Below are 56,037 nucleotides of genomic sequence, written 5' to 3'. Positions count from 1 at the left end.
TAATAACCTACTGATCACAATCCACGTTAAAGTAAATATTTTATGGAGCCCATATAAATTTTTTCTTGCGAAATAAATCATATTTCTGGTCGAATAGTACATTGCAAATGGACTATATTCTCCACCTGTAGAATGACTTACTTTATGATAAACAATAGATTTTGCATTGAATTTAATGGCAATATTTTTTTTACCCATTCTCCACACAAAATCAGTGTCGTCTAAATATACGAAATATTTTTCATCCATTTTTCCGACAATGTCAAATACCTTTATATCAAGCATCATAAAACAAGTTGGAGCATAATTTACTGTTATTTGGCTATCGAATTGACATTGATCTTTCTCTTTATACCCCTTATGCGGTGTACGCATGAGCCAACTATTAATATGCCCACCCGCATACCAAATATGCTCTGAAGGCTCATAAAATCTAATTTTTGGCGTCACGACCATATCTCCGCATACTTTAAGGTCACTTAATAGAGTGCCAACCACTTCTGCGCCAAACTCAGTATCATTATTAGCAAGCAATACGTGCGTGCAGCCATTTAATAGCGCCAATTCAATGCCTTGATTGTTACCCTCTGCAACGCCTAAATTAGCATTATTAAATATAACCTCGCAGTTAATTCCATATTGTTTGGATAGCTGAAGTGACTTTAAACTTCCAGAATTTTTGGCGCTGTTATCGATGACATACAAAATATAGTTAGTGAAATTTTGCTCTGAAAGGCTTCTAAAAAATCCTTCAAGTACATCTTCACTGTTATACAACACGGTCACAATGCCTACTTTTGCATCCCCCAAATTATTCACTTAAATAGACCTCGTTTTTTAAGGATATCTAAACTCTCTCCATATCTATCATCTTGTAATGGCTGACCTTTCACCCAATCTACAAATTTAACAATACCCGCTTCAAATGAGGTTTTTGCTTTAAATCCAAGTACCCGCTCTCCTTTTGAGGTGTCCGCAAAATTATGTCGAATATCTCCAACACGATAGGATCCTGTAACCTTAATAGGCACATCAATTCCATATAAACTTACTAATTCCTCGGCAACCTCCAACACACTCGTTGCTGTGCCAGTGCCTACACCAAAAACCTCTCCCGTAACTTCTTCATTGTTTAATGCAAGCACTATTGAATCCACAACATCATCAATATAAATAAAGTCGCGACTCTCATTGCCATCCTCATATATATCAACCCCATGTCCATGGAGAATCCGCGTGGAGAATATCGATAAAATACCAGTATATGGATTCGATAATGATTGGCCTGGGCCATATACATTTTGGAATCTTAAGGCAACAACAGGAATGTTTAGAGCGTTACAATTGAGCAAGGTCATATGCTCTTGTGTATATTTTGTTAGCCCGTAGATTGAATTGGGCTGAATTAAGGAGTCCTCATGAGTTGCAACGGCCTGCATTACTCGTCCAGTTTCGAAACATCTCGGCTCAAAAATACCCCTTGATAAATCGCCTTCATTGCGCGCCCTTGGATAATGGTACTTATCTTCCAAAAAATAACGTCCCTCTCCATATACGGCTCTAGACGACGCCACAACAACTTTACGAATTGCATTTTTGTATTCAGTCATAGCCTCAAGCAGAACACCCGTTCCCTGTACATTAGTCTGGCAATATTTGGTAACCTCATACATTGACTGCCCAGTACCTGTTTCTGCTGCAAGATGAACTACTGCATTACATCCCGCTAGTGCTGAGCGAACAGTATCCAAACAACATACATCGCCATGTATAAACTCACACTTTCCATTGACATGCTGAAGAAGCGGTGACAATGATGGATTGTCACCATGAATCTGTGGACACAACTTATCAAGCACTCGGATCGTATGCCCCTCTAAAAAGAGTCTAGAAACTAGATTGGATCCGATGAAACCCGCTCCACCAGTAATTAATATTCTCATGAAATCCTTGAATGTATTTTTGCGGGAACACCTATAGCCACCGAATAATCTGGAATATCGCAATTAACAAGCGTACAAGCGCCTATAATGCATTTTTTTCCAATTTTTACATTGTGCAATATTACAGAGTGCGCCCCAATTAATGTCCCCTCACCAATCTCAATACTGGTCTTAACATCTGGCAATTGATCGCCGTATTTCTGCAATTCATCTATGCCAATATAAGGGTGGTACGCATTCAATATGCAAACGTATGGCCCTATAGACACATTTTTTGAAATAATTAATTGTCCCTGTGAGATAATATGAGAGCCCTGCTCAATATTTACATGGTCACCAATTATAATTTCAGAAGACCAATTCTTATCGGGTCGGGGAACAATTTCAATCCTACTATTCTCCCGTATAACCACACGATTACCAAGCCGAATTCGATTCATGGGGACCAATAAAATTGGCTTGTAGATCACACATTTACTGCCTATTTCTGAAAATAGAAATTTCCAAAAGAATATTGTGACTAAATATCGGTAGACTAACTTTAACTTAATCATTATTATTTTTACTAAAATAAATCCAGCCATTTGAAGTGAAGTTGTATTGTGCGACTATTTTTGCTGGCATACCTGCCGCCATCGAATAATCCGGAATATCAGATCTAACTATTGAACCAGCAGCAATAACGCAGCCTTTACCAATTTTTACGTTTGGCTCAATAATTGAATGCATACCTATAAAAGTTCCATCGCCAATTTCTACAAATGTTCTTTTTGTTGGCAGTCTTGATCCAATTTTAGGTAATTTTTCTGGATGGTCGATTGGGTGATATGTATCAACAATTACACTAAAACCAGTTATCGATACATTGCTCCCAATCTTAACGCTACACTGACAAATAATATGCACGTTCTGTTCAATATTTACATTGTCGCCTATGAATAAATCTGGGCTCCAGCCTACATTGGGTCTATTAATTACCTCGATCCTAGAAAAATCCCTTATCATTGTTCGGGCACCTATTGAGATATTTGATGCTCCAGTAATAAGCATTGGCTTATAGATCAAAGATCTAACACCTAATTTTTTCAATCTAACCCGCCAATAGGTGTGGGTGATTATTAATCTAATTATTTTATTTATCATTTATTTTATATTTGACAGAATAATATCTTTTTGATTATTATTAATTTGCTCAATAGTTGCATTACTGAATAAATTTTTTTCGTCTGATTTCATGTAAAGATTTAAATGATAAAAAATTTGTTCCATACATAAGTAAAATCCCGCTTTACCTGCCTTGTAACCCCGTTTTCCAATATAGTTAGATAGAAAAATTTTGAGGATATTGCCAATTATTTTATACAAGCTGGCAGACTCAAATTCCTCAACTTGTATATCTGTATATCTATCAATAACACGAAGGTGATCCTTTGCGGTATAAGAAATAAAATGATGTATAAAATATATTTTACTATTTAATCTTAATATTTTATCTTTTGAAACTGTTACAACGCCAAAATTATGAATTTTATTTCCGATAAAATCAATCGCATTTTTTCTAAAAACTCTATTTATATAGCCTGAATGAGCATCAAAACAATATGCGCCATAGTAATAATTTTTCCTACTGATGGATATTATATCTAATGCGGAATCTTTAATTTTTTCTTGGATCTCAACAAGAGTACCCGGGGAAACCATTTCATCGGCATAACCCCAATATATCCATGGAGTTGTAACGGCATCCTTTACAGCTAATGCAGTAAACTCGTCATCTACCCACCCTAAATTTTTATGCAACAGGATTTCAGAACCCAACTGCAATGCAATTTCTCGCGTTCTATCAACGCTATAATTATCAACTATTAAAACTTTTCCGTATTTTATAAAATTTTTTACAACACGCTCAACCCTATCCTCCTCGTTGAACGTGAAAATAACAAATGTAATTTCCTCCGAGAAATTAATGCTCATATTTTAAATTTTCCATTAATTACCAATAAAATTATCAGTAGAAATTGAGATAAAACAATCGGGAGTCCGATAAGAAATATTTTTTCAGGATAATAAATAGAAATTAAAATACCAGCTAATAAGGAAATCGTGGCTGCTATTACGGAATAACTTGATAAATTTTTTGTCCTGCCCATTATGGTCATAGCCACAATTCCTGCCCCAAGCACTAAATTCATTCCCTCAGTCAAAATCCCATAAAATATTAAATTAGAGTATGAAAGATAACTATTGCTCCCCAATATTAAAACTATTTCATCCTTTAATACAATACAAAAAATTATTACTATAAATATTAGAACAATAGAATTTATTATATAATTTATTATATATTTTCCATTTGTAGAGTATATTTTTGGGAGTTCAATTTGAGAATAAATGGATGAAAATGATGCCATTATGCTCGTACCCATATTTCCGACGGCCCCATAGACACCAGAGGTAGCCTGAAATCCCGCCAGTGGATATATTATTCTATATCCTTGCAATTGTAAGAGATTACTAATTGAGGCAATGCTAAGATGAAATACAGATTTTAAATAACTTAGATCTATATTTTTTGCTATTCTGTATTCTATAGTAAATATTTTTTTAGAAATCCACAATAAAGCTAACATCTCAATTGAAATCGCTATTATCGCTGAAAATATTAAACCTATTGCATTAATGGAATAGAAATGACAAATTATATAAAAAATAATTATCTTGAGAATAACCTCAATAAGCAAAGCAAAACCGTTAATTTTATTATGTCCCTTATTATTCAATAGATCACGTAGACCAGAAGTTATAAATAGAATACATGCCATGATATAAATTTCTACAGATGCCAATATATTGATCTTATTAAAAATAATTAATGGCGTGGAAATTAATAGAAATATGGGAACGCTAAAAATAAATGCATAAATTAATATTTTTTTCGTTTCATTTATGTTGATTTTTTCATTTTTTGAAAATTCTGATTGCAAAAAATAATTTACGGGAACAAACAAAATTGAGTTCAATAAGTAAGATAAGGTACTTAAATAAAAAAACACACCCAGTTCCATTGCATCCAATACATTAAGGTAGTACTTTATATATAGAAGACCAAAAAATATTGTGAAAAACCTCAGGATTATTATTCCTGAATTTTGTCTTACAATCTTTGCTAAGGCATTAAAATTTATAGTGAATAACATAAAGAATTAAGAGAAAAAAAGAAATAAGATAAATGAATTTATTATTTATTTTTTCAAATAAACCTCTAGTTTTTTTTATTTCCATAATTGTATCCCCCTCATTTTCAGAAATATTTTTCAGGGCTATTGAATCGGGGCTCACAACAACTGCGATTGCCACTGCATAATCTCCACTGTGAGAAATGCTTACCAAAAAACCCTCTGATCTTGGCATGCCATTTAAATCTGGCAATATCTCAATATCCATAAGTTTTTTATTTAAATTTGAAGCTTTTTGAATAGCCTCTTTTGCGCAAAATATACCAGTTAAAGTTGCTATTGGGTCCGTTTTCGATTGTGCATAAGAAAGTTCTTTTGTAGTGTAGATTTGAGTTAATCCTTTATCTACCTTCGGATCGAAAGATAAGCCCTTCGGAAATAACTCATCGACCCTCTGAATATCAATCCCGATTTGAAATTTACCCATGTCCAACTTACTAGAGGCTGCAGCAATCTCCTTTGAACTTATTTGCAACTGCTCCACACTCACGCCAGCACCACCAAGCAATTGATTGATATAAAATTTTCCAGCTAAAGTAGACTCGTTGAATAAAATGCCATTCTGGCTTAGCCACCCATGAACTCGTGATTTTTGTGCCGAACTAAGGGCAATTTCAACTCGATCTGTAATTGGTTTATTTAAGAGCTTGGACAAATACTCCAAGGTAATTTGAACTGACATTTTCACCAACCTTCAAAACAGTTTCTACAAAGATTCTCATCTTCACCATTAGCTAAAGTCATTTTTATGAACCCACGATGACCCAGCCCCAATTCCTCAACCATGGATTTGCCACAAGCATAACAAGATAATTTAACAACCCCGTTTTTATCAAAAAAATATGATAAAACTCTAGATTTCAATTCCGTCAAGAAGTTGACTACGCTTAACCCTTCTGAAACTCTGTGATCAAAAGATGCAAAGATCTCAAACGTATACTTAGATTTACGAACTACGCCCAAAATCAGAGTTTGATGTCCATTAATTAATGGATACATAAATGAGGCGGGTGAACGCGATAAATCCGAAAAGGTTACGGTTGATTCATTCAGCAAATCCATGGGAATGGTTGTGCCAGAATCATACAAATCTAACAAGCGCCCCACCTCTCCTTGGAGATCTCCTAAAGAAAGCGTATCCGCATTTTTAATGGCCAATACTTTTAGATTTTTACCATTATCAAAACTCCAGCCAAAATTAACTTGCCCATATTGCGCCCAAGTTTTTTCATCAATATAAGAACCATTGAGCTCTGGATATTGCCTCAATAACTTAGAAGCTTCAAAAGCAATTAAATCAGAAATACTATCTTTGAATAAGAAGGGTGGAACAACCAGTCTTTCACCTAAAAGCTTGATTTCAATACCAATAGTAGAGGTAGTGCTTCCGTGATCACCAGCAATCAAGTTTTTAGCCTCAGCTTGCTTTCTCTTGGATAAGGTAACTTTAGTTGATGTAGAGGCGAGAACTGGAGCATCTTTTATTTCGGGCTTTTTATCGGTAGCGGCATACTGATAGATGGCTATAGGTATTGATACGCCTGCATGCTTCTCAACGTCTATACTCGTTAGCCAGCCATGGTCAAATTGACTAAGGTTTACTCCTAACTCTTTTGCACGCTTAATCGCTGCAATTGAAAATTTAGCCTTTAATTTTTGATTACCTAAATTTGATTCAATGCTGTGGGCATTCGATTGCCCTCTAATTTCAACCTCGAAGTCCTGCCCACTTGCAAGCGTAAACAAGAGTGAGCCAACATCAACCTCATCGCCCTTTTCAAGTTTATGGGCTACAACTCCATCCTCAGGAGCATCAATATCTATATTTGTTTTCGATGTTTCGATACTAACAATCACATCTCCTTTTTTAACTTTAGAGCCAGATGCAAAATTAACTTCCAAAATTATTACGGATTCATCATTGACATTTTCACGCGGCACTAATATCTCAATCATGATTTAACTCCATGAGAAGATTTTTTAGCATTCACTAACGCAATAATTCGATCAATTGTTGGCAATACCTCTAACTCTAGCTTGGTAATCGATGGCACAGGAACGGGTTCTGCGCCCACCCTCAGTACGAACCGAAAGAATTGACCTTTCTCGATAAGCTTACTGAGGATTTCAGCCCCAAGACCAAAATCAACCGAACCATCTTCAACGGTTAATAGTCTTCCTGTTTTTTTCACTGAACGCTCAACAAGATTGGTATCCAAGGGATGCAACTGGGTTAAACAAATTAATTCAGGAACAAAATCCGTCTCTTCAAAGAAGCGCTCTAAATGATCTGCAATATGGCGTGCGGTTTCGCCATAACTAACAATAGTCAGCGATGGCGCAGCTACCTTTGGATTTAATCGTAATGCGCCAAATATTTTGGCTTCTCTATTAAGCTCAAAATACTCAGAGCCGCCCCAGAGAGTCTTCCCATAATCAACTTTACTCTCCAAAATCACCAAAGGAAAATTGACCTCTTTTGACTCTTCAATGGGCACGACTGGGTCTATTAAAGAACTTAAGGAAATTACACCAACGTTATCAATCCCCAAGAAGTGCTTTTCGAGTGACTGGGAGTGCGTTGGGCCATAGCCACGCTTTCCCCCCATCGGCGTTCTAATGCGAACTGGAACTGAGGTTTGAAATGCATACATATGATGAATCTTAGAAGCATTGCTAATGAGCTGATCCAATGTATGGGTCATAAAATCACCAAACATGATTTCAGCAAAACTATGAGCGCCCATCAAAGCCATGCCAATAGCAACTCCGAGCAAACCATTCTCACTGATAGATGTATTTCTAACCATCAGTGGAAAATCTGTCGAGAGCCCCTTTGTTACCTTAAATGCGCCACCATAAGGATCACAAATATCTTCCCCAATATGAAAAGCCCCAGCCTCTAAGGTTTTTCGGTAGGCACCATTGAGCGCTTGAACCATCCGCTTTTTTTCATTGAAAACAGGCTCTAATTTAGCGGTTATTTTTCTGGGAAGTTGGTCTTTGACGTAATTATCAAAGCTCAATACTTCTGGATTTACGTTAGCGACGTGGTCATCAATTTGCGCAACAATTTTTTGTGCCAAAGTAGCCCACTGCTCAATGCCTAATAGTTTGGTAAGTGGGTCATTGTCCTTGAAGAATTGAACTTCACTTACATCACGGTCATCATCACCTTTAGAGTGGGCATTAAGCCTGTATGTACGAATCACTAAAAAGGCAGGGTGGCCAGTTCGCACATAATCGATCGCTGCTTTTGATACCTGCATCAGGTTTTCTAAATTCCAGGTATCAGCTTCAAAAGTTTTAATCCCAAATGCTTTTGGGCGATCTAAAACCGACCCTGAAACCCCAATCGTTTGCGGCGTAGATTGAGAATACAAATTATTTTCGCAAACAATTAAGTGGGGAGCCTGGTAAATGGAGGCCAAATTAAATGCTTCATAAAGAGCGCCCTCACCCAAGGTTCCCTCACCAATGTACGAGACGGCAATACCCTCTTGCTTGTGAATTTTATTATGCAGTGCAATGCCAGTTGCCACTGGCACTAGAGCTGCTTGAGGGCCGTTAGAGAGAAAGCCCTTGGCATATAAATGTTGACTGCTACCAAGTCCTTTGCAAACCCCACTCTCCAAACCCATTAATTCATCAATTAATCCCTGCCAATTTTTGGTCTTTGAAATAAAATGTCCATGGCAGCGATGATTCGATGTCACCCAATCATCCGCCGTTAACTGCCCTGCAACTGCAACGGCACAAAATTCCTGACCGACACAAGTATGAACCGTGCCATTCATCTTTCCTTGGGAAAACAATTCCAAAAACTTCTGCTCAACTAAACGAATACGCAGCGCCTCCTCAATCAAATGGGATGAGAGGCCTATTTGATTGGGATTGAGGCCGGGTTGGGCCAGCCGTTTAAAATCTTCTATATTCATAATTAATATATTTACAACGATTATGGAATCGAAATTCCTGCTATGAAAAATACTTTAATTAATTGCCTGTACCAATATTTATTAATAAATGCCTTCGAATTGAATTGCGGGATTTTTATACCTTATTAGTCGTATTTTTAAGTCGCTACGTTCCAATCGGTCTTACTTTCTATGTCACGCCAAATTTCATTAATTCGAGAATACAATCTGTAATAGACTTGATTATCCACGTCAAGAGAATTAATTATTTGACTCAGAATCCCTACCCTCTTATCACTTCCATTTTCTGCTGTCTCATTAGAAAATGGATTTCGTAGTGTAAAGATTTCTAGCGAACCTCTTGAATTTGATCTAATTTGGAATTTTTCTGACTTGCTTCGGCAGTTCAATTCAATCCGAATTTTCGCACCCTGACTATTCACGAATTCCGCTTGCCATTGATATGGCTTTAAGAATTTATCTGATACTATCGCTGAGTATTTCACATCCAAATCATGTGCCTTACCCAAAAGCGCAATCAACTGTATCCCATAAAATCGTAAGGGACCACCCCCTTGGTTATGATCACCTTTCCATGAGGGCGTCTCCGAACCAAAGTAATGCGCATAAAAGTGCCAAGTAATTTCAATTTCGCACATCGAGTCAATTTTTTCTATTTTTTTTATTAATTCTCTTCCCCAATCAGTATTTAAAAAACTATAGCCAATCCGGATTGAATCGGATAATTCAATACTTCTTTTTAGTATGCTGCATGCGTCTATTGGTACTGCAGCTAAAGGTTTCTCGAGAATTAAATACTTGTATTTTTTTAAATCAGTATCCATCAAATATTTTTTTTGAATTAATGGTGGCACAGAAATAATGAGTGAATCGGATTGAGTAAGAATCTCCTCGCGAGTACTAACAAAATTGATCATAGGTAAATACTGCCTAAGTTCTGGTCTTTTATTAATGACATCATGATGCTTTGCTAGCACTATTGCACGCAATAGAGGGTTTGAAGCTAATGCAGGAATATATCCATACAGCCCAAATCCACCTCCTAATACCCCCCATCGCTGAACTAACATTGCTACTAGCGAAATTTTTCAGGCGAAAAAATATCTACGCATTCATATCCAACGTTTATATTTTTCATATACGAATGAATTTCATCACTTATATGCCAGGCGAGATTCAATATCTTTCTAGGTGGGGGTGCCAGCACCGCCATTTCATCCTCACTGAGGATTGGAATGCTGGTTCCAGGTAAATAGTTGCCCACTTTCATTGAGTTTGGCCTCTCAAAAACGGCATTAATATCGCCTGATGACAAACCCAATAGCTTAACTAATATTGCCGCGCGCCCTGGAAACGCTTTGCAGAAAATTTTTCCATCTTCAGATCTAACTTTTGATAGAAGTTCATCTCGATTTTCTAACCATTTACTGATAACTCTCCGCATCTCCTCAAATTTTTGCAAAAAATCACTCTCCTCATCCAGTGCATTTTTTAAAGCCTCCGCATCCTCGGCGATTGGCGATTGCGACCCAATAAATACCCTAATATTTCCACCATATCTAGCGGGAAATTCAATAGCTTCAATATTCATGTCCAAACGCTTTGCTATCTCTACAAACGAATGGGCTGAGTATGTTCTGGGATGCTCATGGTAAAACGTGTCAAATTGAAAACGATCAAGAACAGCCCCTAAATAATGATTTTCGACAATTAAGCGCGTATTTTTACCCATCAATACCTTCACGGCTTTTATAAGCCCATCCATATCTTCTATATGCGCAAATACGTTTGTAAAGGTAATAAAATCTGGATGCCCGATTTCTTCTACTATTTTGTCTGCAGCCTCCAAATCAAAAAAATCATTCAGAGTCCTTATTCCATTAGCGATTGCATCATTAGCGGCACCCGTCGGCTCAACACCAAAAACTTCAGCACCTTCATTTTTAAAAAACTTCAGTAGACTTCCGTCATTGCATCCAATGTCTACCACCTTTTTTCCAGCCAAATTCCCAAATCTTTCTTTTGTGCGAAGCACAAGGCCCAGCATCCCATTTAAAACATCTTGCGTCATGCTTGATCTGTAATGATATGAACTTGGAAATAGCTTCCTCTTAGGCACAGGGTGTAATTGATGAGCAGTTAAGCAGTTATTACATAGGGCAATTTCGATATGAAATTCCTCACATTTTTCTTTTGCGCCAATTTTTAATAAGTCGTCGCACAGAGGGTGATTTCCCAAATCCAAGACTGTTACCACATCATCTGAGTGACACACTTCACATAACTGATCATTTTTACTCATATTTTTCCTTTGTCTATTGGCTTTATTAATTATGTTTCTCTTGAAATTCTCTTACTTGCCTGAGGCAAACTTCTTGCATATTTTCTTTTGCTTGATAAGATTTTTGCCATTGAACAATTTTTTGTGTGGTCACCTCTAGATTCCATTTCGGCATCCAGCATAGTTTTGTGCGTGCTTTCGAGCAATCCAGCTTTAAAAGATTAGCCTCATGAGGCTGCACTGAACCTTCTTTTTCCCAGCGAGCCGCGTTACCCCAACCCGAAATCAGCAGATCCGCCACTTCTTGCACCGCTCGATTATCTTCATCGCGCGGGCCAAAATTCCAGCCTGACGCAAAAGCAGAGCCTTGCTCATAAAGAGCTTGAGCCAAAATTAGATAGCCGGATAGGGGCTCTAAAACATGCTGCCAAGGACGCGTTGCCAAAGGATTACGAATCATTAACGGCAGATTCGCTTCAAATGCTTTAATCGCATCCGGAATTAAGCGATCCTCAGACCAATCTCCACCACCGATAACGTTACCTGCCCGAGCAGATGCAACCTTATTTGTTGAATTGGGACCAGAAAAATACGACTCACGATACGCAGAAGTGACTAACTCTGCGCAGCCCTTACTATTGCTGTAGGGATCATATCCACCCATCGGCTCATTCTCGCGATAACCCCAAACCCACTCTTTATTTTCGTAACACTTGTCAGTAGTGACAACCACAGTAGCGCGCACTGAATCAATAGCTCGCGTACCCTCCAAAACATGCACAGTACCCATGACATTCGTGGCATAGGTCTCTACTGGATTAGCATAGGAATGGCGCACTAAAGGCTGGGCTGCCATGTGTATTACTACATCGGGCTTTGCCTCAGACATGGCTTTTTGCAAACATGCTAAATCTCGTATATCAGCTATATGCGATTTCTCAATCAGAGAATCAATCGCTAATACATCAAACAAATTGGGAGTTGTATTGGGCGCTAATGAATACCCTGTAACCTTAGCCCCCATGGAGGCAAGCCAAAGCGACAGCCAACCACCCTTAAATCCAGTGTGCCCCGTTAAAAAGACTTTTTTGTCTTTCCAAAATACGGGGTCAACATGCGCTGCTTTCATTACCAAGATTTCCAAGGGGCATTACCAGATGACCAAAGCTCTTCAAGGTGATTTTTATCACGCAGTGTATCCATCGGCTGCCAAAAACCAGTGTGCTCAAAAGCAGCAATCTGATGATCGCGGGCTAAGGACTCAAGAGGCCCCCGCTCCCAAACTGTTGAGTCGTCTTTTATCAAAGAAATGACGCTAGGGGATAGGACAAAGAATCCCCCGTTAATCATGCCGCCATCACCCTTAGGTTTTTCTTTAAACGTAGTGACCTGGTGGCCTGCAATATCAAGTGCCCCAAATCGGCCTGGCGGATAGACTGCCGCCAAAGTCGCTTGCACCCCTTGCTTACGATGAAACTCAATGGTGGCACCAATATCAATATCGGATACCCCATCGCCATAAGTAAAGCAAAAAGCTTCTTCATTCTTAACATACTCAGCAACCCGCTTTAAGCGACCACCTGTCATCGTATCTTCGCCAGTGTCTACCAGAGTTACTTTCCAGGGCTCAGCATATCCCTGGTGTACCTCCATGCTATTTTTTTGCATGTCAAAAGTGACATCGGACATATGTAAAAAGTAGTTTGCAAAATACTCTTTGATGACATAACCTTTATAACCACAACAGATGACGAAATCATTAATCCCGTAATGGGAATACATTTTCATGATGTGCCAAAGGACAGGCCTACCACCCACCTCAATCATCGGCTTTGGTCTAGAAGAACTCTCTTCTGAAATTCGTGTTCCTAAACCCCCTGCTAGAATAACCGCCTTCATAGATGCTCTTTGAATTTATGTATTGTTCAATAACTTATTTAACTACTTACAGGGATAAGCCCGCTAATACCCGATCTAGGACGCTTCTTTGCGCCTGGATCTTCACTTAGCACCACCGCTTTTAATCGTTTGCCAGACTCGCCCACCCAGAAGCACTAACAGCATCAAAAAGAATGCTGCCGCTAAGCCGCCAACCGTCGATTTGGTCATGCCCTTTTTGCCGCTGGAAGTGGGCGCGGTATTGGCCTCTAATCCCTTGGTGAAGCGTACTTGGATAGCAAGTAGCTGGGCATGTAATTCATTTAAAAACTCGACGCTATTGCTATCATTTTTATCTAATTTAGCGCGCAGGTTTGATTCGATTTCTAATAGCTGTTTATCTAAGACCAAACCATCAAACGTTTGGTCTTGTAGTGGCAGGGCTTGGTCTAAGAAAGTTTTGGTCAGGGCAATTTGATCCAAACGTCTTTGCAGACGGGATAAGGTTTCTTTAGAGGCGTTGATGTCGTTGTTTGCTGCAATAATTTGCGTTTGCAGTGGCAAATATTTAGCACTGGAATCATTGGCATCAACTACTTGCTGGGCTGATGAAGCATTACCCGGAAAGCGCTTGTGTAATTGCTCTAATTGGCGAGCCCGCTCTTCTTGATAGCCCATCTCAATTTGGGTATTGGCAATTTTTTGCTGCAACTGAGCAGCGGTACTGACTGTTTGACTCTCATAACCATTGAGCAAGGAGTGCAACTGTAAATAGGCGCTGCCAGATCGTAAAAATTGACTTGCTGCGCGCACATTATCAATCGATTGCTCTTTGGATGAGCCTGTGGCGGTCAGTGTTAAATTCAAAATAGTGGTTGAGGCCGCATCTAAATCCTTACTAATACCGGCCAAATCTTTGGTATCGGATTTTGATAGCGCATAGCTAGGCACTGCATTTTTTTGCCACCAGCGCTCATCCCTCATCTCCCTATACAAAGATGTTTGATTTTCTGGGGCCTTGTTTTCCTCAATAATTTGATCGGCTAAATTAGGCAGGCTTTTTTGGAGCATCTTCCACGAAACAAGGTCTAGGGCGTAGCTATTATTATTATTATTATTATTATTATTATTTAGCAAAACATACTCCGCAGAGTAGCTGCCTAGAACAAACCACCCGCCCAAACCTAAGACTGCCCCCACTACTGAAGCTAAGATTAGTTTTTTCCAAGAAGCTTGCAGAAAATTGACGATATCCAAGAGAGAAATTTCTGCTTCATTCTCAGGGTAAGAGCGTTGTTGAAAGTCGGTCAAGGGTTGATTCATGTGCATTTGCAGTCAATTATGGGGTACAAGCCAAAATTAAATAATCTTAATTTTGCGCACTAAAAGTATCTCAATTATCTCATTATAAAAAGTAGATTCATCTAATTTAATCTTGGACTCAACTAATTGCGGCTTCCCGGCCCCAAATGACTAAGATTTAGACGCCTAAAGCGCGTACCAGCGACCAAGCCAGAAGCTAAAGCAACCCAGAAAATCAGGCTATCAAGAAAGACTTTTTGGCTAATCTCGGTGGTGCACCACATTACTAGGCTAGCTAACAAAATCCACCAGCAACAGGATAGCCAAGGGGCTTTAAAAGGGCTCTGAGCGACATTAGAGGGTGATTTTGGGATATTTTCTGGTAAATCAAGTCGGTATAACTGCTTCATGGCTAGTGCCAGCGACCCCAAAACCAGAGCAATTCCGGGGAGGCCGATTCCCAAGGCCAAATCAAGCCAGCCGCTGTGGCTTTGATGCAAAAGGGACTCGGGCCAGACCCTTTTTGATAAATGCCCAAAAGAGCGCTCGATCAAACCAAATCCCAGGGGATTTTGAGTTAACAACAAAAGGCCTTCTTTACCCCAAGCAATGCGTTCGTAATTAGTAATTGACACCATCGCGCCAAACTCATTATTGGGATAGCCTTTGGCACCATTAAATTTCCAGTGATCGTAACGATCAGTATCGATCGCGATTTTTGCGTCTACAGCAAACGTTTGCCATGATGTATTCTTTTGAATGTGATTGACTATAAATCCTGCCCCAGCCATCAATAGAATGGCGGCAAGAAGCGTCTTTTGAATCCAATGCTTTTTAAAGTCAACCAAAAATACCTGGGTTGAAAAGATCAGCATCAGAAAGGCTCCGTATATCACTCCATTCTTAATATTCTCACCATAGAACACAAAGAACACCGCTGGGATAGTCACTCCATATATGACGTTATCCCAGCTAAGCCAAATATGACTGCTAATGTTGCGCTTGAGCTGTCCAAGCGCGACAGCCAAGGTGGGCAAACAAAAACATACATAGGCAGTTTTAGGAACGTAGAAGGGAAGCGAGCCGTAATGCAACCTTAGATAATCTGGTGCATTGATTCCCCAGTTTGATCCATGGTGAGTCAAGCAATATTTCAGAATATAAATTAGGGTTGGAGCCAATAGTCCAAAATAAAAAACAGGCCAATAGATGCTTTGCTTTTTAGGGTCTTGGCCACCTAACGCAAGACCCAGACCCAAAGCAAATATAGCTCCTAAGGCCGTACGCTTCCAAATACTGGTGTATTCCTCAAGCTGCAGAGCAAAATCATGACTCAAAAATAATAGATGAAAGCTAGCCCACGCAAATAACCCCAGAACAAGCCAAATTGGTAGTGCGTATTTAGTAAAAAGCACTGCTCGATATTGGTAAATCTCGTAAGCCCCTAGGAGCGCTCCAACAATCAAACAAATATGTCGTATCAAAATAGTTTCAGGCAATGCCCAAACCGCATACAAGATCGCAAACATCAACACCTGCACCCAAATAATGAATGAAGGAGTTATGCGGGGCTGTTGGATCAAGGATTGATTACTCATAGTTAAATGATTAATCGAGAAAGATTTTTATAGATCATTGAAATAGAGAGAGAAGAGGGGGTTATAGATTTACCCTAAAGCCAATCTGAACATAGCGAATGTCATCACCAAGAATGAGATAAAGCAGCCTTGCAAATACTCTTGGGAAAAATGCCCTTGATGAAATATCGTTGATACCCGATATTTTGTCGATCCTAAAACCATGACTTAAAAAGAGATTTTTCAAACTCTTTTGGGTAAAGAATTTCAAATGCGTTCTATCTAGAATTCCGGCATCTTCATACTGCCAATCCTTTTGAATAAGCAACCCTTTTAAATTAGAGATATGCCTTACATTTGGGATGGACCCAACCAAAGAAGCGCCAGAACACATCTTTAGTTTTATTAACTCCAAAAATTGGTCGGGATCTGCCATATGCTCAATAACATCATTACAAATGACCAGATCAAAATATGCATCAGGAAGTTGATCTAAAACCTCCTCGAACAATCCCGAGAGCACCTTATCCAAGTGTTGGGAAGCCTCATTGGCAACTACTACATTAGGTTCAATACCCCAGTATTCATTAGCTTGTTCGAGATTTTTTCGAAATGTGCCATAGCTACAGCCCACCTCTAAAACCTTTTGAAAGTTAGTTGGCAAAAATGCGCTTACCTCTGATCTGAGATTGGGAGAATACTGGTAATGAGGGTCGACTTCTTTAGGCATGATTTAAGGTGCGTATGGCTTTGTTACTATTATCTTATATTACCCCGCCTTAGCCGTGATGCTGAGTTTGGCAACTAAATTAATCTTGCTCCATACATTTTTAAGTACATCATGAATACCGAATCCGCCTTTCAGAATTTACTTACCGGACTAAAAAAGCGCCTAGGGGTATTTCAATTCAAAGAATCGATTACTGGGCTAGCAGAATGCCGCACCACCTTCATACCAGTAGTTATTTTTGATTTGCTAAATCTACAAATTGCCGATGCTGGTAAGCGCGTAGAGCTTCGCTCTTTTAACTTTGGCGATAGCGCAGATCTAACAAACCCCTCGATTGCTACGGTTGCGCTTGAAGATAGTATGGGATTTCACAATACAGCTTCATTCCTCAAGGATATGAGGGGGAATGTGAAGCATCAACGGAATAAGCCATGCATCACGGTAGACGAACCCGCCGTACTTCTACCCTACTACACCACTCATTTTGGTCATTTTTCAGGAGATTGCCTAGGTGCCATCATCGCCCTATCAAAAGCAAAACTACCATCCAAGAGAAAATTATTTTATATAGCCCCAAACTCTTTTGATCATGTGATCACCAAATACGGCAATCCCGAACGCTTGCAAAAGATCAATTCCAAACTTGCTCTTGAAAATAATCTTATTTTTACAAATGCCTGCCAATTGCCCAGAATGAGTTCGTGGCAAAACCTATCGCTTTGCACGCAAATCTTTGGCGAAACCAAAGCATCCTTACCTGCTGACAATACTTCATTTAAAAAAGTGTTTTTAACAAGTGGGCGCTCAGAGCGCATTGCAAATATTGATGAGGTCATTGAATTTGTAAAGGGCGAAGGATTTTATATCTGCAGGTCAGATCAGATAACATTCGAGCAATGTCTAACGATTCTTCGGGAGGCCGATCTCGTCGTCTCTGAAAATGGCTCGATTACTTATAATATTTTAATTGCTAGAAATAAACCTTTTTACATACTCTCTTCAAAAGGTTGGGATCAACTAAGTCAAGAAGAGTTTGCTGGCGGTGGCATTTATAATGCCTTCAAAGCCTACCTAACAAAATATATTGAATGCAAAACCACTGGCTTGCCTAGTCACCATCATTTCTCAAGCCAAATTATTGTCGACTTAGGTGATATAAGGAACTTACTTTAATACTGGATCACCTGCCAAGGAAGGCGGCGAGTAAACTCCGTATTACTCTTACGCGCTAGATGGTAATAAAAAGGCTTCATGTACTGCTTGGAGCCTTCTTGCTGAAATAAGCTCTCTAAAAAATGTACAAATGAGGTGTCTATAGAGTGAATCTCATCGGCTAGCAAAGCCAGCTTAGCCCAATCAAAGATGTTGTTTGTCGCAGGATGAACCCAAATAATGAGTTTATTTTCTGGATTAGAAATTTTCAAATCATGAAATATTTTTGTAGACTCTTGATTACACACCAAAAGGTAGGGCTCATGATTAGGATTAAGCTTTTCATAGAGCGCCTCTGATTGGGGTCCCGGCGATACCGCACAATCTAGCCAACGTTTTTCAAATGCAACATGGTGTTGCTCATAAAAATAAGCATCGAAGCGCTGGAGATCAACTCCTATCACTCCAATGGGTAAGTAGCGAGCCCTCAAAAAACCAGATAATTGCCTAGCCTCTCGACCATCATTAATGGGCACAACATAAACATTACTTAAATCTTGAAACATCCATGCCACCGAATGGTAGCAATAATGAAGGCAACAATAATAATAATATTTTCTAGGATTTTTTCTGGATAACTCACGCACCAAAGCCAAACAAACAATACTATCGCCTAGACCAAGATTGGGCTCGATCACTACTAAATTATTCCTGACAGATATAAATAAATTCTTAAGGGCTCTTCGAAAATTAGAGTGACGGAATTTTATTTTCATATATTGGCAAGCAATTGCTGACGATAATACTCAAGGGTTAGTGTTTTTCGGTCAAAGTTGCTAGTAGATCTTCGAATATAGCCTTCTTCCCAATTTAACCGTAAAAGATCTTCCCAAGCATCTACAAGCAAAACCGGTAAATTGGAGTAAGCCGAAGTCCAATCTTGCTTGAGCAAGACGGGAATCGTATCAACATACTGAGCCTCCCAAAAACGATGAGTATCAATACCGTTACCCCTGGGGCATAAGCAAAAACGATGTTCGGCTACTTGAGTAATGTATTGTTCAAAACCCACTGATGCTCCCATGGTGACATCTGGGATATTTGAGACAACGTCAATAATTGATTGACGCGCAGAGTGAGTGCTCGCACTAAAGTTAACGTAAAGGTTTTTTATTTTTTGATACACATGCCCAGCATCAAAGGCCTCAGAAACTCGTGTTGGCCCCCACTGGCTATTCGCTAAACCAATTGGCAAAGCATGTAACTTTGTATGACTGGTTTCACAATTTTGCGCATACCATGCCACCAAGGATGGGTGATTTAATAAATCCAAATCCGCTAGACCTACACCATGGTCTGAATTATGCGTCAGCAATACAAATGGTTCATGCAGTCGTGGGGCAACAAAACTTTTAAAATAAGCCAGCAAATGGGTATAAACAAAAATAACCTTTGCGCTCTGACAGGTCTTTAAAAAATCCAAACTAGGTGGAAGCTCAAAGCGTTTTTTCTTAAACCACTTTTTTTCTTCTTTTTCGGTAATTTCTAAAACCGTAGGCGTCTGAATCTTTTCTCGCCCATGAAAAGCAGTAACTCCAGCAGAGCTAATCGTCAGATCAGCCAACGCCTGAATTCTTTCCCCAGTTAACATCGACTCAATGTTGCTCGGAACCCCTGAGTTAAAGGGAGATACCCCCAACAAATCCTTAGAGTGTGCATGCAGAGCTAGTACTTTGGTGCATACACCATCGAAACTAATGAATGGAGATCTATAAAACCGCTCATACTCCCATGAAAAACGGCAGTCTCTTAAATGAAAGTCGCTGCTTTCATTTTCAAAAAATCGTGTATCAGATGGGTCATTCATCCAGTGAACGCCACCAACATATTGACCAATTGCCGCACCATCAAAAATGCCGCCAAATACATCTATGCCCTGACAGTATCTATCAAGGTCCAAATCTTTAGACTTGGCATATTCCAAAGGTATTGTAGGGAGCGGCTTAGCACCTAGATCCCCTCGCATGGCAAACGCACCCAAGGAATCCATATCATTTGCATCCGAACGATCCGCAATAAATTGAACCAGCTCAGATGCAATCGATGCATCTTTTAGCCAAACAATCCCGGGGATCGCCCTCACTCTATCGACCGGCACTGCAAACCTAGCAAAGCTGATAAATTGCTCCAACTTTTCACTAGGGTCAAAATACAAGACAACATCATTTTCAAGATGAATGCAGTTCTCCAGCCCCTTGAAGTGAATAAAGTCAGCCAGCACAAAGAAGCGGTATGAGGCAGAAAACCAGAATCCATTCCTAAAGCTACGATCTAGGGCAGCATTTTTGGCAAAATGCTTAGTTATATCGCTTTGCGGAATATCCTCAATTGCCACAAACGCAATATTTCGCAGTGGATTATCGGAACCTCCAAGATCAGCCTGCAGAGCTCGCAGCAAATCTCCAATAAAAGATTTATTAACCAACGCATAAATCTGGGATTGTGGGGCAACTTTTGCTGCAATCGCAAGCGCATTCGTTAAATATTCGGGGGGCAGACTCTCACCCGAATGGACAAAAATAATGGAGGCGCATTTTTTCTGCATGGCTAAATAGGAGTTTATCTTTGGTTTTTGGATTTGAACAATGAAGGCAAGTAAACCCTAAAGAAATAAGGCAACGAAACCTTTAAAAAGTAAGGCTTAGCCTTATCCCACTTCTCAAAACTAGCATAGTCATAATCATTCAATTGGTCGGCAATAATATTGGGGCCCAAGAATGCGGGGTGTCCAATTGCAGAATTTCCCAAACGCAACCATTTTCGATCGGTATATACAATTTCTGAGCTATGTCGATGAGATATAAAGGTTCCTATAGTTTCATATTCAGAAAAGCTATTGCCCTCATCAAACCTTATGCTATTTAGCAAGGCTGGAACCCAAGGCATGCCGTGCCTCAATTCGATTTCACGAAAACACTCTTGTAACCAAGCCGCTTTTAGAACAAAGCACTGCGCAATAAATGAGAATCTAATTTTTTTGCTTAAGTGCAATAGACGCATCACTGTCTCAAAATAAGGGTGATGATATTCAGCCCCCTTGTAGTAAATCAAGCGCCCTTGGTGGTCGATAAAACTGAGGGGTTTTAAGGGAATAGTATCAGCATCCCATATCAAGACAATCTCATCTGGCAAGCAATCATTGACCGCTGATAGCTTAATAAACTGCTGTAAGTACCAGCCAAATTGCGATGCAATTTTTGCATCGAGTCGCCGTTTTATTTCGGCGGCAAATTGCGATGTGTAAATTGACTCACCAATGACCTGAAAAGGTTTTGCAGAAATTTCTTGGAATAACTCAAGATCAGCATCGGGGACATAGACCTTGTAATGCCTGGCCTTTAGGTTGCGCACGATATAAGAAGATGCAATCTCCCAGGCCTGCGCATCCCTTTTACAGCAGACACAAATAACTTGATCAATAATGACTGAAGTCGAATTCACCGCGATAAAAACTCTTGATAAGCTTCTTGCAAACCTTGCGTCAAATCTACCTTAGCCTTCCAACCTAAATTATTTAGCCGGGAAGAATCCATCCACTTCCTAGGCGACCCGTCAGGCTTTGTTATATCAAAGTTAATCTTTCCTTCGTAACCTACTGCATCTCCAACTGCTTTTGCCAATTCTGCAATAGTCACATCACTACCAAAACCCACATTAATATGGTTTTGCATTGATTCTATTTGGCTATCGTAGGTCGCCTTATCGAGATCCATCACAAATACTGATGCAGCCGCCATATCATCAACATAGAGAAACTCGCGTCTCGGGGTTCCCGTTCCCCAGATCACAACTTCAGGAGCATTACCTACTTTAGCTTCATGAAATCTTCTAATCAGGGCTGGAATCACATGGCTGTTCTCTGGATGATAGTTATCACCTGGACCATATAGATTAGTCGGCATCACTGAACGGTAATCAATTCCATGGCTATCGCCATATTGACGGTTGTAACTCTCACACAACTTGATACCAGCAATTTTGGCAATCGCATAGGGCTCATTCGTTGGCTCTAACTTACCCGTGAGAAGGGCATCTTCACTCATCGGTTGCGGTGCTAACTTAGGATAGATACAGCTTGAACCTAAGAAGAGCAGCCTTTTAACACCGCTGACAAAAGCTTGATGGATGACATTTGCTTCCATCATGAGGTTTTGATAAATAAATTCTGCGGGAAAGGTGTTGTTCGCATGAATGCCACCAACCTTCGCGGCAGCTAAATACACTTGATCAGGCTTCTCTTCCTCAAAGAATACTTGTACTGCAGCTTGATTGGTTAAATCAAGTTCAGCATGAGTTCTGGTGACTATATTGGTATAGCCCTTAGCTTGCAGATTACGCACAATTGCCGAGCCGACCATGCCGCGATGACCAGCAACATAAATCTTTTGATTTAAATCTGTTGGCATGTATTAATCTTCTCTTTAATTCTCTTTACCAACTGCAACCGAGTAACCATGCTTACTCAGCAAGGCATGTTGCTTAGCTTGATCCAAATCATTTGCCACCATTTCTACGATCATTTGATCTAGGGTAATTTCTGGCACCCAACCGAGTTTTGTTTTTGCCTTAGTAGGATCGCCTAAGAGTGTTTCTACTTCGGTAGGACGGTAATAGCGTGGGTCAATTTGAACAATCACATCGCCTACTTTTAAGGCTGGGGCTTTGTCACCTTCAATACTAGCCACAATCGCCTTTTCATTCTCAGCTGTGCCCTCAAAATTGAGAGTGATTCCCAATTGTTTGGCGCTACGGGTAATAAATTCACGCACTGTGAACTGCACACCAGTAGCGATCACAAAGTCTTCAGGCTTATCTTGCTGGAGCATCAACCATTGCATGCGCACATAGTCTTTAGCATGACCCCAGTCACGCAGGGCATCGATATTGCCCATGTATAAGCATTTCTCGAGACCTTGAGCAATATTGGCAAGACCGCGAGTCACCTTACGAGTAACAAAGGTTTCACCACGGCGCTTAGACTCATGGTTAAACAAGATACCGTTACACGCATATATGCCATACGCCTCACGATAATTCACTGTAATCCAGTAGGCATACATCTTGGCTACTGCATATGGGCTTCTAGGATAGAACGGCGTTGTTTCTTTTTGCGGGATTTCTTGTACTAAACCATAGAGCTCTGAAGTAGATGCCTGGTAAAAACGGGTTTTCTTTTCTAGACCGAGAATACGAATAGCCTCAAGCATTCTGAGTGGGCCCATGGCATCCACATCAGCGGTGTATTCAGGGGACTCAAAAGAAACGGCAACGTGTGATTGAGCACCCAAGTTATAAATCTCATCAGGCTGACATTCCTGAATGATGCGCACCAGATTGCTGGTGTCGGTTAAATCACCGTAATGCAGAATTAAATCCGGATGATTGATGTGTGGATCTTGATAGATATGATCAATACGCTCGGTATTAAAAGAAGAGGCGCGACGCTTAATGCCGTGTACGATGTAGCCTTTTTCTAATAGAAACTCTGCAAGATAAGAACCGTCTTGGCCTGTAATACCTGTGATTAAGGCTACTTTTTGTGATGCACCCATGCTCTTCTCGCTTTTTTGCCGTTTATCTTAGAACCGTGATTTTACTTGTAGTTTCTAATAGAATTTTAATTACGCCCATAGGTATCTTCAAAGCGCACGATGTCATCTTCGCCAAGATAGCTGCCCGACTGAACCTCAATAATCTCTAGGGGTGTTTCGCCAGGATTAGCTAATCGATGGGTTTGCCCTTGAGGAATGTAGGTACTTTGATTTTCAGTCAGAGTAATGACTTGAACGCCATTGGTAATCTCCGCAGTACCCTTAACTACAATCCAATGCTCTGCACGGTGGTGATGCATTTGTAATGAAAGGCTGGCTCCTGGTTTGACCTGAATCCGTTTTACCTTAAAACGCTCACCCTCATCAACACTGTCATACCAGCCCCATGGTCTTGCTACCTTGCGATGTAGATTCTTTTCTTCTCTACCCTGAGCCTCTAACTTCGTCACAATGCTTTTAACATCTTGGCTATTTTTTCTGTCAGCAATTAATACTGCATCAGCTGTTTCAACAATCACTAGATTTTCTACACCAACAACACTGACCAATCTACTGCTGGCATGAACTAAAGAGTTTTTCGAATTCGTGATTAAGGTATCGCCGCTAGTCACATTGCCATCTTGATCTTGCCGACCCACTTGCCAGACTGCATCCCATGCACCTAGATCATTCCAGCCGGCATCGAGCTCAACCATTTTTATAGGAAAGTTCGACTGAGGGCATTTCTCAATCACGGCATAGTCAATAGACTCGCTTGGAATAGCTTTAAATTCTTCTTTGCCAGGACGAACGAATCCTACGCCACCGGAAGCATCTTCTGATTTTGTCTGCCAAGCCTTTTGTGATGCCTCACCAATGTCAGGCCTAAATTCTGCTAAAGCAGCCAACCAAGTGCTCGCCTTCAAAACAAACATACCGCTATTCCAAAGATAGGAGCCTTCGGCTAGATACGTCTGCGCAGTCTTGCTGTCAGGCTTCTCCACGAATCTCTTGACCTCGTAAGCATTATTTTGGTCTTTGCTATCTGCACGCTGAATATATCCATAACCAGTTTCTGGTGCGGTTGGGGTGATACCCAAAATAGCAATTGAGTTTGGTGAAGCTTCTACTGACTGAATGCAATCTTGCAAGGCTTGAGTAAATGCCTTTTGATTTTGAATGGTTTGATCTGCAGGTGTAATGATCAAGATGGGATCTTCACCATTTGATAATTGCTCTGCACAGAGTGCAGCCATACTTAAAGCGGGCGCCGTATTTCTTCCGACAGGCTCTAGTATTAATTTAGCTTTAATAGATTGTAGCTCGCGCAATTGATCCAAAACCAAGAATCGATGATCTTCATTGGTGACAACTAAGGTGTCACCCAATTGGATTTTGCTGTTGATCTCATTGCCAGTATTTCCAACATTACCAACAGAGTTAATTCGCTCTACTGCTTGCTGAAATAAACTTTGAGAAGAGCCATCGCCTGACAAAACTAAAAACTGCTTAGGGAACCCCGAACGCGATAAAGGCCAAAGTCTGGTGCCTGACCCACCACAAAGGATGACTGGGATAACTAAAGCCATTTGTCTATCGAAAGCCTTTTTATTTGAATAATTTCATTTTATAGGGTTTAGCTTGCTAGAAGCAGTTTGCTACAAGTCGCCAAATTTTTATTAATATTACTTAGGCGCACAATAGAAGACGCTATTACGCGCCAGTTTTAAAAACTATAAATAAGGAGTCAAAATGACAACAGGCAATATTCCAAAGATTAACCTTCGCAACTCACTAACAGAGTGTGGTCAGTCCATTCGCAAAGAAAATGCGGGTAAATACCAAAACTATGGAATTAAGGACTGCAAGGCTTCTATTGCAGCTGGACGTATCAAATAGTCCTTCTGCGATATAAAAAGGGGCTATTGCCCCTTTTTTATTGCCTCGCTCTTTGGGAGCATGCTCATTGCGATCTTAGCTGGGCCTATTGGGATAGCGCTTACCAGTGAGGTTGCTATAAGCCGCTCTAGCCAGCACCAACAGAATCGAATCAACCATTACCGGAAAAAAAGCATAGCGGAAATGTAAAACATGTCCCAGCACCACTATTAAAGACACTGCAGCTGCTGGAGGATGCAAACACCGAAGAAAAAACATTCCTAAAATAGAAAGGCTAGCCGCTAAAGGTATGGCTATTAGAGGCTCCCCCACTGCATGGACAATGCAAATTCCAATCAAGGCGGATAAGGTGTTACCGGCGATAACAGCCCAAGGTTGAGCCATTGAACTGCCTGGCAAGGCAAACACCAATAAGGCGCTAGCTCCCAATGAAGCCATAAGCCATTCATCAATGCCCCCAAGCTCTCCAAGGTACTTAGCAGTAGTAAGCACTAACATAAGACCAATAAAAGCCCCAAAACCAGAGCGCGCTCGCTCCAACATAGCCACGGGAGGCTGGTCGCCGCCAAAATAAAAAGCGTAGCGCTGCAAATTCTTTTTGATACGGGCTTTCAGGGTAAATCTCCTTGGATGGCTTTTGTGAAAAGGATGCACCCCTCAATCAGGGGCTTAGCCAATGCAGTCATTTGGTATGTCACGACGCCATCAGATACGGTTATTTATTTAAACTATTCCTATAGTCATTAATCGCCAGAATACAAAAAGCCACCCTAGGGTGGCTTTTTAGTGTCCCCATTAAAACCAGGGCATCAAAACAATCTATTACAACTGCTTGATATCTAATTAAGCCTTCTTAGCGTAAGCAGAGCACCAGCCTTTAGCAGCAACTTGCTTACCAGCAAACAATGAGCAAGGACCTGCAGCTGCGTCAGCTTTACCTTGGAACAATGCACAGCTGCTGCACTGTTGACCAGCAGCGTACTTAGCGTACTTTGCTTTATCCACTTTAGAGGCATCAGGCTTATAGCCCAATGCAGCAGCTTGTGGATCAGTTTCTGCAACCATTGCTTGAGCTTGAACTTTACCGTTCAATGCCAAAGTACAGGCACCAGCAGCAGACAAAATCATAAATTGGCGACGACTATTTTTCATGGATTCTCCAAAAATAAATCAGTGATTAACTTGCACGCGCATCAAGAAGCAGTGCGCAACCTTCAAAACTAAGAAAGATCATAGTGGAGAAGATTTGCTGCTGCCACTCATGGCGTAAGTCAATGATTTATAAGGAAATATAGATGAGAATTGTTCTCATAAAATCTCCTACTAAAAACGTCGATTAATTCCAGCCCTTGAGCTTCATGCAATTAATCCACTGACGGATATGAACCCCCGAACCAGATTCGGGGTAATCCTCTTGGCATTCCTTGAGGTCTTTGTTGTAAGTTGCTTTGTTATTTTTACTAGGATTTTGGTTTTCGGAAGGGAATGTTGAGCAAGCAGCAGCACTCAATACAAATACGAGCAGCGAAATTCGTAAGCTGAGCTGCATGATCTTTGCAATCAATTTCTACCCTTATTTGTCATTTTCATATACGCACCATGATCTCCACACGCCCTATTAAACGCCACTGAAAACAACGAATCTTTTGCGCCAATAGCACCACTAGCTTTTGCACCTTGACCTTGAGTCGTTAGGACGTAAGTATTTTCCTGACAATTAGCGGTAAAACTGTAATCTACCTGCTTTATTAAGTCCTTACCCAATACATAAGAACTCAACCGTAATTGGCGAGCATCTTTTTTAGAATCAACAATACTTACTTCATTATTAATGACGTCATAAAACACGGGTGGGCGAGTATTGGCTGACTCCAGAACAACCTCTTGCTTAGCAAGCACCAGTTGCTTATTTTCTTTTTCATCAAATACTGCCTCAGGCGCTCTTTTAGATATTGGAGCCGGCATCGCGCCATCTTGATAGAGGAAGTAATTCACGTTTTGGTCATCGATAAATTTTCTGCCGCACAGACGAGAACGCAAATAGGCCATTGCTGTTTTAGGTGCAATTTTTACCCAGCCAGAGCCATTCGCGGGCTTGATGTCACCGACCAGGGGGCCTTTAGAAACAATATTCTGGGTGTATAGAGTCTCCGACCACTGATTATTGCTAAAGCAATCAATTTTTTGGCGATAAGGCCCAACTATTGTGGGGTTAAATTGCGCCAAGGTATTTTTTTCTCTAGGGGCAATAAAAATATCAAAGCTAATAACTCCGTCTTCATCCTCACTCAAGGTGTATGGATCATAGAACCAGTTTTTATTTTGAGACTCTGCCAGCAAAATCCAATTACGCTCTGAGTAGTCTTTTTTATTTAATGGCGGAACGTAAAAGAATGGTGACTCCACTTTCTCATCCATGACGGATTGATAATCTTGGCTCATGGGGCCAGAAGTGCAGCCCGCAATAACCAAAACAGCAAGAATGAGGAGTTTCTTCATCAACTTATTTACGGTCAATCAAGGCTAAGAACTCTCTACGCAAATTAGAGTCTTTTAAGAAGGCTCCACGCATCACGCTATTGATCATCTTAGAATCCCGATCTTTAACTCCGCGCCATTGCATACAAAAATGATCTGCATCCATCACGACAGCTACGCCTACCGGCTTAATCTTTTTCTCAAGCATGTCCGCCAACTCCACAACTGCTTCTTCCTGAATTTGGGGGCGGCACATAACCCACTCGGTCAAACGTGAGTACTTAGAAAGGCCAATTAGGGCAGATGCCTTGCTAGGCAGTACACCGATCCAAATCCGGCCCATGATTGGACATAAATGGTGGGAGCAAGCGCTACGAACAGTAATAGGGCCAATAATCATGAGCTCATTTAAGCGACTCACGTTGGGGAACTTGGTTAAAGTGGGCTGATCAACATACCGCCCATTAAACACCTCCTGCACATACATCTTTGCAACGCGACGACTTGTATTTTGGGTATTGTGATCATTATCAGTATCGATGACGAGGCTTTCTAAAACGGCCTGCATTTTCTCCGCCACCTCATCTACCAAACCTTCTAATTCACCTGGCTTAATAAATGCCGAGATATTGTCATTCGCATGAAAGCGAGCCTTTTGGGCCTCAATACGGCGGCGTATGACTACCGATAAAGGTAAACCACCCTCTTCTTTTGCAGCATCCCTTGAGTGAACGGCAGATTTTTTTATAGGAAGTTTGCTCACTATTTTTTTTACGGGCATTTTCTGAATAGCTTTCTTAGGGGTTGACATAAAAACTTTCTAGGGAAAAAATAGCGGCTATCGAACAGGGTCTAAATTGACCATTCTTCCACTTGGAGATTGGGAATACGATGAAACTCTCGTGCATTATTAGTGATCAAACGGCTTGACTCAGATAGGGCATGGGCTACAATCATTAAATCCATTCCACCAATGGGTTGACCCATTATCTCTAGCCCAGAACGAATTTGAGCATAATGGTGCGTAGCCTCCACCGGCCATGGACGAATTTCAAAACCATCTATCCATGCTTCAATCGCCGCACTAAAACGTGGCGATGCTAATTTTGCCGCTCCAAACCTCAGCTCTGCAGCAACAATGACAGATAACCATACTTCATCATGCTCTAGCTCAGCAAAGCGCTCCAACATCTTTTGCGGATGTCTGCGCAATATATAGCTACATATATTGGTATCTAAGGTTTTTTGTTTTTTTACCAATCTAAGTCCAATCACGCTCTTGTGCTGGTGGATCATCCCGATCCTGTAAAAAGTTCTCTGGAAGAGGATCAGTCTGTTGATAAAAAGTACTGAGCCATTGACCCAGATTGTGCTCTTTCTCATCATCAGGAGTAACCCAAAGCGCATTACCCACTTGCTCTATGCGGACTTGCTTGGAGTGAAAGCGTAACTTCGCAGGCAGACGAATCGCTTGACTGCGCCCGCTCATAAATAACTTGGCAATACTTGTCATTCGACCCTCCAAATTTATGGGGATATTTTGTAATATAGCAATGATATATTACATCTAATAATCAAGCAAATGCCTAAACACCTTTAAATTTGAAAAAACAAGCCCACTACACAAATCATGCCAAACAACCAAACGATAGATCTCGTGGTTGGCCAATTGGCGATATAGCAAATCAGATAGGCGATACGTGCCAGCACAAAACCCATTGCTAGCAAATCAATTCTGTCTTGAGCTGCGTGGGCAACTGAAGCAACGATCACTGCGGCAAAAAAGAGCGGCAAGGATTCAAATAGATTGGCTTGAGCAGCATTGGCTCTAGCTCTAAACCCCGTTTGCTTAGCTAGCCATTGCCGTGGCATCGCATTGTCGTAACCCTGAAAACCTTTTTTAGCAATACCTGCTGCGACATAAGGTAAAAGACCCATCAACAGAATGCAAGCGTAAGCAATAGTCATAAGAAGTACCGTTAGTTATTTTTTGGTTATGTTGGATGAATTATGTTGGAGTCTTTTTAGAGCCAATACGACTCTCTTTGCCATTGAGTAAATTCTGAATGTTGCTTCGATGGCGCCAGATAAGTAATGCACATACGGCCAAGAGAGCCAAGCCCATCGGCTGAAAGCCGAATAAGAAAACAAAATAGATGGGGCCAAAGATTGCGGCAGCCAATGCCGCTAAAGAAGAGTAGCGCATAAACATCGCCACAATAATCCAAGTGCTCAGCGTAGCTAACCCCAAAATCCAATTGATGCCAAACAAAATACCGCAAGCAGTAGCAACACCTTTGCCGCCTTTAAATCCATGGAATATGGGGAAGAGATGCCCTAAAAATACTGCGAGTACAACACCACACAAAAGCCATGAGCTCATCGTGGAGGTCAGAGATTCATCTCCAAGCAATACTCGCGCCAGCATGACCGCAAAGTAACCCTTCAAAGCATCACCAATCAGCGTTAAGACGGCGGCTAACTTATTACCGGTTCGTAGTACGTTCGTTGCACCTGGATTGCCAGAGCCATAGGAGTGAGGATCAGGTAAGCGCATACACTTACTCACCACTACCGCGAATGAAATGGAGCCAATAAGATAGGCAAGTGGAATGAGCAAGAGGTCTAAGGTGAAATTCATGGTGATATCTTAAACACTTATCTTGATAGTGATTCTTGGGCTACCAAGCTCCGTTGGAGCAGAGGAGTCAGCAGACCCATACTCAGGCAGCCTGCAGTACATCAGAAACCCAAGCATTAATACTTTTTCCAGACGCCTGAGCAACTCTAGCCACTTTTGCATGGATTTCAGGAGAAATGCGCAACATCAATTTTCCAGAGTATGGTTTTTGTGGTTTTACGCCATGAGCTTCAGACATCGCGATATATCCATCAACAGCCGCTTCGAAGGCTTTAATTAACTCTGAAGCAGACTCGCCATGAAAAGACACAATATCAGTGATGCCCGTTAAGTGACCCACAAAAATACGGTCATCAACATCAAACTCAATGCTGGCAGAATAATTTTTATAACTCAATGGCTTGTTCATAACTTAACTCCTATTAAAACCAAAAAACTTTGAATATCTTTTACCTGATACCTTTTTGCTTCTTTACCAGGATGTGGCCTATGCAAATCCAAGCGATGGTTGTTCATCAAAAAACTTACCCTTGAACCTTCGCCCTCAACGCACTTACTGCCAACCGCTACTAACAATAATTCAATTTTTCTCCACTCTATTGTTGCTGAAGTGGGTTTAGCAAATATAGCCTGTAAGGTTTTTTGATGTTTGCTATTCATTTTTCATATGATATCATAAAATGATATCATTTTAAACATCAACCCCTAGGATGATGCTGCGAATGTATGGATTTCAGTCTTTCTCTGGCCACATGGGTGTAGATCTGGGTGGTAGAAATATCAGCATGTCCCAAAAGGAGCTGAACCACCCTTAAATCCGCTCCATGATTGAGTAAATGGGTGGCAAATGCATGACGCAGAGTATGGGGTGACAAAGCCACCGGAATATTGGCCAATGTGGCATAGCGTTTAATCAGCGCCCAGAATGCTTGACGAGTTAAACCGGTTCCGGTGTGGCGCCCTATAAAAACCGCATCAGTTGTCTTACCTTCAAGCAAAGGAGTGCGCGCTTCTGCTAAGTAGCGCCTTAACCACTGCCCCGCTTCACCACCAAATGGCACTAAGCGTTCTTTGCCGCCCTTGCCATTAACTACCCTCACTACACCCTCATTCAAACCTAAGGCGACTGTTTTTAAAGAAACAATTTCAGATACGCGCAAACCACTGGCGTACATTAATTCCAACATGGTGCGATCACGCAAACCTAATGGGGTATCAATATCAGGCGCATTGAGTAATGCAGTAACGTGATCTTCACTCAGCGTCTTTGGAAACCGTAGCGCTTGTTTAGCAGCGCGTAAACCAATACAGGGATCGCTCTTCACTAAATTGATACGGAGTGCATGACGATAGAAGCGCTTGAATACTGTCAAACGTCGATTAGCGGTAGTTGCCTTGTCAGCACGTCGGTGCGCTATGTAGGCGGTAAGATCTTTCTCGGTAACGCCGTATAGATCGGCGCCAGAGTCCTTATATAACCACTGAGCCAATAACAATAGGTCTCTACGGTATGCGGACAAGCTATTTTGAGCTAACCCATCCTCTAGCCAGCAAGCATCACAGAAGCGCTCAATGGCCTCCTGGCTTATCACGGAGATTGGAGGTATATTTTTTTTCATCCTATCAATTTGATGCTGCGCGATAAGCCGCTTCAACAGCGCGAAGAATAGTTGCGTGCAAGGTGCCTAGCTTGGGTGTATTGCCATGCGGGCTTCTGGCGGGCACTTTGAAATAGCGCTCAGACCACGGCAGATCCACAATCACCTTGAAATCAAACTTTGTGTCATAAGCCAATCCAGCTAGTGCGTAAGCAGCTGGATTCTTGGTCTGGGTTATCGCCACCTCGCCAGCTTTAAGTCTTGTCAGATTTTGGGATGTTCCATACGCTACGCTGACCTGATTGCCATCATCCCTACGCTCGACAGTCAGGACAATGGCTGGTCTGGGTTTGGGTCCTGGCTCACTATTAGGAACTTCTGGAAACAAACACCAAACGATATCGCCAGGTGCTGGCAACATCCAAGCCTGACTCATGCAAACAATGCATCGCGTGCAAGCAGTTTTCCTTTTGGTAAGCGCTTGGCCGCATCCTTGCGTAATGCCAAGACTTGTTTTGCGGTCAACGGACCATCATCAGGGGCATAAGAAGGTAAAACATCAGTAGCAAATTTTGACAAGGCCATATGGATAACCTGCGTTTCATTGACATCGAGCTCTTTAGCAATTGCCTTAACAGTTGTTCGAGTCACGCCAAATTGGGTGTCTTTAGAGCGGAATTTGACCAACAGGTTTTCGTTTGAAGCTTTCATCATGGCGCCTCGTTAATTTATATATATAAAATATATACTATATTAGGTGCAATTGCAATTTTTACGCTCTCACTGAAGAAGTGATATTTAATCCAAATCAACGATAAATTACGAATACCTGATTTAGCTAATTTCTGGGTTCCTTCACCAAATAAAGTCCTATTTCAATTTTCCAAATACCCCAACTTGAGACTTCATAGTCGCAGAGTGGGGTCTTAGATTTGGTGTTTCCACTCTAAATGCTTTATTTAAATCAAAATAATCAGAAGCATCATTCATTTCCCAAAACCGTCTTTCATCAAGTTCTGATTGAAATACAGGAATGGGTTTAAGTGTCTTCATTGCACCAAACTTCTTCTTAGTCACGGAAATTATTAAAGCCCAATGGCGCTTCTATTACTTCTTTTTTAAGCAAGGCCATTGTTTCTTGTAAGTCATCACGCTTTGCACCAGTAACACGCACTGCATCACCCTGAATACTGGCTTGTACTTTGAGCTTGCTGTCTTTAATGATGCGCACAACTTTTTTTGCTAAGTCCGAAGTGATCCCTTTTTGAATCTTCATCGTTTGCTTACGCTTATCGCTACCAATGGTTTCTGTTTTCTCATCTTTGAGATAGCGCACATCCACATTGCGCTTAGCCATTTTATTAATCAAGACATCACGCACTTGACCTAATTTAAAGTCATCATCGCCAAATAAAATGAGTGCCTCGTCTTTTTGTTCAACACGGCTATCAGAGCCTTTGAAGTCAAAACGATTGGTAATTTCTTTATTAGATTGCTCGATGGCATTTTTGAGCTCAACCATGTCAGGCTCACAAACTACGTCAAATGTTGGCATTTTTACTCCCTATGTTTTCTCGTAATTACTCTCGTAATCTTTACATTTTCTGGCTATTTTGGCGTCCATCACAGATTTCTTGCTTCCTATGCTGCCAAAAAATATGCTCTGGACTCTTTTACGAATAAGATTGTGGCATGAACCGTGCTCAAAATGCGCCCCAACCCGCAAAATTGATCCCAAATTTGGGATTGAAGCACCGCAACACCTTTGGCTTTGACGCTAGCGCGGAACTGGCCTACGAAATTACCGCGCCCGAGCAAATTCCGGGAGTAATCGCAGAGGTTGCTGAAAAAAAACTGCCATGGCGGGTTTTAGGCGGGGGCAGCAATGTCATTCTCCCAAGTGCTTTGCCGGGGGCCACACTCCTCATGAATATCGCTGGGCAAGAAATCATTTCCTCCGATGACAAGGAAAGCTATCTAGCAGTGGGTGGCGGCGTGAATTGGCATGAACTGGTTGCCTGGACGCTCGAGAATGATTTGCCCGGTTTAGAAAATCTAGCACTGATCCCTGGGACAGTTGGGGCAGCGCCCATCCAGAACATCGGTGCCTATGGTGTAGAGGTTGCAGATTACATTGATAGCATCGAAGCCTTTGATGTAAAAGACCATGCCTTTGTCACCCTCCAAAATGAGGCGTGCCACTTTGCTTACCGCGATAGCTACTTCAAGCAAAATCCCCACCGCTTTATTGTGACAAAGGTCGTTTTTAAACTGCCTAAAGCTTGGGAGGCTCGTATCCACTACGCAGATCTTGCAAAGCAATTTTCTGAGAACTCCAACCCAAGTCCTGAAGATATCTTCTTAGCAGTATGCAAAGTGCGTACTCATAAGCTGCCAGATCCCAAGGTGATTGGTAATGCTGGAAGCTTCTTTCAGAACCCTGTAGTTCCTATTGAGCAGTATGAAACTTTGCTTAAGACCCATTCAGATCTAGTCTCTTATCCAGACGCAGCCGGTAAGCGCAAGCTTGCAGCCGGTTGGCTAATTGATCAATGCGGCTTTAAGGGCCAACGCATGGGCTCGGTTGGTGTTTATGAAAATCAAGCGCTTGTACTAGTCAATCATGGCGGCGGTACCGCTCAAGACATCCTGGGCTTAGCCAAATGCATTCAGGAAAAAGTGCACGACAAGTTTGGTGTTAGCTTGCAGATTGAACCGAACATCCTCTAGTCATAGCACTAAGTAGAGTTTTGCTTACTTCACATCAGCGACTTTAGCTAACTCTACTGTCACACTACCCTCGGCAACCTGTATTTCATATTCTTGATCTAGAACCAGTTCATTTGGTTTACGCACTGCATGCAACTCTTCTTTGTTTTTGCTCAGTATCACCGCATAACCACGCTCTAACGTTCTCTGCGGATTGAGCATCTCTAACTGAGACTGATAGTGCGCTTGATTACGCTTCCAGTTTTCCATGCGCACTAACCATGCTTGATTTAATCGTTGCTGCCAGCCATGAATTTGTTCGCGCATGCGATCTGGGTTAGGTAAGGCATGACTGAGCCTCAAGGCTAATTGATCTAAGGTTTGTGCCTCGCGCTCAACTCGCTGACTGATGCGCTGAAGCAAGGCCTGCATGATGGCGTCGAGCTCTTGCAACATTTGATCTCGGCGTGGCGCCGCAAGCTCTGCCGCACCCGTAGGAGTTGGTGCACGTAGGTCAGCAACAAAATCGGCAATGGTGAAATCGGTTTCATGCCCAACACCACTTACGACCGGAATGGATGAATCTGCAATCGCATAAGCGAGTTGCTCATCATTAAATGCCCACAGATCTTCAATGCTGCCACCACCGCGCACCAGCAAGATGACATCAACTGCTTTTTCTTTATTAGCAGCCTTGAGTGCGGCAACAATTCCAGCGGGAGCATCGGGACCCTGAACCAAGGTTGGATAAATCACAATCGGAATATGCGGCGCTCTTCTTGCCAAAGTGCTTAAGACATCTTTGAGTGCAGCTGCTTGTGGTGATGTGATGATGCCAATGGATCTTGGATGCGTTGGGATCTCACGTTTGCGCTCATCATCAAACAAACCTTCTTTAGCGAGTTTGGCTTTGAGTTTTAAGAAGGCTTCATAAAGTCCACCCATACCTGCGCGACGTAAAGTCTGAACGGTGAGCTGAATATCTCCGCGAGGAACATACATACCCAGATTGGCGCTTACCTCAACCAAATCTCCGGATTGCGGCATAAACCCGACCTGACCATTACGGCCACGAAACATGACACAGCGAATCTGCCCCTCTTCGTCTTTCAAAGAGAAATACCAGTGCCCGCTGTCATAGGCTTTGAAGTTCGAAATCTCCCCGCTGACCCAGACGGTATCGAAACGGTCCTCCAAAGAGGCAGCAATGGCGCGGTTTAGATCGCCAACACTCAGAATTTCCCTTGATATTTCCGACATTTTTTCTCTTTAATCACACGGCCATCTGGCTTAGGCGCCAATAAATATCCACAGATACCGACTCGCTCCAGGTTTAATGCTCATAAGTAAGTAATTACTGACCCAAAACGTCTCATAAATCCAACATACAAAATACAAGTCATTGATTTATATGAGAATTAATCTGCTCAATAAGCTCAATTTAAATCAATATAAAACCTAGCTAACCATCTATCAAGGACTTACGGGGCAAATTGAAAAAAGTTTTGCACAGAGTTATCCACAGGCTAGCTTTCTGAAACAGGCTTTTTAATTCAGCTAAAGTACTGAGCTTATGTACTCCATCTTACTATCCGCTGGCTGGCCCATTTGGCCCCTCTTGATTATTTCCATTCTGGGCCTAGCTATTGCCTTAGAGCGGACCTGGTATCTACGACAAACCCATATTTTTCCCAAAAACAGTCTGGAAAGTTTCTTTTCTCTTGCAAATCAGATTGTTGGGAGCAAATCCCCAGTTTCTGAACAGCAGATTGCAGCATTGGCCAGCCTTTCCCCAGCAAGCCCTTTATTGGCAAGCGCACTAAAAGAAAAATTGTCTGGCAGTAGTTCCGAGGCTGCTTTAGAAGAATTACAGGCCACCGCACAAGCGACTTGGCAAAATTTAGATCGCTACCTTGGTGCGCTAGCTACGATTGCCACGATCGCCCCTTTGCTTGGTTTATTTGGCACAGTGGTTGGCATGATTGAAATTTTTGGTAGCCAAGGCGCAATAAATGGCACTGCAGGTAGCCCGCAACAATTGGCGCATGGTATCTCAGTGGCTTTGTACAACACTGCATTTGGATTATTGATCGCCATTCCAGCGCTTGCTGCATGGAGAGGTCTACGTGCAATGGCCAATCAACGTCAACGCGAATGCGAAGAATTTACTCGTCAACTGTTTAAGAAGCTCTATCCAAACTTTCCAAACGTTCCAAACGACGCCGTTAACACTTCAAAATGAGTTGGTTAGATACGCACCCACAAGCTAAGAGAAGATTTTCTCTAGGGGCAGGCGTTAGTGACTCTAGCGCTGCATCAATAGAACCAGAAATTAATCTTATTCCATTTATTGATGTGCTCTTAGTAGTGTTGATCTTCTTAATGATCTCTACAACTTTTACACGCTATCAAGAATTAGCTATCACCTTACCCACCGCCAATGGCAGTGAAAGCCAAGCAGAGATAAAGCAAATTCATATTGCAGTCAGTCGTGATGGCCGCTTTGCGGTTAATGGCAAAGTCACCGATCGATCACAACTCAGTAATGCGCTAACTCAGCTCAATGGACAAAGCGGTCAGAAGGATGGCGCCAACTCTTTGCAGGTCAACATCGATGCTGATGCAAGAGCGCCCCACCAGGCGGTCATGAGCGTGCTTGAGGCGGCACGCGATGCCAATCTCTCTAATATTGTCTTTAGCAGCCAGTTTAGTAATCAAACTAAGAAATAATTTCTGAATAAAGAAACTATTGTTCATGTCATTTTCACTTTTCCGTAAAGCGCCCAAGTTTTGGGAAAGACGTGGTCCTACTAGCCTATTGTTATGGCCACTTTCTTGGCTGTATGGCTTGGTGATACGCGTACGAAAGTTGATTCAGGATACCGGCCTAATAAAACAAAAACCCGCTTCAGTACCAGTCATTATTGTGGGTAATATTCGCGTAGGCGGAACAGGAAAGACACCCATCGTCATTGCTTTAGCAGAGCGCCTGCAACAACTTGGCTGGAGACCCGGCATCATTAGCAGAGGCTATGGTTCTTCTGCACAAACCACTCCATTGCAAGTTAGTAGTCATTCTGATCCATCTTTGGTGGGTGATGAACCTGTATTAATTGCAAAACGTACGCATGATCAATTTCCGATCTGGGTCTTTCCAAAGCGTCAGAAAAGTATTCGGTCTTTACTCAAGCATTCGCCAGATGTGAATGTCATCATCAGCGATGACGGCCTTCAACATAGTGGCTTAGCCCGCTGGCCTGCTCGCGAAGGTGGTCGTGATATCGAATTTGTAGTGCGTGATGGACGGGGCGAGGGCAATCGCTTTTTACTGCCAGCCGGTCCTTTGCGCGAACCAGCTACGCGTGGACGTGATGCGACTTTATTGACTGGAAAAACAAAAGGTACCCAATCTAAGTCTGGTCCTCATGAAGAATATTTTTTAGGGCGTCGTGCATTTTCGCTGCAGGGCAATTTGGGAAATGCTTATCAATTGATCAACCCAACAAATACACAGACACTTGCTCAGATTGCCGATAGTTATTTGCCTAATAAGATTACTGCTATTGCTGCCTTAGGCAACCCGCAACGCTTTTTTGATGATTTGCTCAAACAAGGTATTGCCGGCAAATCTATTCCCCTCTCAGATCACGCCACTTTCACTCCTGAATTCTTTGCCAAGATTAATGCGCAATGCATACTCATTACCGAAAAAGATGCCGTGAAATGCGCTTCGATTACAGACGAGCGTATTTGGGTTGTCCCAATGAATCTCACCTTGCCAGATAGTTTGGCTGACTGGCTGCAATCTATCCTACAAAGACCGGATCCTTATCGCTACACCTTGTAGGTTTAGCCTACATAGCACTACACTGTGTCCTCACTTATTTAAACTCTTCATTTAGATCACTGCAAAGAAATCATGGATAAACGACTGCTCAATATTTTGGTTTGCCCTTTGTGCAAAAGCCAACTGCATTTAGATGCCGAGAAACATGAACTCATGTGCAAGGCGGACCGCTTGGCTTACCCCATTCGGGATGATGTGCCAGTGATGCTTGTTGATGAAGCACGCAGCATGAGTGCTGATGAAATCGTTTAATTAAATAAATATTACCTTTTAATGAACGCTGACTCCAAGGCTCCCGATTTTTTAGTAGTTATTCCAGCTAGACTAGGATCAACACGCTTACCACGCAAACCTTTGGCCGACATTGGCGGCAAGCCCATGGTGATTCGCGTAGCCGAACGCGCCAAACAATCACTTGCACAAAGCGTAGTAGTAGCAACTGATTCACCAGAGATACAAGCCGCTTGTGATGAGCACCGCATCGAGTGCTTACTGACTAGCGCAGATCATCCAACAGGAACCGATCGTATTGCAGAGGTTGCGCAGCTACTCAAATTACCCAACAATGCATTGATCGTGAATGTACAAGGTGATGAGCCGCTCATTCCACCAGAACTTATTAATCAAGTTGCTAGCACTTTGGCACAGCATAAAGAGTGTGCTATCTCCACGGTTGCCGTACCCATTAATGAAACATCAGAGATCAATAATCCCAATGTGGTGAAGGTAGTACTGAATCGCTTAGGTGAGGCACTGTATTTTTCAAGAGCACCGATTCCTTTTGTGAGAGATCTTCAAGCCAATCAAAAAATAGAGCATTTACGCCATTTGGGGATTTATGCCTATCGAGCTGACTTTTTACAGGCCTATACCCGCCTAGAACCAGCACCCCCAGAGCAAGCCGAAGCATTAGAGCAATTGCGCGCCCTGTGGAATGGCTATCGCATAGCTGTTCATACCGCATCAGAAGCGCCCCCAGCTGGGGTTGATACCCTAGAAGACCTTGAAAGAGTACGTCAGTTACTGACTCGCTCCTAGGCTAACTGAGGTCCAAAAGCCAAAGCCACAGTGGCTTTAAGTTTCTCGGGGATAATCCTAGGCAATAGCTATCTAAGATCCCGACAAAATACGGGACAATGACAGCTCTTCTAAGGGGAAAACAATGCGGTTGATTCTGCTCGGTGCACCAGGTGCTGGAAAAGGCACACAAGCTCAGTTCATTTGCGAAAAATTCGCTATTCCACAAGTTTCCACAGGCGATATGTTGCGCGCTGCTGTGAAAGCGGGAACTGAACTCGGCGTTGCTGCTAAAAAAATTATGGATGCCGGTGGCCTTGTTTCTGATGACATCATCATCGGTCTCGTAAAAGATCGCTTAACTCAACCTGATTGCAGCAAAGGTTATTTGTTTGATGGTTTTCCAAGAACTATTCCTCAAGCACAAGCGATGAAAGATGCTGGCGTTCCTATTGATTACGTTTTAGAAATCGATGTGCCATTTGATGCCATCATCGATCGTATGGGAGGACGTCGTGTTCACCCAGCTTCAGGTCGCACCTATCACATCAAGTACAACCCACCAAAGGTTGCGGGCAAGGACGATGTGACTGGTGATGATCTTATTCAGCGTGATGACGATAAAGAAGAAACTGTTCGCAAACGCTTACAGGTTTACGACGATCAGACCCGTCCATTAGTGGAGTACTACTCCTCATGGGCTGCGCAGGCCAATTCAGCCGACAAGGTAAAGGCACCAGCCTATCGCAAGGTGAATGGTACTGGTAGCGTTGAAGACATTACTACTTCGATTTTTGCTGAATTGAAGTAATTCAATCTCCATCAATTAAAAAGGACTACATTGAACTGACCCTGTTGAATTGGACTTAGTGTCCAACTTTTGTGGGTCAGTTCAATGTAGTCCTTTTTTTATGCATGAACACTTAATTTCATACCCAACGCATTTATTACCCTGGCTACCGTCTCAAATCGTGGGTGTGCTTCAATTTTTAAAGCTCTGTAAAGAGCTTCTCTGGTTACCCCACTCTTTTTGGCAATAGCAGTCATTCCTTTTGCCCTCGCAATGTCTCCAATGGCTGCAACGAATAATGCAGGATCTCCATCTTCTAGGACAGCAGTCAAATATCCAACGATATCCGCTTCGGTTTTTAAATAATCTACGACATCAAGCTTTGGTAATTCGCTAATTTTTATGTTCTTCATATAGCCCTTGATCGTGCAATACATCTATTGGGTAATTGTAATCAATTGATTACATAAGTTTATGAAATCCCTGCCTTCCAAATGGTTGAATATAAGAATCTTATGCAATATTATGTTTTTTTCATAACCTTACATAAGATTGTTATATATGGATCCTCGTAGAAACCCATTCTCTCCTGGCGCTGGCTCTGCACCACCAGAGCTATCAGGTCGTGACAAAGTTATTGAAGATGTGTCCATTGCCTTACATCGCATTAGAAATGGTCTATCTGCAAAAAGCATATTAATAGTGGGCCTCAGAGGGGTTGGTAAAACAGTTCTACTAAATAGATTAAAAAATGATGCTGAATCCGAAGGCTTAGTCTGTGTTCAGTTTGAGTCTCCAGAAAATCGCAATCTACCAGCAATGATTGTTCCAAGTCTTAGAGCAGCCCTATTCAAATTAAATAGACTGTCAGGACTGAGTGATAAGGTTGCTAAGGCAGCAAGAATACTTGGCAGTTTTATCTCCTCTGCAAAAGTTAAATATGAAGGCATGGAATTTGGATTTGATCTAGGCACTGAGCCAGGCGTCTCAGACACGGGCGATCTTGATTACGATTTATCAGAACTCTTACAAGCAATTGGTGAGGCCGCCAAAGAAAAAAAGACGGCAGTGGTTCTATTTATCGATGAATTGCAATATGTTCCTGAGCTTGAGCTGGCAGCCCTTATCTCAGCACTCCATGGGTGCGCTCAGAAAGGATTGCCGGTAGCTTTGGTAGGGGCAGGGTTACCACAATTAGTTGGAAATGTTGGAAAAGCAAAATCGTATGCTGAACGTTTGTTTGATTTTCCGGAAATTGGCCCCTTACTACCAGATGCGGCAACAAAAGCACTTCAGCTTCCCGTGAGTCAACATCAAGTCAGCTTCGAAACTCAGGCTATTGAGCAAATCCTTAGACAGACAAAGGGATATCCTTATTTCCTGCAGGAATGGGGAAGTATGTGTTGGGAGGTTGCCAACTCTAAAGTTATTACAGAAGACGATGCTTTAGCAGCTACCGAACTAGCAATACTCCAATTAGACTCAAGTTTTTTTCGGGTGAGATTTGATCGCTGTACACCCATGGAAAAAAACTACCTAAGGGCTATGGCTGGCATCAATAGCCCAGCCCCAAGATCGGGAGATATCGCAAGCGCCATGAATAAGGAGGTTCATCAAATAGCCCCATTAAGACAATCCTTAATAAGCAAAGGAATGATTTATAGCCCGGCCCACGGAGATACTGCATTTACAGTTCCACTTTTTGCAGACTACATGAAGCGCATGTTGCCGTAATTACTTCAATTCTTTTAAGGCGCTCTCGAAAGATTCAATATCCGCAAAGCTTCTGTAGACCGAAGCAAAGCGGATATAGGCTACTTTATCGAGACGCTTGAGCTCACGCATCACCAACTCCCCTACGCGCTCACTAGGAATCTCTTTCTCACCCAAACTAAGAAGCTTCTCTTCGATACGCGCAATAGATTCATCGACGGAGTCTGAAGATACTGGGCGCTTACGCAGCGCTAGCTTGATTGAGCTAGCTAGCTTATCGTGACTGTACTCAACCCGGCTACCGTTCTTTTTAACAATGGCTGGCAGTACTAATTCAACGCGCTCATAAGTTGTAAAGCGCTTATCGCATTTGGCGCAACGGCGACGACGGCGAATAGTATCGCCCTCGTCTGATACCCGGGTATCAAGAACCTGGGTATCTTCGTTATGGCAAAAGGGGCAGCGCAATGAGCTCTTCTTTTCTTAGTTGGGTTGCCGATTGCTTGCTTAACCGTAAACTGGGAAACGCTTAGTGAGCTCGGAAACTTGAGCGCGCACCTTAGCGATATTCTCTGGATCATTTGGATTATCCAAAACGTCAGCAATAAAGTTTCCAACTTGTCTTGCTTCTGCTTCTTTAAATCCACGTGTAGTCATCGCTGGTGAGCCCAAACGTATACCACTCGTCACCATTGGTTTTTCTGGATCATTTGGAATGCCATTCTTATTACAAGTGATATGCGCTTCGCCTAATACACGCTCAGCTTCTTTGCCGGTCATTTTCTTAGCACGCAGATCAACCAACATCACGTGAGAATCTGTACCGCCAGAAACAATACGCAATCCACGAGCAATTAAAGTTTCTGCAAGTGCTTTTGCATTAGCAATTACTTGCTTTTGATACTCCTTAAAGCTCGGTTCCTGTGCCTCTTTAAATGCCACTGCCTTAGCAGCAATCACATGCATCAAAGGACCCCCCTGCAAGCCTGGGAACACCGCAGAGTTAATCGCCTTCTCGTGCTCAGCCTTCATCAAGATGATGCCGCCACGGGGGCCACGCAAACTCTTATGGGTTGTAGAAGTAACAATGTCTGCATGTGGCACTGGGCTTGGATAAACACCAGCAGCAATCAAACCAGAGTAATGCGCCATGTCAACCATAAAAATCGCGCCCACTTCTTTTGCTAACTTACCAATACGCTCCCAATCTATTACGAGAGAGTAGGCAGATGCACCAGCAATAATCAATTTAGGTTTGTGCTCACGTGCCAAATGCTCCATTTGCTCATAGTCGATCGCTTCATTTTTATCGAGGCCATAAGAAATTGGGTTGAACCATTTACCACTCATGTTCAGAGCCATGCCATGAGTTAAGTGACCACCCTCGGCCAAGCTCATGCCCATAAAGGTATCGCCTGGCTTTAAGAAGGCCAAGAACACTGCTTGATTGGCGGATGCGCCGCAATGCGGTTGCACGTTCGCAGCTTCAGCACCATAAAGTGCTTTTACGCGATCAATCGCCAGTTGCTCAGCAACGTCTACAAATTCACAACCACCGTAATAACGCTTACCGGGATAACCTTCAGCATACTTATTGGTTAACTGAGAGCCCTGTGCCTGCATTACTGCTGGCGAAGCATAGTTTTCAGAAGCAATGAGCTCAATATGGTCTTCCTGACGCTTGTTTTCGCTCTGAATAGCTGCCCATAACTGGGGATCGGTTTTGGCTAAAGTGTTTTGACGATCAAACATGGTGATAATCCTGATGAAGTTAGATTGCTGCGTTAATTAACTTAGTAAAATCTACCTACATCATACAAAATCCACCATGACCTCTACACAAGACCTCTCATTCCTCTCCCTAGTCCTCAATGCCAGCCTATTAGTACAGTTGGTAATGTTGTTATTACTCAGCATGTCTGTGGCCTCCTGGACCATTATTTTCAAGAAAACGGCCGTTTTACGTGGGGTCCGCCAGGATACCGAGCGCTTTGAACGTGACTTTTGGGCTGGTGGAGACCTCAATATCCTCCTGGAGGCCGCCCAGCGCAATACCCGTAGCGATGCCGTGCTGGAGCATATTTTTGAGGCAGGGATGCAGGAGTTCAACAAGGGTCGTGAGATTGACGCTGCCCGCCGCGCCATGAAAGCCACCTACCAGCGCGAAATGGACCTCCTGGAAGCCAATCTACCTTTCTTAGCATCCGTAGGCTCAGTCTCCCCTTATATCGGCCTCTTTGGCACCGTCTGGGGCATCATGCATTCCTTTCGTGGCTTGGCCAACGTACAAAACGCGACCCTTTCAGCTGTAGCCCCTGGTATTGCTGAGGCATTGATCGCAACAGCGATTGGTTTGTTTGCAGCGATTCCAGCAGTGGTTGCTTACAACCGATCGGCTACTGATGTCGATCGCCTCTCCATTCGTTTCGAAACCTTTATTGAAGAGTTCACCAATATCTTGCAGCGTCAAACTGCTGGACGCTGATTGAACTAATAAGTAAATCGATAAGCGAAAAAAATATGGCCGGATCTACATTACGTAAAAACAAACGTCGGGCGATGTCTGACATCAACGTCGTTCCCTATATCGACGTGATGTTGGTATTGCTGGTGATCTTCATGGTCACAGCGCCAATGGTTAATCCAGGCGTTGTTAATTTACCAACGGTTGGTGGCGCGAAAGTGCAATCTTTGCCGCCCGTCTTCTTAACTATAGATGCAAATGAAAATGTCATCGTGCGCAAAGATGGTGACCCAACACAAACACTGAATAAATTTGAGCTTGGTGCTTTTGCGCGATCACAAGCAGAAAAATCTGCCGATCAACCTATCGTCATTGCTGCTGATAAATCCATTAAATATGAAACAGTAATGGAAGTGATGTCCAAACTCAAAGAGAATGGCGTTAAGCGCGTTGGCCTTGCGGTCAAGACCCAGTAAGGCTCTTGCCTTCATAGCTGCTCATGAATAGCGCACCTTCTTTTCAGCCATCGCTCTCGCCGTTTAAGCGAGGTCGATATACCAAATCCGAAAGCACTAAGCGCGCCTTTACTTTTTCACTGATTGCGCATTTGGGTTTGCTTGCTTTTTTGATATTTGGTATTAGTTGGAATAACTCCACATCTTCTGGCGTTGAAGTTGAACTATGGGATTCCGCTCCACAGGTTGAGGCACCTCCTGAGCCCGAACTGAAAACAGAAGTTAAAGAAGAAGCTGCCGACATCGCAGTCAAGAAAAAGAAGGTTGAGAAAGAGCCGTCTAAAAAAGAGGTAGTGAAGGAAACTCCTAAAACAGTAAAACCTCCTCCACCTAAGGAGAAGGTAAAAGAAAAAGAAAAGCCGAAGAAAGAAGATCCACCGAAAAAGGTTGAAGCTCCTAAAGCAGTATCGCCAGCAGAAACTAAAGCAAATGCCGCAGCAGAAAAAGTCCGCGCAGATCAATTAGCGCGCTTACGTGCTGCAGCCGGTGCCGAAGGGGGTAGTGGCGGCACAATCGGCAGTGGTGTTGGAGGTGGAGGCAATGCACCTCCAGGCTGGACCGATAAAGTCATCAAGAAGGTCAGACCTTTGATCGTCTTTAACCCAGAATCCGTGAGCGGCAACCCAGCAGCCGTCGTTTTGGTAAGCCTTGCTCCAGATGGGGCTATTTTGAGTACCAGCATTCAGTCTTCTAGCGGTAATGCCGGCTGGGATCGCGCGGTATTACTGGCTCTTTCACGTGCAGAGAGCCTGCCAAAAGACGACAATGGCAAAATTCCTCAACGAGAAGTAAAACTGACTTTCAAACCCAAGGATTAATGCATGCTGCACATAGCAAAAAGACAGATACAGAAACAAGCATCAAAACTGAATTCTTTTGGCTTAGTCATATTTGCACTATTCATTAGCTTGGCAACACCTGCGCTAGCGCAGATGAATATTGAAATCACTGGTGTAGGTCAATCACTCTATCCAATCGCAGTCATGCGTTTTAAAGATGAAAACAAATTACCCACCAGCGTTACTGAAATCATTCGTCAAGATTTAGCTCGCAGTGGTTACTTTAAAAACACCGAGAACGGCAATGCCGTTGAGAGCGATGAAGGCACGCCGAACTATAAGTCTTGGGCCGCACGTGGCGCAGATGCTTTGGTAGTTGGCTCGGTTGTGCAAACTGGCAGCAATCAATTTGATATTCATTACAAACTTTTTGATGTTCGTAAATCTCAAAGTCTTGGCGGCTTAAATCTCAACTCCAGCACAGATAATTTACGCGCCGTAGCCCATAAGATTGCCGATGACATCATCTTTAAATTACTGGGCGAGCGTGGCGTGTTCTCTACCCGCCTCTCCTATGTCATTAAGGATGGCAAGCGCTATCGCCTAGTCATCTCGGATGCGGATGGGCAAAATATTCGTAATGCCATGAATAGTGGCGAGCCGATTATTTCTCCATCATGGTCACCTGATGGTAAGAAAGTAGCTTACGTATCTTTTGAAGATCGCAAGCCGGTCATTTATGTTCATGAGCTCGCTACTGGTCGTCGCATTTCTCTTTCAAATCAAAAGGGAAATAACAGTGCGCCAGCGTGGTCACCCGATGGCAAGAAGCTTGCTATCTCATTATCTAAAGATGGCAATACTCAGATCTATGGCATTAATGCAGATGGAACTGGTTTGCATCGTCTAACTCGTGGCAATACGATTGATACTGAGCCACAATATTCTGCTGATGGTCGCTATATCTACTTCACTAGCGATCGCGGCGGCAATCCACAGATCTATCGAATGAGTGCTGATGGTGAACAGGCTGAAGGTGTCAAGCGCATTACCTTCAAACAAGGTTTTGTAACATCCCCTCGCATCTCTCCAGATGGTAAATATTTAGCTTACATCGCCAATATTGGTGGAGCTTATCGCCTCTACATTCTGAACTTAGCTACCGGTGATGCTCAAGCGCTTACCGATGGCACTAGCGATGAATCCCCTTCCTTTGCTGCCAATGGGCGCTATGTTCTCTATTCCACCAAAGTGGGTGGTAAACGCGTTCTTGCTGCCGTTTCAGTGGATGGCAATTCCAAGCAGGTACTCAGCATTCCAGGATCTGATGTTCGTCAGCCGTCCTGGGGTCCATTCATGGATTAAGCCAAGAGCACACTTACGCTCGCCTATACCCCTTTTTAGGGGTTGAAATAGTCACTTTTGGTGCTCTTAGGGGCATAATATTGACTATTGATTCATTTATAGATTCAGTTCGTAGGAAAAAGGAAAATTCATGAAGATTTCTATCGCCCGTCGCGCAGCGACATTTGCCCTAATCGGCGCAACAGCACTTCTCATGGCGGCATGCTCCAGCGTCAAGCTAGATGACACAGATGGCGCCAATGGTAGCGGCAGCGGTAGCGGCAAGTTTGGCTCACAGCCATGGAATGATCCTAGCAGCCCGCTCTTTGAGAAGAGTGTGTACTTTGGCTTTGACGAATATACCGTTCAGACTAAATATCAAAAAATGCTATCTGCTCATGCAAGCTACTTAAAAGCCAACCCTAAGCAGAAAGTCATTATTCAAGGCAATACCGATGAACGCGGTACCGCTGAATACAACTTGGCACTTGGCCAACGTCGTTCTGATGCTGTGCGCAAATCGTTGAATTTGATGGGTGTTTCTGACGACCAAATGGAAGCCGTTAGTTTTGGTAAAGAAAAACCAAAAGCCGAAGGTGACAATGAGGCAGCTTGGGCAGAAAATCGCCGCGCTGACATTGTTTACATCACAAACTAAATGAAGATGCTTTCTTACTCTGCAAAACAAACGCTCTCACGAGCGTTTTGTTTAAGTGCTGCACTAATCTGTTTAGGCGCATCTAATAGCGCTTGGGCTCTTTTCTCGGATGATGAAGCGCGCAAGGCTATTTTGGACCTACGCAAGTCTCTAGCAACCACCCAGCTTGAGTTACAGGGTCAAATCGACAAACTCAAAACTGAGAATGCAGAGCTGCGTGGCAAAGTGGAAGAGCTTGAAAAGCAAGGTGAAGACATTAACAACAGTCAAAAGACTTACTACCAAGATCTCGATACTCGCTTAGGTAATTTTGAGCCACGTACTGTCACCATCGAAGGTGTCAGCGGCACGGTTCAGCCCGGTGAGAAGAGAGCGTACGACGATGCCTTAAAGTCATTTCAAGCTGGTAATCTCAAAAAGGCTGACGAAGGATTTACAGCATTTGCCGTTAAATATCCTAAGAGTCCTTACTTACCACTTGCCTTGTACTGGAGCGGGAACAGCAAATATGCAAATAAAGATTACTCCGGCGCGATTAGCCAACTGCAAAGCCTGATTAAGAGATTCCCGAATCATCCACGCGTTCCTACGGCAATGGTCACATTAGGAAACTCTCAATTAGAGAGTGGCAATAAAGTTGCCGCCAAGAAAACCTTTAGCGAGATTATTGCCAAGTACCCAGATACTGAAGCAGCCAAAGATGCGCAGCAACTCATTGCTGGCACCAAGTAATTCATCAGCCATGTCTAATTTGTCCGCTGCATTTGAATCACTGGCGCCCCGTAAACCAGGCGCTCCAGCGGTCATCCTGTTCTCTGGTGGTCTAGACTCCACTACCGTTCTAGCACTTGCTAAAGATCTTGGTTACACACCTTATGCATTATCAGTTGGCTATGGTCAACGTCACTCCTCTGAATTGGCTGCAGCTAAACATATCGCCAAACAAGTTGGAGTCGCAAGGCATGAAGTAGTGAATTTAGATCTCACTCGTTTTGGGGGATCCGCTTTAACTGATTCTTCAATCGCAGTTCCTATTACCCCTGGGAAAGATCAAGAAATTCCCATCACTTATGTACCAGCACGCAATACGATCTTGCTATCGCTTGCATTGGGCTGGGCAGAATCATTAGGTGGCCTGGATGTTTTCTACGGTGCTAATGCAGTGGATTACTCAGGCTACCCAGATTGCAGGCCTGAGTATGTAGCCTCTTTTGAGCATATGGCCAACCTAGCCACCAAGGCGGGTGTAGAAGCTATTAATGATGCAAATCGCTTTCGGGTGCATGCACCGATCATCAGCCTCACTAAAGCAGAAATCATTCAACTAGGCAGCACCCTAGGAGTGGATTACTCCCAAACAGTCTCTTGCTATCAGGCAAATGATTTGGGTGAAGCCTGTGGAGAATGTGAGTCTTGCAGATTAAGACAGGCGGGTTTTAAGCAAGCCAATCTAGTCGACCCAACCCGCTACAGATAAACCATTTTTAATAAATCAAATCCATGGGGCCGTAAGGCCCTATTTTTTTATGTTTGACATTTACAAAAAAGCGCATAATAATGCACTAAATTATGGGTATTTTTATATGAGCCTTACACAGACTATTCACGCCAAAACCACAGTCAGCATGACTGACTTAAGGCGCAATCCCAGCAAGATCATGGAAATCGCTGGCGACCTTCCCGTGGCCGTCTTAAACCACAACAAGCCCGAAGCCTATCTTTTGTCGGCAAAGGCTTATGAAGCATTGCTCGATCTAATTGATGATGTCTCGCTCATTAAAACCATTCAGGCTCGCAAAGGTGGCAAAACTGTGAAAGTGAAGCTTGAAGAGCTTTAATCTTGAGTTTCATACTCTTGCGCTAAAAGAATGGCAAAAATTAGATAACTCAATAAAAGAACAATTTAAAAAGCAATTACAGAAACGCCTGATTAATCCAAGAGTGCCCTCAGCAAAACTTCATGGCGACTTAGACGACTTTTATAAAATTAAACTGAGAACCGTCGGTTACAGACTCGTTTACGAAGTCATTGATCACAGACTTGTAGTTCTAGTGATTGCTGTCGGTAAGCGAGATCAAGATGCGGCATATCGAAAAGCAGAAGCTAGAAAATAAGAAGTAAATCTATTTACCTTGAGTTTCTAGCATTCTCGCCACATAACGCGCAATAAGATCCACCTCCAGATTCACGGCATCACCTTGCTTCAAGTTACCTAGCGTAGTGTTTTCTAAGGTATGTGGAATGATATTGATGTCGATGATGCAAGCGTTTGCCGTGTCTTCAGTCTGATTGACGGTGAGTGATACGCCATTGACGACAATAGAGCCTTTATAAGCCAAGTATTGCGCCAACTCTTTAGGCGCCTCAATGCGCAACAACCAAGAGCCATAAGCATCATTAACTACTTGTGCAAAGTGTGCGACCTTACCAACGCCATCTACGTGCCCACTCACTAAATGACCACCTAGGCGATCATTTAAGCGCATGGCTTTTTCAAGATTGACTGGGCCGACTTTATCCAAACCAACGGTTTTATTGAGGGACTCACGGGAGGTATCCAGGGCAAAGGAATTATTTGTTAGCTGGGTGGCAGTCATGCAAGCGCCCTGAATCGCAATACTGTCACCTAAGGCAACATCATCCAGATAGCCTGCTGGAACTTCGACAACTAAATGCAAGCCATCGCCTTTTGCTTGAGCGCTTTTAATTTGACCAACTGCGGTAATGATTCCAGTAAACATAGATGTAATTTTAGTTCTTAATTAAACGTAGTCGAAGATCAGAGCCAAAGAGACTGTGATCAATTACTTGCCACTGTTCTTTATCATTCAAGGAATTTAGGGGCGAAACATTGGCCATGCCAATACCATCGCCCATGAAGAATGGTGCGTAGTAGAGCAATAACTCATCAACACAGCACTCTCTAAGCAGGGATCCATTGAGCTTAAAGCCAGCCTCAATATGAATCTCATTCATTTCACGCTCTTTGGCCAGATACGAGAATAGCTTTGGCAGATCGACCTTACCAAAGGGGTTTGCCATAGCAATTACTTCAATGCCGCGTTCAGTAAATACCTTAGCTTTTTGCTGCATCTCAGAGCCATCTAGACTGGCGCAAACAATGATGACGCCAGATTGATGCCCATCCAAGATCTTTGAAGTAAGTGGTGTCTCTAATTTGGAATCAACGATGATGCGCCAAGGCTGTCGTTCAGTTTGTACATCTCGTACATTCAGGCTAGGGTCATCCCCTTTAACAGTACCTACACCAGTCACAATGGCACATGCTTGTGCACGCCAATGATGACCATCAGCTCTTGCAATCTGTCCAGTAATCCACTGACTGCGACCATCCGGCAATGCCGTCTTACCATCAAGACTTGCCGCAATCTTCATACGCACCCAAGGTAAACCTCGAGTCATACGTGAAATAAATCCTGGATTTAAAGAGCGCGCTTCTGACTCCATAAGCCCACAATGAACATTAATCCCTGCTGCTTTTAAACGCTCTATGCCTTTGCCGGCAACCAAGGGGTTGGGATCTGACATCGCTACAAATACAGTGGTCGGTTTAGCTGCAATTAAGGCATCTACACAGGGCGGTGTACGACCAGTGTGATTACATGGTTCTAAGGTTACATAGATGGTTGACCCAATAGGATCATTTCCGAGTGCTTTAGCATTAGCAAGAGCTTGAACTTCAGCATGGGCGCTACCAACCTTCTGTGTAAAACCTCTACCAATCACTTGGCCATCTTTAACAACGACGCAACCCACCCTGGGATTAGGGTTGGATAAATAAAGTGCTTTTTGAGCTTCGGCCACTGCCTCGCTCATGAACTGTTGGTCAACTGCGCTGTACATAGGGTCTATTAAACCATTCAATGACAACGCTTAGCATCTCTCGTGGGATCACAGATGCGCCAGCGCCCGCCGCTACCCAGAATCATTTGCCGCTCCAAGTCGGGGCTCCGACTGTGCCCCAGTATCAATCGATTGGCCACAAACCCGCCTTGAGCCGTTTTAGCAGCGCCAGCTGCGTTAAACAAAATGCCCTTCTTGCCAGAATGGGGGTCAATGAACTGCTTACCACCACCTTTAAAGTAAATAGGCTCAATACCTGCCTGCGTGAACCAGGGCTTATCGATACACCCTGCCTTCACAGACTTTCCGATACAGCCGCTTTTGACAATCCACCCCGCCTCCCACTGATCACCAGAAATGGGAACCAGATGCACGGGCTGGCCCAAATGAAGTGCTTGCTGACGAGCAAAGTGCGCATGACTGATAAATCTTCTGGCGATAGTATCAATTTCTCTGGCTGCTATTTGCTCTTGCAATAAAGGCATCGTCGCCATAGCAGCAATTGCAATGATTAAGACTACAGCCATTAATTCAAGAAGGCTGAATCCATCCTTTGATTTATTCAAATACTTGTCGCCAATTCATACGAGTTGCAACACCAGTTTTTTCATCAATGACAACACCTATTTGAATTGCTGGCTTTTCTTTACTGGAGATCAACCAATGGTTTTTACCAGCTGACTGAATAAAACATCTATTTTCTTTGAGATCAGCAAGAGCTGTTAAATTTTTCTCACACTCTAATACTGCACTTTCAGCGGAAATAAAATTTTTCTGTGCCGCTTCCATTGTTTTCACCTCTACGATGCGCAATGCGTTCAACCTCTCTAAATAAGCCACCAGAGAGGAGCAAAGCAAGAGTAGTGAAATTACCCAAGCTAAGATCAAAGCAGATTCCTTGTTGCAAAAATACGCTCTAGATCCATATTGAGCTTCGCCCCATCAGTCATTTGCAGCTTGATCTTAAATAGCCTCTGACCCATCATGGATTGGGTCTGAGTGGTATTGAGCTCCTCAATAAAGAGTCCATTCACACCATTCATCAGGGTAGTATTTTGAATCCGCCCTTGGCGATCCAGAGACTGGCATATCAGTGAGCCGCCATTGACTTTTTGACCCTTTGGAACTCCTGCTTGACAATCCACTAAGAATCCTTGTATGGCTAAATGATTCTTGGTGCGATCTTTAGTCAGGGTATTACCAATGCAATCAAAATCTACCCCATCCGATAATTCATGACGGATAGTCAAATCATCAGATCCTCGAAATCCTGATTTTTTATTTACTTCAAGAAATAAAATTGCATTTGTTTTATGTCCTGAAGTTTGGCTTCTTATTTGTGTATTTTGAATATTGCGATAGCCAGCAATGCGAATAGCGCGACCAATCAGCTCGAAGGCACGGTCTGCTTCTGAGATTAATGATTGTGTTTTTTCAAACTCAATTTGCTTGATAACTAAATCAGCGCTGGTTTTTAGCAACGGATTGAGTAGTAGTACGCACAGAGCGATTCCGACTAGACATTCGAGCAGGCTCATTAATTAAATTTTTGCCAGATAAATAGGAATTAGCTTTAACTTGTTGTTGTGTTTCATGGACATCCGACTCCTTTCTCAATTGCGATCTTTTGGCCTCTTGTTGGACTAGGTTTAAAGCAAGACGCTGATAGACCCCTACTGATGCCATCCAGACTCCCAAAATGATGCTCATTGCCACCAAAACCTCCAGCAAAATGAATCCCTGGCAATTCCGAGGGCCGAGACCTGAGTTGGATTGCTTTTTAGGGGGCATTACCCATTTTCAAAGCTAGGCTCCTGATCTGAAACTCCTGTCCAAGGCTCTTACCGTCAGAAAGATGGGATATTGCAGTAGGACCGAACAACAAGTAGGTCCTGCGCTTAAAATAGAGGGATATGCCAAATACCCTTGCCTCCACCGAAGAAATTATTGCCGAGCTCAGCGCTGGCAAAATGGTGATCCTCGTCGATGAAGAAGATCGCGAGAACGAAGGCGATTTAGTCATTGCTGCCGATCACGTCACTGCAGAGGCCGTGAATTTCATGGCAAAACATGGACGCGGCTTGATTTGCTTAACCTTGACGCGTGAGCGCTGCCAACAATTGAACCTTCCACTGATGGTGCGTGATAACGGCACATCAATGGGAACCAATTTCACGGTATCTATTGAGGCAGCAACTGGGGTTACTACTGGAATCTCAGCAGCCGATCGTGCGCTCACTATTAAAACTGCCGTAGCACCAAATGCCAAGCCTAGTGATTTAGTTCAACCTGGGCATATCTTCCCATTGATGGCGCAACCTGGTGGCGTACTCATTCGCTCTGGCCATACTGAAGCGGGCTGTGACTTAGCAGCAATGGCAGGATGCTCACCTACTTCTGTGATTTGTGAAATCATGAAAGACGATGGCAGCATGGCGCGCCTTCCAGATCTCCTTGAGTTTGCAGAAGAGCATCAATTAAGAATTGGCAGCATTGCAGATCTCATTCAATATCGCAGCCAACATGAAAGTATTGTGGTGCGCGAAGGTAGTAGAGAATTCATCACGCCTTGGGGGAAATTCCAAGGCATCATTTATCGCGATACTCCAAGCTCATGCATTCATATTGCATTGGTGCATGGCAAACCTTCTGAAGCTCAAGAAACCTTGGTGCGCGTGCATGAGCCAGTTACCGTCTTGGATTTCCTAGACTCTAACGTCAGCACCCATTCTTGGCCACTAGCTAAAGCCCTAGAGGAGATTGCTTCTTCATCCTCTGGTGTTGCAGTGCTGCTCAATGCCTCTGGCATTGCCGCTCCAAATGATCAAGATTGGTTGGCACAGTTTCAGAAACTGAATCAATCACAAGAAGAAGCCAAGAAACCTTTGGCCAGAAAAACGGATTTCAGAAGCTACGGTATTGGCGCCCAAATATTAAAAGATATCGGCGTAGGCAAAATGCGTTTACTAGCCAATCCAAGCCCTGTTCCAAGCCTCTCTGGTTATAAGCTCGAAGTGACAGACTATAAGCCCTACACTTCCTAACAAATCTAACAATCATCACAGTATTAAATAATTTTAGAAAATTGATATGACTAGCACTAATGACTTTGTAGGTGTATTAGAAGTAGACCTTAACGGCCAGGATTTACGTATTGGTGTTGTACAAGCGCGCTTTAATGAAGACCATTGCGTTGCGCTAACGAACTCTTGCATCAATGAACTAATCTCTCTTGGCGTTAGTCAATCTGATATCAAGCTCGTGACCGTACCTGGGGCACTTGAGATTCCCTTTGCACTGCAAAAGCTAGTTGAGACCGGCGAGTTTGATGGTTTAGTTGCCCTTGGTGCAGTGATCCGCGGCGAGACATACCACTTTGAGCTTGTCTCCAATGAATCTGCTGCTGGCATTACACGCATCTCTATTGACTCTGGATTGCCAATCGCTAATGGTGTGCTCACTTGCGACACAGATGAACAAGCGCTTGCGCGTGTTCAGGTTAAAGGTGCAGAATGCGCTCAAGCAGTAGTAGAAATGGCGAACTTAGCCTTGGCATTGACCCCTGATATCGATATCGAAATCAACTCGAGTGAAGAAGAATAATTCGCATGTCTACATCTAGCCAAAACCCACCCAATCCGCAAGCCGGTAAAGAATTAAAGCCAGCACCAAAGCGCTCGCTCACACCTCGTCGTCGCGCTCGTGAATATGCCCTTCAGGGTGTATATCAAAGCCTTGTGATGCGTCGTGCCGGCAGCATTCCGAATGGCGCTGCGATTGCGAAACAACTTGCCGAGGACCCTGCATTCCGTCGCTGCCAACTCGAGCTCTTTCAGGGCTTATTTGATGGCGTATTGGCTCGCACCGATGAATTAGAAGCCATCATCACCCCGGCGCTAGATCGCCCGATTAATGAGCTTTCTCCCGTAGAGCACGCAGCACTACTCATTGGCGCTTATGAACTAGCGGTAGACCTCTCAGTGCCCTACAAAGTAGCAATCAATGAAGCGGTAGAGCTTGCCAAAACCTTTGGTGGCACAGATGGCCATAAGTATGTGAACGGCGTATTAGACCTACTAGCCCAGAAACTGC

General features: G+C 42.8%; 70 protein-coding genes (2 of these 70 running past the window's edge). 22 read left to right on the top strand and 48 right to left on the bottom strand.

The genetic code is table 11. The annotated features are described in order from the left end of the window. The 16 genes from ICN36_RS04840 to ICN36_RS04765 form a co-directional block, all read right to left on the bottom strand. Positions 1-819, bottom strand: the 5' portion of a protein-coding gene (locus tag ICN36_RS04840) for a glycosyltransferase family 2 protein (protein WP_216227262.1). It extends 81 nt beyond the left edge of the window; 819 of the gene's 900 nt are visible here — the first part of the coding sequence; its start codon is at positions 817-819; its stop codon lies off the left edge, out of view. Beyond that, positions 816-1,943 carry an NAD(P)-dependent oxidoreductase gene (locus ICN36_RS04835; protein WP_216227261.1) on the bottom strand — a complete coding sequence of 376 codons (1,128 nt, stop codon included), beginning with the start codon at positions 1,941-1,943 and terminating at the stop codon, positions 816-818. The genes ICN36_RS04840 and ICN36_RS04835 overlap by 4 nt, the downstream gene beginning before the upstream one ends. After that, a complete protein-coding gene (locus ICN36_RS04830) occupies positions 1,940-2,527 on the bottom strand; it encodes an acyltransferase (protein WP_216227260.1) in 588 nt (195 codons plus the stop codon). The genes ICN36_RS04835 and ICN36_RS04830 overlap by 4 nt, the downstream gene beginning before the upstream one ends. Then, the gene (locus tag ICN36_RS04825) at positions 2,490-3,032 is read right to left on the bottom strand and encodes a DapH/DapD/GlmU-related protein (protein WP_216227259.1); all 543 of its coding nucleotides are present in this window, start codon (positions 3,030-3,032) and stop codon (positions 2,490-2,492) included. The genes ICN36_RS04830 and ICN36_RS04825 overlap by 38 nt, the downstream gene beginning before the upstream one ends. A gap of 54 nt (positions 3,033-3,086) precedes the next feature. After that, a complete protein-coding gene (locus ICN36_RS04820) occupies positions 3,087-3,917 on the bottom strand; it encodes a glycosyltransferase (RefSeq protein WP_216227258.1) in 831 nt (276 codons plus the stop codon). Next, positions 3,914-5,017: a hypothetical protein gene (locus tag ICN36_RS04815; protein ID WP_216227257.1), complete on the bottom strand. Its 1,104-nt coding sequence runs from the start codon at positions 5,015-5,017 to the stop codon at positions 3,914-3,916. Before ICN36_RS04815 ends, ICN36_RS04820 begins: the two co-directional genes overlap by 4 nt. Positions 5,018-5,117: 100 nt before the next feature. Further along, positions 5,118-5,861: a holo-ACP synthase gene (locus ICN36_RS04810; protein ID WP_216227256.1), complete on the bottom strand. Its 744-nt coding sequence runs from the start codon at positions 5,859-5,861 to the stop codon at positions 5,118-5,120. 2 nt (positions 5,862-5,863) lie between these two features. After that, the gene (locus ICN36_RS04805) at positions 5,864-7,135 is read right to left on the bottom strand and encodes a 2-oxo acid dehydrogenase subunit E2 (protein ID WP_216227255.1); all 1,272 of its coding nucleotides are present in this window, start codon (positions 7,133-7,135) and stop codon (positions 5,864-5,866) included. Continuing rightward, positions 7,132-9,117, bottom strand: coding sequence for an alpha-ketoacid dehydrogenase subunit alpha/beta (locus ICN36_RS04800; protein WP_216227254.1), 1,986 nt, complete (start codon positions 9,115-9,117; stop codon positions 7,132-7,134). The genes ICN36_RS04805 and ICN36_RS04800 overlap by 4 nt, the downstream gene beginning before the upstream one ends. Before the next feature lie 137 nt (positions 9,118-9,254). Next, positions 9,255-10,187 (bottom strand): hypothetical protein, encoded by a 933-nt coding sequence (locus ICN36_RS04795; protein ID WP_216227253.1) that lies wholly within the window; start codon positions 10,185-10,187, stop codon positions 9,255-9,257. Between the two features lie 5 nt (positions 10,188-10,192). Further along, complete coding sequence (locus ICN36_RS04790; protein ID WP_216227252.1) at positions 10,193-11,419, bottom strand: class I SAM-dependent methyltransferase; 1,227 nt, start codon at positions 11,417-11,419, stop codon at positions 10,193-10,195. Between the two features lie 25 nt (positions 11,420-11,444). Then, on the bottom strand, positions 11,445-12,527 hold the full coding sequence (rfbG, locus tag ICN36_RS04785; RefSeq protein WP_216227251.1) for a CDP-glucose 4,6-dehydratase: 1,083 nt from the start codon (positions 12,525-12,527) through the stop codon (positions 11,445-11,447). Continuing rightward, the gene (rfbF, locus tag ICN36_RS04780) at positions 12,527-13,297 is read right to left on the bottom strand and encodes a glucose-1-phosphate cytidylyltransferase (RefSeq protein WP_216227250.1); all 771 of its coding nucleotides are present in this window, start codon (positions 13,295-13,297) and stop codon (positions 12,527-12,529) included. The genes rfbG and rfbF overlap by 1 nt, the downstream gene beginning before the upstream one ends. A gap of 102 nt (positions 13,298-13,399) precedes the next feature. Next, positions 13,400-14,599: a hypothetical protein gene (locus tag ICN36_RS04775; RefSeq protein WP_216227249.1), complete on the bottom strand. Its 1,200-nt coding sequence runs from the start codon at positions 14,597-14,599 to the stop codon at positions 13,400-13,402. A gap of 122 nt (positions 14,600-14,721) precedes the next feature. Beyond that, positions 14,722-16,176 carry a hypothetical protein gene (locus tag ICN36_RS04770; protein ID WP_216227248.1) on the bottom strand — a complete coding sequence of 485 codons (1,455 nt, stop codon included), beginning with the start codon at positions 16,174-16,176 and terminating at the stop codon, positions 14,722-14,724. Between the two features lie 61 nt (positions 16,177-16,237). Further along, positions 16,238-16,885 (bottom strand): class I SAM-dependent methyltransferase, encoded by a 648-nt coding sequence (locus tag ICN36_RS04765; RefSeq protein ID WP_216227247.1) that lies wholly within the window; start codon positions 16,883-16,885, stop codon positions 16,238-16,240. Positions 16,886-17,128: 243 nt separating this feature from the next. On the opposite strand from ICN36_RS04765, the gene ICN36_RS04760 reads away from it, so the two are divergent. Beyond that, the gene (locus ICN36_RS04760; RefSeq protein WP_216227246.1) at positions 17,129-18,058 is read left to right on the top strand and encodes a glycosyltransferase 61 family protein; all 930 of its coding nucleotides are present in this window, start codon (positions 17,129-17,131) and stop codon (positions 18,056-18,058) included. Here the strand turns inward: ICN36_RS04760 and ICN36_RS04755 are convergent. The 6 genes from ICN36_RS04755 to ICN36_RS04730 all read right to left on the bottom strand — a co-directional run bounded on the left by ICN36_RS04755 (position 18,055) and on the right by ICN36_RS04730 (position 25,217). Beyond that, entirely contained in the window at positions 18,055-18,603 is a 549-nt protein-coding gene (locus tag ICN36_RS04755) for a hypothetical protein (RefSeq protein ID WP_215321492.1), read from the bottom strand. The genes ICN36_RS04760 and ICN36_RS04755 overlap by 4 nt on opposite strands. Before the next feature lie 206 nt (positions 18,604-18,809). Further along, a complete protein-coding gene (locus ICN36_RS04750; protein WP_216227245.1) occupies positions 18,810-20,642 on the bottom strand; it encodes a glycosyltransferase family 47 protein in 1,833 nt (610 codons plus the stop codon). A 14-nt stretch (positions 20,643-20,656) separates the two neighbouring features. After that, positions 20,657-21,538: a DUF6492 family protein gene (locus ICN36_RS04745; RefSeq protein ID WP_216227244.1), complete on the bottom strand. Its 882-nt coding sequence runs from the start codon at positions 21,536-21,538 to the stop codon at positions 20,657-20,659. Continuing rightward, the gene (locus ICN36_RS04740) at positions 21,535-22,503 is read right to left on the bottom strand and encodes a GDP-L-fucose synthase (RefSeq protein ID WP_216227243.1); all 969 of its coding nucleotides are present in this window, start codon (positions 22,501-22,503) and stop codon (positions 21,535-21,537) included. Before ICN36_RS04740 ends, ICN36_RS04745 begins: the two co-directional genes overlap by 4 nt. Before the next feature lie 15 nt (positions 22,504-22,518). Then, on the bottom strand, positions 22,519-23,649 hold the full coding sequence (gene gmd / locus ICN36_RS04735; protein WP_216227242.1) for a GDP-mannose 4,6-dehydratase: 1,131 nt from the start codon (positions 23,647-23,649) through the stop codon (positions 22,519-22,521). A gap of 65 nt (positions 23,650-23,714) precedes the next feature. Then, a complete protein-coding gene (locus ICN36_RS04730) occupies positions 23,715-25,217 on the bottom strand; it encodes a mannose-1-phosphate guanylyltransferase/mannose-6-phosphate isomerase (protein ID WP_216227241.1) in 1,503 nt (500 codons plus the stop codon). A 163-nt stretch (positions 25,218-25,380) separates the two neighbouring features. On the opposite strand from ICN36_RS04730, the gene ICN36_RS04725 reads away from it, so the two are divergent. Continuing rightward, the gene (locus ICN36_RS04725) at positions 25,381-25,527 is read left to right on the top strand and encodes a hypothetical protein (RefSeq protein ID WP_216227240.1); all 147 of its coding nucleotides are present in this window, start codon (positions 25,381-25,383) and stop codon (positions 25,525-25,527) included. 75 nt (positions 25,528-25,602) lie between these two features. Here the strand turns inward: ICN36_RS04725 and ICN36_RS04720 are convergent, their stop codons facing one another. The 16 genes from ICN36_RS04720 to ICN36_RS04645 form a co-directional block, all read right to left on the bottom strand. Beyond that, positions 25,603-26,118: an HPP family protein gene (locus tag ICN36_RS04720; RefSeq protein WP_255531235.1), complete on the bottom strand. Its 516-nt coding sequence runs from the start codon at positions 26,116-26,118 to the stop codon at positions 25,603-25,605. A 252-nt stretch (positions 26,119-26,370) separates the two neighbouring features. Then, positions 26,371-26,679 carry a high-potential iron-sulfur protein gene (locus ICN36_RS04715; protein WP_216227239.1) on the bottom strand — a complete coding sequence of 103 codons (309 nt, stop codon included), beginning with the start codon at positions 26,677-26,679 and terminating at the stop codon, positions 26,371-26,373. Positions 26,680-26,863: 184 nt separating this feature from the next. Next, positions 26,864-27,091, bottom strand: a complete 228-nt coding sequence (locus ICN36_RS04710; RefSeq protein WP_216227238.1) for a hypothetical protein — start codon at positions 27,089-27,091, stop codon at positions 26,864-26,866. Beyond that, complete coding sequence (locus ICN36_RS04705; protein ID WP_216227237.1) at positions 27,088-28,026, bottom strand: hypothetical protein; 939 nt, start codon at positions 28,024-28,026, stop codon at positions 27,088-27,090. The genes ICN36_RS04710 and ICN36_RS04705 overlap by 4 nt, the downstream gene beginning before the upstream one ends. Before the next feature lie 4 nt (positions 28,027-28,030). Continuing rightward, the gene (folE, locus tag ICN36_RS04700) at positions 28,031-28,816 is read right to left on the bottom strand and encodes a GTP cyclohydrolase I (RefSeq protein WP_255531234.1); all 786 of its coding nucleotides are present in this window, start codon (positions 28,814-28,816) and stop codon (positions 28,031-28,033) included. 41 nt (positions 28,817-28,857) lie between these two features. Further along, entirely contained in the window at positions 28,858-29,301 is a 444-nt protein-coding gene (locus tag ICN36_RS04695) for a PIN domain-containing protein (RefSeq protein WP_216227236.1), read from the bottom strand. Next, positions 29,267-29,518 (bottom strand): antitoxin, encoded by a 252-nt coding sequence (locus tag ICN36_RS04690; protein ID WP_216227235.1) that lies wholly within the window; start codon positions 29,516-29,518, stop codon positions 29,267-29,269. Before ICN36_RS04690 ends, ICN36_RS04695 begins: the two co-directional genes overlap by 35 nt. Positions 29,519-29,601: 83 nt before the next feature. Then, positions 29,602-29,973, bottom strand: coding sequence for an MAPEG family protein (locus tag ICN36_RS04685; protein ID WP_216227234.1), 372 nt, complete (start codon positions 29,971-29,973; stop codon positions 29,602-29,604). 40 nt (positions 29,974-30,013) lie between these two features. Continuing rightward, positions 30,014-30,646 carry a glycerol-3-phosphate 1-O-acyltransferase PlsY gene (gene plsY, locus ICN36_RS04680; RefSeq protein ID WP_216227233.1) on the bottom strand — a complete coding sequence of 211 codons (633 nt, stop codon included), beginning with the start codon at positions 30,644-30,646 and terminating at the stop codon, positions 30,014-30,016. An 82-nt stretch (positions 30,647-30,728) separates the two neighbouring features. After that, positions 30,729-31,055 carry a type II toxin-antitoxin system HicB family antitoxin gene (locus ICN36_RS04675; protein WP_216190793.1) on the bottom strand — a complete coding sequence of 109 codons (327 nt, stop codon included), beginning with the start codon at positions 31,053-31,055 and terminating at the stop codon, positions 30,729-30,731. After that, positions 31,052-31,306 (bottom strand): type II toxin-antitoxin system HicA family toxin, encoded by a 255-nt coding sequence (locus tag ICN36_RS04670; protein WP_216227232.1) that lies wholly within the window; start codon positions 31,304-31,306, stop codon positions 31,052-31,054. The genes ICN36_RS04675 and ICN36_RS04670 overlap by 4 nt, the downstream gene beginning before the upstream one ends. 38 nt (positions 31,307-31,344) lie before the next feature. Next, positions 31,345-32,265, bottom strand: coding sequence for a site-specific tyrosine recombinase XerD (gene xerD, locus ICN36_RS04665; protein ID WP_216227231.1), 921 nt, complete (start codon positions 32,263-32,265; stop codon positions 31,345-31,347). A 4-nt stretch (positions 32,266-32,269) separates the two neighbouring features. Continuing rightward, a complete protein-coding gene (locus ICN36_RS04660; protein WP_216227230.1) occupies positions 32,270-32,680 on the bottom strand; it encodes a type II toxin-antitoxin system PemK/MazF family toxin in 411 nt (136 codons plus the stop codon). Continuing rightward, positions 32,677-32,958, bottom strand: coding sequence for a hypothetical protein (locus ICN36_RS04655; RefSeq protein WP_216227278.1), 282 nt, complete (start codon positions 32,956-32,958; stop codon positions 32,677-32,679). Before ICN36_RS04655 ends, ICN36_RS04660 begins: the two co-directional genes overlap by 4 nt. A 156-nt stretch (positions 32,959-33,114) precedes the next feature. Beyond that, positions 33,115-33,321: a CopG family antitoxin gene (locus tag ICN36_RS04650; RefSeq protein ID WP_370623419.1), complete on the bottom strand. Its 207-nt coding sequence runs from the start codon at positions 33,319-33,321 to the stop codon at positions 33,115-33,117. Beyond that, positions 33,314-33,799, bottom strand: a complete 486-nt coding sequence (locus ICN36_RS04645; protein WP_216227229.1) for a YajQ family cyclic di-GMP-binding protein — start codon at positions 33,797-33,799, stop codon at positions 33,314-33,316. The genes ICN36_RS04650 and ICN36_RS04645 overlap by 8 nt, the downstream gene beginning before the upstream one ends. Before the next feature lie 137 nt (positions 33,800-33,936). Here ICN36_RS04645 and murB point away from each other — a divergent pair, with 137 nt between their 5' ends. Further along, positions 33,937-34,974, top strand: a complete 1,038-nt coding sequence (gene murB / locus ICN36_RS04640) for a UDP-N-acetylmuramate dehydrogenase (RefSeq protein ID WP_216227228.1) — start codon at positions 33,937-33,939, stop codon at positions 34,972-34,974. A gap of 24 nt (positions 34,975-34,998) precedes the next feature. Here the strand turns inward: murB and xseA are convergent, their stop codons facing one another. Continuing rightward, positions 34,999-36,213, bottom strand: coding sequence for an exodeoxyribonuclease VII large subunit (gene xseA / locus ICN36_RS04635; RefSeq protein ID WP_216227227.1), 1,215 nt, complete (start codon positions 36,211-36,213; stop codon positions 34,999-35,001). Between the two features lie 313 nt (positions 36,214-36,526). Here xseA and ICN36_RS04630 point away from each other — a divergent pair, with 313 nt between their 5' ends. The 6 genes from ICN36_RS04630 to adk all read left to right on the top strand — a co-directional run bounded on the left by ICN36_RS04630 (position 36,527) and on the right by adk (position 40,628). Then, a complete protein-coding gene (locus tag ICN36_RS04630; protein ID WP_216227226.1) occupies positions 36,527-37,195 on the top strand; it encodes a MotA/TolQ/ExbB proton channel family protein in 669 nt (222 codons plus the stop codon). Further along, entirely contained in the window at positions 37,192-37,683 is a 492-nt protein-coding gene (locus ICN36_RS04625) for a biopolymer transporter ExbD (RefSeq protein WP_216227225.1), read from the top strand. The genes ICN36_RS04630 and ICN36_RS04625 overlap by 4 nt, the downstream gene beginning before the upstream one ends. Positions 37,684-37,708: 25 nt before the next feature. Beyond that, positions 37,709-38,800 carry a tetraacyldisaccharide 4'-kinase gene (gene lpxK / locus ICN36_RS04620; protein ID WP_216227224.1) on the top strand — a complete coding sequence of 364 codons (1,092 nt, stop codon included), beginning with the start codon at positions 37,709-37,711 and terminating at the stop codon, positions 38,798-38,800. A 72-nt stretch (positions 38,801-38,872) separates the two neighbouring features. Continuing rightward, positions 38,873-39,052: a Trm112 family protein gene (locus ICN36_RS04615; RefSeq protein WP_216227223.1), complete on the top strand. Its 180-nt coding sequence runs from the start codon at positions 38,873-38,875 to the stop codon at positions 39,050-39,052. Positions 39,053-39,073: 21 nt separating this feature from the next. After that, a complete protein-coding gene (gene kdsB / locus ICN36_RS04610; RefSeq protein ID WP_216227222.1) occupies positions 39,074-39,838 on the top strand; it encodes a 3-deoxy-manno-octulosonate cytidylyltransferase in 765 nt (254 codons plus the stop codon). Positions 39,839-39,962: 124 nt separating this feature from the next. After that, a complete protein-coding gene (adk, locus tag ICN36_RS04605; protein ID WP_216227221.1) occupies positions 39,963-40,628 on the top strand; it encodes an adenylate kinase in 666 nt (221 codons plus the stop codon). Between the two features lie 98 nt (positions 40,629-40,726). Here adk and ICN36_RS04600 read toward each other — a convergent pair whose 3' ends face one another. Beyond that, on the bottom strand, positions 40,727-41,020 hold the full coding sequence (locus ICN36_RS04600) for an addiction module antidote protein (protein ID WP_216227220.1): 294 nt from the start codon (positions 41,018-41,020) through the stop codon (positions 40,727-40,729). A gap of 148 nt (positions 41,021-41,168) precedes the next feature. Between ICN36_RS04600 and ICN36_RS04595 the strand changes: the two genes are divergently transcribed. Beyond that, positions 41,169-42,341, top strand: a complete 1,173-nt coding sequence (locus tag ICN36_RS04595) for an ATP-binding protein (RefSeq protein ID WP_216227219.1) — start codon at positions 41,169-41,171, stop codon at positions 42,339-42,341. Here ICN36_RS04595 and nrdR read toward each other — a convergent pair whose 3' ends face one another. After that, positions 42,342-42,788: a transcriptional regulator NrdR gene (nrdR, locus tag ICN36_RS04590; RefSeq protein WP_215321463.1), complete on the bottom strand. Its 447-nt coding sequence runs from the start codon at positions 42,786-42,788 to the stop codon at positions 42,342-42,344. Positions 42,789-42,827: 39 nt separating this feature from the next. Continuing rightward, positions 42,828-44,072 (bottom strand): serine hydroxymethyltransferase, encoded by a 1,245-nt coding sequence (gene glyA, locus ICN36_RS04585; protein WP_216227218.1) that lies wholly within the window; start codon positions 44,070-44,072, stop codon positions 42,828-42,830. A 76-nt stretch (positions 44,073-44,148) separates the two neighbouring features. Here glyA and tolQ point away from each other — a divergent pair, with 76 nt between their 5' ends. From tolQ to ICN36_RS04540, 9 genes are all read left to right on the top strand, one after another. Next, the gene (gene tolQ / locus ICN36_RS04580) at positions 44,149-44,805 is read left to right on the top strand and encodes a protein TolQ (protein ID WP_216227217.1); all 657 of its coding nucleotides are present in this window, start codon (positions 44,149-44,151) and stop codon (positions 44,803-44,805) included. Positions 44,806-44,840: 35 nt separating this feature from the next. Next, positions 44,841-45,260, top strand: coding sequence for a protein TolR (gene tolR, locus ICN36_RS04575; protein WP_216152154.1), 420 nt, complete (start codon positions 44,841-44,843; stop codon positions 45,258-45,260). Between the two features lie 23 nt (positions 45,261-45,283). Then, a complete protein-coding gene (locus ICN36_RS04570) occupies positions 45,284-46,117 on the top strand; it encodes an energy transducer TonB (RefSeq protein ID WP_216227216.1) in 834 nt (277 codons plus the stop codon). A 3-nt stretch (positions 46,118-46,120) separates the two neighbouring features. Then, a complete protein-coding gene (tolB, locus tag ICN36_RS04565; protein WP_216227215.1) occupies positions 46,121-47,443 on the top strand; it encodes a Tol-Pal system beta propeller repeat protein TolB in 1,323 nt (440 codons plus the stop codon). Positions 47,444-47,573: 130 nt separating this feature from the next. Then, entirely contained in the window at positions 47,574-48,080 is a 507-nt protein-coding gene (gene pal / locus ICN36_RS04560) for a peptidoglycan-associated lipoprotein Pal (protein WP_216227214.1), read from the top strand. Then, positions 48,081-48,812, top strand: coding sequence for a tol-pal system protein YbgF (gene ybgF / locus ICN36_RS04555; RefSeq protein ID WP_216227213.1), 732 nt, complete (start codon positions 48,081-48,083; stop codon positions 48,810-48,812). Between the two features lie 10 nt (positions 48,813-48,822). Further along, a complete protein-coding gene (gene queC / locus ICN36_RS04550; protein ID WP_216227274.1) occupies positions 48,823-49,557 on the top strand; it encodes a 7-cyano-7-deazaguanine synthase QueC in 735 nt (244 codons plus the stop codon). Between the two features lie 106 nt (positions 49,558-49,663). Further along, positions 49,664-49,918, top strand: a complete 255-nt coding sequence (locus tag ICN36_RS04545; protein WP_215362623.1) for a type II toxin-antitoxin system prevent-host-death family antitoxin — start codon at positions 49,664-49,666, stop codon at positions 49,916-49,918. Continuing rightward, positions 49,905-50,195, top strand: a complete 291-nt coding sequence (locus ICN36_RS04540; protein ID WP_216227212.1) for a type II toxin-antitoxin system RelE/ParE family toxin — start codon at positions 49,905-49,907, stop codon at positions 50,193-50,195. Before ICN36_RS04545 ends, ICN36_RS04540 begins: the two co-directional genes overlap by 14 nt. Before the next feature lie 9 nt (positions 50,196-50,204). On the opposite strand, the gene ICN36_RS04535 is transcribed toward ICN36_RS04540, so the two are convergent. The 6 genes from ICN36_RS04535 to ICN36_RS12115 are packed head-to-tail and all read right to left on the bottom strand — an operon-like array spanning position 50,205 to position 53,736. After that, positions 50,205-50,822, bottom strand: coding sequence for a riboflavin synthase (locus tag ICN36_RS04535; RefSeq protein WP_216227211.1), 618 nt, complete (start codon positions 50,820-50,822; stop codon positions 50,205-50,207). A gap of 10 nt (positions 50,823-50,832) precedes the next feature. Next, positions 50,833-51,945, bottom strand: a complete 1,113-nt coding sequence (ribD, locus tag ICN36_RS04530) for a bifunctional diaminohydroxyphosphoribosylaminopyrimidine deaminase/5-amino-6-(5-phosphoribosylamino)uracil reductase RibD (RefSeq protein ID WP_216227210.1) — start codon at positions 51,943-51,945, stop codon at positions 50,833-50,835. Positions 51,946-51,962: 17 nt separating this feature from the next. After that, positions 51,963-52,511 carry a Tfp pilus assembly protein FimT/FimU gene (locus tag ICN36_RS04525; protein WP_255531233.1) on the bottom strand — a complete coding sequence of 183 codons (549 nt, stop codon included), beginning with the start codon at positions 52,509-52,511 and terminating at the stop codon, positions 51,963-51,965. Continuing rightward, positions 52,504-52,833, bottom strand: a complete 330-nt coding sequence (locus tag ICN36_RS04520; RefSeq protein ID WP_216227209.1) for a hypothetical protein — start codon at positions 52,831-52,833, stop codon at positions 52,504-52,506. The genes ICN36_RS04525 and ICN36_RS04520 overlap by 8 nt, the downstream gene beginning before the upstream one ends. Beyond that, complete coding sequence (locus ICN36_RS04515; RefSeq protein WP_216227208.1) at positions 52,830-53,483, bottom strand: hypothetical protein; 654 nt, start codon at positions 53,481-53,483, stop codon at positions 52,830-52,832. Before ICN36_RS04515 ends, ICN36_RS04520 begins: the two co-directional genes overlap by 4 nt. Next, entirely contained in the window at positions 53,407-53,736 is a 330-nt protein-coding gene (locus ICN36_RS12115; RefSeq protein ID WP_216227207.1) for a prepilin-type N-terminal cleavage/methylation domain-containing protein, read from the bottom strand. The genes ICN36_RS04515 and ICN36_RS12115 overlap by 77 nt, the downstream gene beginning before the upstream one ends. A 122-nt stretch (positions 53,737-53,858) precedes the next feature. Here ICN36_RS12115 and ribBA point away from each other — a divergent pair, with 122 nt between their 5' ends. The 3 genes in view from ribBA to nusB are tightly spaced (at most 46 nt apart) and all read left to right on the top strand, a layout consistent with a single transcriptional unit that may run on beyond the window. After that, a complete protein-coding gene (ribBA, locus tag ICN36_RS04505; protein WP_216227206.1) occupies positions 53,859-54,989 on the top strand; it encodes a bifunctional 3,4-dihydroxy-2-butanone-4-phosphate synthase/GTP cyclohydrolase II in 1,131 nt (376 codons plus the stop codon). Between the two features lie 46 nt (positions 54,990-55,035). Continuing rightward, positions 55,036-55,548, top strand: coding sequence for a 6,7-dimethyl-8-ribityllumazine synthase (gene ribH, locus ICN36_RS04500; RefSeq protein ID WP_215359080.1), 513 nt, complete (start codon positions 55,036-55,038; stop codon positions 55,546-55,548). Between the two features lie 5 nt (positions 55,549-55,553). Beyond that, a protein-coding gene (gene nusB, locus ICN36_RS04495; protein WP_216227205.1) for a transcription antitermination factor NusB crosses the window boundary here: on the top strand, positions 55,554-56,037 show its 5' portion. The gene runs 26 nt beyond the window's last position; the window shows 484 of its 510 coding nt (coding positions 1-484); its start codon is at positions 55,554-55,556; its stop codon lies off the right edge, out of view.

Origin of the sequence: Polynucleobacter sp. UK-Gri1-W3 (assembly GCF_018881595.1) — a bacterium.
In the GTDB taxonomy this organism is placed as follows: Bacteria; Pseudomonadota; Gammaproteobacteria; order Burkholderiales; family Burkholderiaceae; genus Polynucleobacter.
This window is presented reverse-complemented; position numbering and strand designations above follow the sequence as displayed.

Coding starts and splice junctions, on each gene's coding strand:
- ICN36_RS04835 (WP_216227261.1), bottom strand. CDS start 1,943: ATGAGAATATTAATTACTGGTGGAGCGGGTTTCATCGGATCCAATCTA.
- ICN36_RS04830 (WP_216227260.1), bottom strand. CDS start 2,527: ATGGCTGGATTTATTTTAGTAAAAATAATAATGATTAAGTTAAAGTTA.
- ICN36_RS04820 (WP_216227258.1), bottom strand. CDS start 3,917: ATGAGCATTAATTTCTCGGAGGAAATTACATTTGTTATTTTCACGTTC.
- ICN36_RS04810 (WP_216227256.1), bottom strand. CDS start 5,861: ATGTCAGTTCAAATTACCTTGGAGTATTTGTCCAAGCTCTTAAATAAA.
- ICN36_RS04805 (WP_216227255.1), bottom strand. CDS start 7,135: ATGATTGAGATATTAGTGCCGCGTGAAAATGTCAATGATGAATCCGTA.
- ICN36_RS04800 (WP_216227254.1), bottom strand. CDS start 9,117: ATGAATATAGAAGATTTTAAACGGCTGGCCCAACCCGGCCTCAATCCC.
- ICN36_RS04795 (WP_216227253.1), bottom strand. CDS start 10,187: ATGTTAGTTCAGCGATGGGGGGTATTAGGAGGTGGATTTGGGCTGTAT.
- ICN36_RS04790 (WP_216227252.1), bottom strand. CDS start 11,419: ATGAGTAAAAATGATCAGTTATGTGAAGTGTGTCACTCAGATGATGTG.
- rfbG (WP_216227251.1), bottom strand. CDS start 12,527: ATGAAAGCAGCGCATGTTGACCCCGTATTTTGGAAAGACAAAAAAGTC.
- rfbF (WP_216227250.1), bottom strand. CDS start 13,297: ATGAAGGCGGTTATTCTAGCAGGGGGTTTAGGAACACGAATTTCAGAA.
- ICN36_RS04775 (WP_216227249.1), bottom strand. CDS start 14,599: ATGAATCAACCCTTGACCGACTTTCAACAACGCTCTTACCCTGAGAAT.
- ICN36_RS04770 (WP_216227248.1), bottom strand. CDS start 16,176: ATGAGTAATCAATCCTTGATCCAACAGCCCCGCATAACTCCTTCATTC.
- ICN36_RS04765 (WP_216227247.1), bottom strand. CDS start 16,885: ATGCCTAAAGAAGTCGACCCTCATTACCAGTATTCTCCCAATCTCAGA.
- ICN36_RS04755 (WP_215321492.1), bottom strand. CDS start 18,603: ATGTTTCAAGATTTAAGTAATGTTTATGTTGTGCCCATTAATGATGGT.
- ICN36_RS04750 (WP_216227245.1), bottom strand. CDS start 20,642: ATGCAGAAAAAATGCGCCTCCATTATTTTTGTCCATTCGGGTGAGAGT.
- ICN36_RS04740 (WP_216227243.1), bottom strand. CDS start 22,503: ATGCCAACAGATTTAAATCAAAAGATTTATGTTGCTGGTCATCGCGGC.
- gmd (WP_216227242.1), bottom strand. CDS start 23,649: ATGGGTGCATCACAAAAAGTAGCCTTAATCACAGGTATTACAGGCCAA.
- ICN36_RS04730 (WP_216227241.1), bottom strand. CDS start 25,217: ATGGCTTTAGTTATCCCAGTCATCCTTTGTGGTGGGTCAGGCACCAGA.
- ICN36_RS04725 (WP_216227240.1), top strand. CDS start 25,381: ATGACAACAGGCAATATTCCAAAGATTAACCTTCGCAACTCACTAACA.
- ICN36_RS04715 (WP_216227239.1), bottom strand. CDS start 26,679: ATGAAAAATAGTCGTCGCCAATTTATGATTTTGTCTGCTGCTGGTGCC.
- ICN36_RS04705 (WP_216227237.1), bottom strand. CDS start 28,026: ATGAAGAAACTCCTCATTCTTGCTGTTTTGGTTATTGCGGGCTGCACT.
- folE (WP_255531234.1), bottom strand. CDS start 28,816: ATGTCAACCCCTAAGAAAGCTATTCAGAAAATGCCCGTAAAAAAAATA.
- ICN36_RS04695 (WP_216227236.1), bottom strand. CDS start 29,301: ATGATCCACCAGCACAAGAGCGTGATTGGACTTAGATTGGTAAAAAAA.
- ICN36_RS04690 (WP_216227235.1), bottom strand. CDS start 29,518: ATGACAAGTATTGCCAAGTTATTTATGAGCGGGCGCAGTCAAGCGATT.
- ICN36_RS04685 (WP_216227234.1), bottom strand. CDS start 29,973: ATGACTATTGCTTACGCTTGCATTCTGTTGATGGGTCTTTTACCTTAT.
- plsY (WP_216227233.1), bottom strand. CDS start 30,646: ATGAATTTCACCTTAGACCTCTTGCTCATTCCACTTGCCTATCTTATT.
- ICN36_RS04675 (WP_216190793.1), bottom strand. CDS start 31,055: ATGAACAAGCCATTGAGTTATAAAAATTATTCTGCCAGCATTGAGTTT.
- ICN36_RS04670 (WP_216227232.1), bottom strand. CDS start 31,306: ATGAATAGCAAACATCAAAAAACCTTACAGGCTATATTTGCTAAACCC.
- xerD (WP_216227231.1), bottom strand. CDS start 32,265: ATGAAAAAAAATATACCTCCAATCTCCGTGATAAGCCAGGAGGCCATT.
- ICN36_RS04660 (WP_216227230.1), bottom strand. CDS start 32,680: ATGAGTCAGGCTTGGATGTTGCCAGCACCTGGCGATATCGTTTGGTGT.
- ICN36_RS04655 (WP_216227278.1), bottom strand. CDS start 32,958: ATGATGAAAGCTTCAAACGAAAACCTGTTGGTCAAATTCCGCTCTAAA.
- ICN36_RS04645 (WP_216227229.1), bottom strand. CDS start 33,799: ATGCCAACATTTGACGTAGTTTGTGAGCCTGACATGGTTGAGCTCAAA.
- murB (WP_216227228.1), top strand. CDS start 33,937: ATGAACCGTGCTCAAAATGCGCCCCAACCCGCAAAATTGATCCCAAAT.
- xseA (WP_216227227.1), bottom strand. CDS start 36,213: ATGTCGGAAATATCAAGGGAAATTCTGAGTGTTGGCGATCTAAACCGC.
- ICN36_RS04630 (WP_216227226.1), top strand. CDS start 36,527: ATGTACTCCATCTTACTATCCGCTGGCTGGCCCATTTGGCCCCTCTTG.
- ICN36_RS04625 (WP_216227225.1), top strand. CDS start 37,192: ATGAGTTGGTTAGATACGCACCCACAAGCTAAGAGAAGATTTTCTCTA.
- lpxK (WP_216227224.1), top strand. CDS start 37,709: ATGTCATTTTCACTTTTCCGTAAAGCGCCCAAGTTTTGGGAAAGACGT.
- ICN36_RS04615 (WP_216227223.1), top strand. CDS start 38,873: ATGGATAAACGACTGCTCAATATTTTGGTTTGCCCTTTGTGCAAAAGC.
- kdsB (WP_216227222.1), top strand. CDS start 39,074: ATGAACGCTGACTCCAAGGCTCCCGATTTTTTAGTAGTTATTCCAGCT.
- adk (WP_216227221.1), top strand. CDS start 39,963: ATGCGGTTGATTCTGCTCGGTGCACCAGGTGCTGGAAAAGGCACACAA.
- ICN36_RS04600 (WP_216227220.1), bottom strand. CDS start 41,020: ATGAAGAACATAAAAATTAGCGAATTACCAAAGCTTGATGTCGTAGAT.
- ICN36_RS04595 (WP_216227219.1), top strand. CDS start 41,169: ATGGATCCTCGTAGAAACCCATTCTCTCCTGGCGCTGGCTCTGCACCA.
- glyA (WP_216227218.1), bottom strand. CDS start 44,072: ATGTTTGATCGTCAAAACACTTTAGCCAAAACCGATCCCCAGTTATGG.
- tolQ (WP_216227217.1), top strand. CDS start 44,149: ATGACCTCTACACAAGACCTCTCATTCCTCTCCCTAGTCCTCAATGCC.
- tolR (WP_216152154.1), top strand. CDS start 44,841: ATGGCCGGATCTACATTACGTAAAAACAAACGTCGGGCGATGTCTGAC.
- ICN36_RS04570 (WP_216227216.1), top strand. CDS start 45,284: ATGAATAGCGCACCTTCTTTTCAGCCATCGCTCTCGCCGTTTAAGCGA.
- tolB (WP_216227215.1), top strand. CDS start 46,121: ATGCTGCACATAGCAAAAAGACAGATACAGAAACAAGCATCAAAACTG.
- pal (WP_216227214.1), top strand. CDS start 47,574: ATGAAGATTTCTATCGCCCGTCGCGCAGCGACATTTGCCCTAATCGGC.
- ybgF (WP_216227213.1), top strand. CDS start 48,081: ATGAAGATGCTTTCTTACTCTGCAAAACAAACGCTCTCACGAGCGTTT.
- queC (WP_216227274.1), top strand. CDS start 48,823: ATGTCTAATTTGTCCGCTGCATTTGAATCACTGGCGCCCCGTAAACCA.
- ICN36_RS04545 (WP_215362623.1), top strand. CDS start 49,664: ATGAGCCTTACACAGACTATTCACGCCAAAACCACAGTCAGCATGACT.
- ICN36_RS04535 (WP_216227211.1), bottom strand. CDS start 50,822: ATGTTTACTGGAATCATTACCGCAGTTGGTCAAATTAAAAGCGCTCAA.
- ribD (WP_216227210.1), bottom strand. CDS start 51,945: ATGTACAGCGCAGTTGACCAACAGTTCATGAGCGAGGCAGTGGCCGAA.
- ICN36_RS04515 (WP_216227208.1), bottom strand. CDS start 53,483: ATGAGCCTGCTCGAATGTCTAGTCGGAATCGCTCTGTGCGTACTACTA.
- ICN36_RS12115 (WP_216227207.1), bottom strand. CDS start 53,736: ATGCCCCCTAAAAAGCAATCCAACTCAGGTCTCGGCCCTCGGAATTGC.
- ribBA (WP_216227206.1), top strand. CDS start 53,859: ATGCCAAATACCCTTGCCTCCACCGAAGAAATTATTGCCGAGCTCAGC.
- ribH (WP_215359080.1), top strand. CDS start 55,036: ATGACTAGCACTAATGACTTTGTAGGTGTATTAGAAGTAGACCTTAAC.